The sequence below is a fragment of the Peribacillus sp. NPDC055009 genome (assembly GCF_053608705.1).
The window spans coordinates 1-57,113 of the sequence record NZ_JBSGVZ010000027.1 but is presented as its reverse complement, the minus strand read 5'-3'; the positions used below and the strand labels follow the sequence as shown (position 1 = coordinate 57,113).

58 protein-coding genes, 2 tRNA genes and 1 rRNA gene are annotated in these 57,113 nt (G+C 41.1%); 3 read left to right on the top strand and 58 right to left on the bottom strand.

Annotated elements, in window-relative coordinates; all coding sequences use genetic code 11:
• Positions 1-425: 425 nt before the first annotated feature.
• The 16 genes from lysS to spoIIE form a co-directional block, all read right to left on the bottom strand.
• The gene (gene lysS / locus ACWF5P_RS25240; protein WP_202190663.1) at positions 426-1,925 is read right to left on the bottom strand and encodes a lysine--tRNA ligase; all 1,500 of its coding nucleotides are present in this window, start codon (positions 1,923-1,925) and stop codon (positions 426-428) included.
• 187 nt (positions 1,926-2,112) lie between these two features.
• Entirely contained in the window at positions 2,113-3,111 is a 999-nt protein-coding gene (gene dusB, locus ACWF5P_RS25235) for a tRNA dihydrouridine synthase DusB (protein ID WP_101225932.1), read from the bottom strand.
• A 22-nt stretch (positions 3,112-3,133) separates the two neighbouring features.
• On the bottom strand, positions 3,134-3,346 hold the full coding sequence (locus ACWF5P_RS25230; protein WP_101225931.1) for a helix-turn-helix domain-containing protein: 213 nt from the start codon (positions 3,344-3,346) through the stop codon (positions 3,134-3,136).
• Positions 3,298-3,825, bottom strand: coding sequence for a 2-amino-4-hydroxy-6-hydroxymethyldihydropteridine diphosphokinase (gene folK / locus ACWF5P_RS25225; protein WP_434168250.1), 528 nt, complete (start codon positions 3,823-3,825; stop codon positions 3,298-3,300). The genes ACWF5P_RS25230 and folK overlap by 49 nt, the downstream gene beginning before the upstream one ends.
• A 2-nt stretch (positions 3,826-3,827) precedes the next feature.
• Positions 3,828-4,187: a dihydroneopterin aldolase gene (gene folB, locus ACWF5P_RS25220; RefSeq protein ID WP_101225929.1), complete on the bottom strand. Its 360-nt coding sequence runs from the start codon at positions 4,185-4,187 to the stop codon at positions 3,828-3,830.
• Between the two features lies 1 nt (position 4,188).
• Positions 4,189-5,025, bottom strand: a complete 837-nt coding sequence (gene folP / locus ACWF5P_RS25215) for a dihydropteroate synthase (protein ID WP_230178771.1) — start codon at positions 5,023-5,025, stop codon at positions 4,189-4,191.
• 160 nt (positions 5,026-5,185) lie between these two features.
• Positions 5,186-6,112: a cysteine synthase A gene (gene cysK, locus ACWF5P_RS25210; RefSeq protein WP_095394505.1), complete on the bottom strand. Its 927-nt coding sequence runs from the start codon at positions 6,110-6,112 to the stop codon at positions 5,186-5,188.
• Between the two features lie 130 nt (positions 6,113-6,242).
• Positions 6,243-7,139: a peptidyl-prolyl cis-trans isomerase gene (locus tag ACWF5P_RS25205; protein ID WP_452445422.1), complete on the bottom strand. Its 897-nt coding sequence runs from the start codon at positions 7,137-7,139 to the stop codon at positions 6,243-6,245.
• A gap of 18 nt (positions 7,140-7,157) precedes the next feature.
• Positions 7,158-8,039 carry an Hsp33 family molecular chaperone HslO gene (gene hslO / locus ACWF5P_RS25200; RefSeq protein WP_101225926.1) on the bottom strand — a complete coding sequence of 294 codons (882 nt, stop codon included), beginning with the start codon at positions 8,037-8,039 and terminating at the stop codon, positions 7,158-7,160.
• 26 nt (positions 8,040-8,065) lie between these two features.
• Positions 8,066-8,845: a type III pantothenate kinase gene (locus ACWF5P_RS25195; protein ID WP_101225925.1), complete on the bottom strand. Its 780-nt coding sequence runs from the start codon at positions 8,843-8,845 to the stop codon at positions 8,066-8,068.
• A 159-nt stretch (positions 8,846-9,004) separates the two neighbouring features.
• On the bottom strand, positions 9,005-11,065 hold the full coding sequence (gene ftsH / locus ACWF5P_RS25190; protein WP_260358020.1) for an ATP-dependent zinc metalloprotease FtsH: 2,061 nt from the start codon (positions 11,063-11,065) through the stop codon (positions 9,005-9,007).
• Positions 11,066-11,182: 117 nt separating this feature from the next.
• Positions 11,183-11,722, bottom strand: coding sequence for a hypoxanthine phosphoribosyltransferase (gene hpt / locus ACWF5P_RS25185; RefSeq protein WP_101225937.1), 540 nt, complete (start codon positions 11,720-11,722; stop codon positions 11,183-11,185).
• 32 nt (positions 11,723-11,754) lie between these two features.
• A complete protein-coding gene (tilS, locus tag ACWF5P_RS25180; RefSeq protein ID WP_230178766.1) occupies positions 11,755-13,149 on the bottom strand; it encodes a tRNA lysidine(34) synthetase TilS in 1,395 nt (464 codons plus the stop codon).
• 94 nt (positions 13,150-13,243) lie between these two features.
• A complete protein-coding gene (locus tag ACWF5P_RS25175) occupies positions 13,244-14,242 on the bottom strand; it encodes a protein kinase domain-containing protein (RefSeq protein ID WP_311735959.1) in 999 nt (332 codons plus the stop codon).
• Entirely contained in the window at positions 14,208-14,945 is a 738-nt protein-coding gene (locus tag ACWF5P_RS25170) for a VWA domain-containing protein (RefSeq protein WP_101225922.1), read from the bottom strand. Before ACWF5P_RS25170 ends, ACWF5P_RS25175 begins: the two co-directional genes overlap by 35 nt.
• Before the next feature lie 181 nt (positions 14,946-15,126).
• Positions 15,127-17,601, bottom strand: a complete 2,475-nt coding sequence (gene spoIIE / locus ACWF5P_RS25165) for a stage II sporulation protein E (RefSeq protein WP_101225921.1) — start codon at positions 17,599-17,601, stop codon at positions 15,127-15,129.
• 327 nt (positions 17,602-17,928) lie between these two features.
• On the opposite strand from spoIIE, the gene ACWF5P_RS25160 reads away from it, so the two are divergent.
• Positions 17,929-18,002: transfer RNA gene (locus ACWF5P_RS25160), tRNA-Met, on the top strand.
• Between the two features lie 20 nt (positions 18,003-18,022).
• Positions 18,023-18,094 (top strand) — tRNA-Glu (locus ACWF5P_RS25155).
• Positions 18,095-18,258: 164 nt separating this feature from the next.
• Here the strand turns inward: ACWF5P_RS25155 and ACWF5P_RS25150 are convergent.
• The 30 genes from ACWF5P_RS25150 to metG form a co-directional block, all read right to left on the bottom strand.
• Positions 18,259-18,714, bottom strand: a complete 456-nt coding sequence (locus ACWF5P_RS25150) for a S1 domain-containing RNA-binding protein (RefSeq protein ID WP_101225920.1) — start codon at positions 18,712-18,714, stop codon at positions 18,259-18,261.
• Between the two features lie 80 nt (positions 18,715-18,794).
• Positions 18,795-19,181 carry an FtsB family cell division protein gene (locus ACWF5P_RS25145; protein ID WP_101225919.1) on the bottom strand — a complete coding sequence of 129 codons (387 nt, stop codon included), beginning with the start codon at positions 19,179-19,181 and terminating at the stop codon, positions 18,795-18,797.
• Between the two features lie 13 nt (positions 19,182-19,194).
• Positions 19,195-19,827: a spore cortex biosynthesis protein YabQ gene (gene yabQ / locus ACWF5P_RS25140; protein WP_101225918.1), complete on the bottom strand. Its 633-nt coding sequence runs from the start codon at positions 19,825-19,827 to the stop codon at positions 19,195-19,197.
• Positions 19,824-20,132: a sporulation protein YabP gene (gene yabP, locus ACWF5P_RS25135; RefSeq protein ID WP_101225917.1), complete on the bottom strand. Its 309-nt coding sequence runs from the start codon at positions 20,130-20,132 to the stop codon at positions 19,824-19,826. The genes yabQ and yabP overlap by 4 nt, the downstream gene beginning before the upstream one ends.
• A gap of 76 nt (positions 20,133-20,208) precedes the next feature.
• Positions 20,209-20,472 carry an RNA-binding S4 domain-containing protein gene (locus ACWF5P_RS25130; protein WP_034316386.1) on the bottom strand — a complete coding sequence of 88 codons (264 nt, stop codon included), beginning with the start codon at positions 20,470-20,472 and terminating at the stop codon, positions 20,209-20,211.
• A 23-nt stretch (positions 20,473-20,495) separates the two neighbouring features.
• Entirely contained in the window at positions 20,496-21,968 is a 1,473-nt protein-coding gene (locus ACWF5P_RS25125; RefSeq protein WP_434168247.1) for a bifunctional methyltransferase/pyrophosphohydrolase YabN, read from the bottom strand.
• Complete coding sequence (locus ACWF5P_RS25120) at positions 21,961-23,583, bottom strand: oligosaccharide flippase family protein (protein ID WP_434168246.1); 1,623 nt, start codon at positions 23,581-23,583, stop codon at positions 21,961-21,963. Before ACWF5P_RS25120 ends, ACWF5P_RS25125 begins: the two co-directional genes overlap by 8 nt.
• Positions 23,584-23,761: 178 nt before the next feature.
• Positions 23,762-24,298 carry a stage V sporulation protein T gene (gene spoVT / locus ACWF5P_RS25115; RefSeq protein ID WP_063235918.1) on the bottom strand — a complete coding sequence of 179 codons (537 nt, stop codon included), beginning with the start codon at positions 24,296-24,298 and terminating at the stop codon, positions 23,762-23,764.
• Between the two features lie 188 nt (positions 24,299-24,486).
• A complete protein-coding gene (gene mfd / locus ACWF5P_RS25110) occupies positions 24,487-28,023 on the bottom strand; it encodes a transcription-repair coupling factor (protein ID WP_230178761.1) in 3,537 nt (1,178 codons plus the stop codon).
• A 160-nt stretch (positions 28,024-28,183) separates the two neighbouring features.
• Positions 28,184-28,414, bottom strand: coding sequence for an anti-sigma-F factor Fin family protein (locus ACWF5P_RS25105; protein WP_034316319.1), 231 nt, complete (start codon positions 28,412-28,414; stop codon positions 28,184-28,186).
• Positions 28,415-28,518: 104 nt separating this feature from the next.
• Positions 28,519-29,079: an aminoacyl-tRNA hydrolase gene (pth, locus tag ACWF5P_RS25100; RefSeq protein ID WP_101225913.1), complete on the bottom strand. Its 561-nt coding sequence runs from the start codon at positions 29,077-29,079 to the stop codon at positions 28,519-28,521.
• A 258-nt stretch (positions 29,080-29,337) separates the two neighbouring features.
• Entirely contained in the window at positions 29,338-29,976 is a 639-nt protein-coding gene (locus tag ACWF5P_RS25095; protein WP_101225935.1) for a 50S ribosomal protein L25/general stress protein Ctc, read from the bottom strand.
• Positions 29,977-30,147: 171 nt separating this feature from the next.
• A complete protein-coding gene (locus ACWF5P_RS25090) occupies positions 30,148-30,900 on the bottom strand; it encodes an ATP-binding cassette domain-containing protein (protein WP_402945537.1) in 753 nt (250 codons plus the stop codon).
• Between the two features lie 13 nt (positions 30,901-30,913).
• Positions 30,914-31,696: an aliphatic sulfonate ABC transporter permease SsuC gene (ssuC, locus tag ACWF5P_RS25085; protein ID WP_434168245.1), complete on the bottom strand. Its 783-nt coding sequence runs from the start codon at positions 31,694-31,696 to the stop codon at positions 30,914-30,916.
• Positions 31,662-32,834: an FMNH2-dependent alkanesulfonate monooxygenase gene (gene ssuD, locus ACWF5P_RS25080; protein WP_434168244.1), complete on the bottom strand. Its 1,173-nt coding sequence runs from the start codon at positions 32,832-32,834 to the stop codon at positions 31,662-31,664. Before ssuD ends, ssuC begins: the two co-directional genes overlap by 35 nt.
• Before the next feature lie 12 nt (positions 32,835-32,846).
• Positions 32,847-33,827 carry a sulfonate ABC transporter substrate-binding protein gene (locus tag ACWF5P_RS25075; protein ID WP_434168243.1) on the bottom strand — a complete coding sequence of 327 codons (981 nt, stop codon included), beginning with the start codon at positions 33,825-33,827 and terminating at the stop codon, positions 32,847-32,849.
• A gap of 312 nt (positions 33,828-34,139) precedes the next feature.
• A complete protein-coding gene (locus ACWF5P_RS25070) occupies positions 34,140-35,093 on the bottom strand; it encodes a ribose-phosphate diphosphokinase (protein ID WP_057276495.1) in 954 nt (317 codons plus the stop codon).
• 15 nt (positions 35,094-35,108) lie between these two features.
• Positions 35,109-36,482: a bifunctional UDP-N-acetylglucosamine diphosphorylase/glucosamine-1-phosphate N-acetyltransferase GlmU gene (gene glmU, locus ACWF5P_RS25065; protein WP_101225909.1), complete on the bottom strand. Its 1,374-nt coding sequence runs from the start codon at positions 36,480-36,482 to the stop codon at positions 35,109-35,111.
• A gap of 637 nt (positions 36,483-37,119) precedes the next feature.
• Positions 37,120-37,416, bottom strand: coding sequence for a septation regulator SpoVG (gene spoVG / locus ACWF5P_RS25060; RefSeq protein ID WP_034316332.1), 297 nt, complete (start codon positions 37,414-37,416; stop codon positions 37,120-37,122).
• A 192-nt stretch (positions 37,417-37,608) separates the two neighbouring features.
• On the bottom strand, positions 37,609-37,986 hold the full coding sequence (locus ACWF5P_RS25055; RefSeq protein ID WP_202190662.1) for a RidA family protein: 378 nt from the start codon (positions 37,984-37,986) through the stop codon (positions 37,609-37,611).
• A gap of 10 nt (positions 37,987-37,996) precedes the next feature.
• Complete coding sequence (gene purR, locus ACWF5P_RS25050) at positions 37,997-38,821, bottom strand: pur operon repressor (RefSeq protein WP_101225907.1); 825 nt, start codon at positions 38,819-38,821, stop codon at positions 37,997-37,999.
• 61 nt (positions 38,822-38,882) lie between these two features.
• Positions 38,883-39,752: a 4-(cytidine 5'-diphospho)-2-C-methyl-D-erythritol kinase gene (gene ispE / locus ACWF5P_RS25045; protein ID WP_101225906.1), complete on the bottom strand. Its 870-nt coding sequence runs from the start codon at positions 39,750-39,752 to the stop codon at positions 38,883-38,885.
• A gap of 322 nt (positions 39,753-40,074) precedes the next feature.
• Positions 40,075-40,251 carry a small, acid-soluble spore protein, alpha/beta type gene (locus ACWF5P_RS25040; protein WP_101225905.1) on the bottom strand — a complete coding sequence of 59 codons (177 nt, stop codon included), beginning with the start codon at positions 40,249-40,251 and terminating at the stop codon, positions 40,075-40,077.
• Between the two features lie 151 nt (positions 40,252-40,402).
• Positions 40,403-40,654 carry a biofilm formation stimulator Veg gene (gene veg, locus ACWF5P_RS25035; protein WP_061440325.1) on the bottom strand — a complete coding sequence of 84 codons (252 nt, stop codon included), beginning with the start codon at positions 40,652-40,654 and terminating at the stop codon, positions 40,403-40,405.
• A 313-nt stretch (positions 40,655-40,967) separates the two neighbouring features.
• Positions 40,968-41,846, bottom strand: a complete 879-nt coding sequence (gene yabG / locus ACWF5P_RS25030; protein WP_101225904.1) for a sporulation peptidase YabG — start codon at positions 41,844-41,846, stop codon at positions 40,968-40,970.
• A 202-nt stretch (positions 41,847-42,048) separates the two neighbouring features.
• Complete coding sequence (gene rsmA / locus ACWF5P_RS25025) at positions 42,049-42,927, bottom strand: 16S rRNA (adenine(1518)-N(6)/adenine(1519)-N(6))-dimethyltransferase RsmA (protein ID WP_434168241.1); 879 nt, start codon at positions 42,925-42,927, stop codon at positions 42,049-42,051.
• Entirely contained in the window at positions 42,920-43,483 is a 564-nt protein-coding gene (gene rnmV, locus ACWF5P_RS25020) for a ribonuclease M5 (RefSeq protein WP_137019647.1), read from the bottom strand. Before rnmV ends, rsmA begins: the two co-directional genes overlap by 8 nt.
• A gap of 252 nt (positions 43,484-43,735) precedes the next feature.
• Positions 43,736-44,890, bottom strand: a complete 1,155-nt coding sequence (locus ACWF5P_RS25015) for a ubiquitin-like domain-containing protein (protein ID WP_434168240.1) — start codon at positions 44,888-44,890, stop codon at positions 43,736-43,738.
• Positions 44,891-45,169: 279 nt separating this feature from the next.
• Positions 45,170-45,937, bottom strand: coding sequence for a TatD family hydrolase (locus ACWF5P_RS25010; protein ID WP_434168239.1), 768 nt, complete (start codon positions 45,935-45,937; stop codon positions 45,170-45,172).
• 208 nt (positions 45,938-46,145) lie between these two features.
• A complete protein-coding gene (metG, locus tag ACWF5P_RS25005) occupies positions 46,146-48,107 on the bottom strand; it encodes a methionine--tRNA ligase (RefSeq protein ID WP_101225899.1) in 1,962 nt (653 codons plus the stop codon).
• Between the two features lie 609 nt (positions 48,108-48,716).
• Between metG and ACWF5P_RS25000 the strand changes: the two genes are divergently transcribed.
• The gene (locus ACWF5P_RS25000; protein WP_048689982.1) at positions 48,717-49,001 is read left to right on the top strand and encodes an AbrB/MazE/SpoVT family DNA-binding domain-containing protein; all 285 of its coding nucleotides are present in this window, start codon (positions 48,717-48,719) and stop codon (positions 48,999-49,001) included.
• A 47-nt stretch (positions 49,002-49,048) separates the two neighbouring features.
• Here the strand turns inward: ACWF5P_RS25000 and rsmI are convergent, their stop codons facing one another.
• From rsmI to rrf, 12 genes are all read right to left on the bottom strand, one after another.
• Positions 49,049-49,933 (bottom strand): 16S rRNA (cytidine(1402)-2'-O)-methyltransferase, encoded by an 885-nt coding sequence (gene rsmI, locus ACWF5P_RS24995; RefSeq protein WP_101225898.1) that lies wholly within the window; start codon positions 49,931-49,933, stop codon positions 49,049-49,051.
• Position 49,934: 1 nt separating this feature from the next.
• A complete protein-coding gene (locus ACWF5P_RS24990; protein WP_101225897.1) occupies positions 49,935-50,195 on the bottom strand; it encodes a GIY-YIG nuclease family protein in 261 nt (86 codons plus the stop codon).
• Positions 50,182-50,925: a tRNA1(Val) (adenine(37)-N6)-methyltransferase gene (locus tag ACWF5P_RS24985; protein WP_101225896.1), complete on the bottom strand. Its 744-nt coding sequence runs from the start codon at positions 50,923-50,925 to the stop codon at positions 50,182-50,184. The genes ACWF5P_RS24990 and ACWF5P_RS24985 overlap by 14 nt, the downstream gene beginning before the upstream one ends.
• A 178-nt stretch (positions 50,926-51,103) precedes the next feature.
• On the bottom strand, positions 51,104-51,442 hold the full coding sequence (yabA, locus tag ACWF5P_RS24980; protein ID WP_397315131.1) for a DNA replication initiation control protein YabA: 339 nt from the start codon (positions 51,440-51,442) through the stop codon (positions 51,104-51,106).
• 50 nt (positions 51,443-51,492) lie between these two features.
• Positions 51,493-52,323: a PSP1 domain-containing protein gene (locus tag ACWF5P_RS24975; protein WP_101225894.1), complete on the bottom strand. Its 831-nt coding sequence runs from the start codon at positions 52,321-52,323 to the stop codon at positions 51,493-51,495.
• Position 52,324: 1 nt separating this feature from the next.
• Positions 52,325-53,323: a DNA polymerase III subunit delta' gene (holB, locus tag ACWF5P_RS24970; protein ID WP_101225933.1), complete on the bottom strand. Its 999-nt coding sequence runs from the start codon at positions 53,321-53,323 to the stop codon at positions 52,325-52,327.
• A gap of 14 nt (positions 53,324-53,337) precedes the next feature.
• Positions 53,338-53,778 carry a YaaR family protein gene (locus tag ACWF5P_RS24965; RefSeq protein ID WP_350300832.1) on the bottom strand — a complete coding sequence of 147 codons (441 nt, stop codon included), beginning with the start codon at positions 53,776-53,778 and terminating at the stop codon, positions 53,338-53,340.
• Positions 53,779-53,802: 24 nt separating this feature from the next.
• The gene (locus ACWF5P_RS24960) at positions 53,803-54,132 is read right to left on the bottom strand and encodes a cyclic-di-AMP receptor (RefSeq protein WP_034316369.1); all 330 of its coding nucleotides are present in this window, start codon (positions 54,130-54,132) and stop codon (positions 53,803-53,805) included.
• Between the two features lie 101 nt (positions 54,133-54,233).
• Entirely contained in the window at positions 54,234-54,875 is a 642-nt protein-coding gene (gene tmk / locus ACWF5P_RS24955) for a dTMP kinase (protein ID WP_230178754.1), read from the bottom strand.
• A 39-nt stretch (positions 54,876-54,914) separates the two neighbouring features.
• Positions 54,915-56,369: an aminotransferase class I/II-fold pyridoxal phosphate-dependent enzyme gene (locus ACWF5P_RS24950; protein WP_452445421.1), complete on the bottom strand. Its 1,455-nt coding sequence runs from the start codon at positions 56,367-56,369 to the stop codon at positions 54,915-54,917.
• Between the two features lie 225 nt (positions 56,370-56,594).
• Positions 56,595-56,813 carry a sigma factor G inhibitor Gin gene (locus tag ACWF5P_RS24945; protein WP_101225890.1) on the bottom strand — a complete coding sequence of 73 codons (219 nt, stop codon included), beginning with the start codon at positions 56,811-56,813 and terminating at the stop codon, positions 56,595-56,597.
• Positions 56,814-57,023: 210 nt separating this feature from the next.
• Positions 57,024-57,113: ribosomal RNA gene (gene rrf / locus ACWF5P_RS24940) — 5S ribosomal RNA — on the bottom strand; the annotation flags it as partial.

The following is a 57,113-nucleotide window of genomic DNA, read 5'->3' as shown; positions in this document are numbered from 1 at the left end:
GAAATGTTTGACTTGCTCATTTGCTTTTTTGATAGTGTGTGCTCACTTAAAATTTAACGTTGGCGCTTTGTTTTGTTCAGTTTTCAAAGAGCAATGTCTTTCGGAACAGCTTATTTATAATAACATTTTCATTACTGCAAGTCAACAACTTTTTTAAAACTTTTTAAAGTTTGTAATCTGTTTGCAACTCGTTCGTAACGACAGATATAAATATAACACCATTACGTTAACTGCGCAATACCTTTTATAAAGTTTTTTTGAGATAATGTTGTTTTTCTTATAAACCCTAGAATCCACTGTATTGAAAGACATGAAATTATAATTAAAAAACAAAAACCGAATTGGACTTACCAGGATCAAGAGCTACGCCCATGATCCCGGCTATCCGAATTCGGCCCTGCAATCAAAACTCATTTTTGCTTATATTAGCGATGTCTCATTAAAGGGAATAACAGGACGTCACGTATAGAAGGAGAATTGGTCAATAGCATAACCAAACGGTCAACACCAATTCCCAGTCCGCCTGTCGGCGGCATTCCGTATTCTAATGCCTCTAAGAAATCTTCATCCATTTCATGAGCTTCATCATTACCTTGCTCTCGTTCTTTCAATTGAGCTTCAAAGCGTTGACGTTGATCAATGGGATCATTAAGTTCAGTGAAGGCATTTGCGTGCTCCCTACCTACAATGAATAACTCAAAACGATCTGTGAAACGGGAATCTTCCGGATTTTTCTTTGCTAAAGGAGAGATTTCCACTGGATGCCCGTAGATGAATGTAGGTTGAATTAACTTATCTTCGACCTTTTGTTCAAAGAATTCATTTACGATATGGCCGAACTCCATGGATTCCTTAACTTCAATCCCATTTTCTTTAGCAAGCTGCTGGGCTTCTTCTTTACTCATTTCAGTCCAGAAGTCCACACCAGTATATTCTTTTACAGCGTCAACCATGTGAAGTCGTTTCCATTCCGGTTTCAACTCTATCTCATACTCCCCATACTGGATGGTCGTCGTCCCAAGAACTTCTTGAGCTATATGGGCAATCAGGTTTTCCGTTAAGCTCATGATATCTTGGTAATCCGCATAAGCTTCGTACAATTCGATCAATGTGAATTCAGGATTGTGCCGTGTGGACACTCCTTCATTTCTGAAAACCCGGCCAATTTCATAAACTTTCTCCAATCCGCCGACAATTAAGCGTTTTAGGTGCAGTTCAATGGCGATCCTTAAATTCAAAGGCATATCCAAGGCATTATGGTGAGTAAGGAAAGGGCGTGCAGCAGCTCCACCAGCAACAGAGTGCAATAGCGGCGTCTCCACTTCAAGGTATCCATGATCGTCCAAATACCGTCTCATGGCTTGTACAATACGACTGCGCATGATCAACGTATTTTTACTTTCCTCATTTGTAATTAAATCGACATAACGTTTACGATAGCGCTCTTCAACGTCCTTCAAGCCGTGAAATTTATCAGGTAACGGGCGAAGCGCCTTAGCAAGGAACACATACTCTTTAGCTTTAATGGAAAGTTCCCCAACTTTCGTTTTGAAGATAACGCCAGTTACCCCAACGAGATCACCAAGATCTGTTTGGTTGAAAATTTGGTAAGAATCTTCCCCTATGTTATCCAAACGGACATAGATTTGGATTTGGCCGCTAATATCCTGGATATGGGCAAATCCCGCTTTCCCTTTTCCGCGCTTCGTCATGACACGGCCAGCAATCGTAACTTCAATTTCTTTTTCTTCAAGCTCTTCCTTTTCTAATCCACCATAAGCACTGATTATCTCCTGAGTGTTATGTGTGCGTTCGAATCTGCTCCCGAAAGGGTCTTGTCCATTATCAATCATGGCCTGCATTTTATCGCGCCTTACCTGCAGTTGGTCATTCAATTCTTCATGACTCACGAAAATCATCTCCATCTTTATTAATAAATGCCTTATATAATTAATCAAAAATTCTTTTGCATACATATTTATTCTTACATAAAGTAAAGGAATTCAACAGCTTTTTATCTTAAAACATTGTTTATATACATATAAAAACTGCCAGGATTACTGGCAGTTAAGATAAGCGTATTATAGGAAAATAGGAAGGTAATGTCAAACATCAGACCATTTGGATATTTTGTTGCTTCGCTTCAATATCATCAACAAGTCCATAAAGAAGATTTACAACATCTTCCCTTGTTTCACAAACATTAATTCCTTTGCGAGCCTGAGCATTCCCTTTAACACCCTTTAAATACCAAGAAGCATGCTTACGCATTTCACGAACTGCTACATTTTCATTTTTCAACGCAATCAGTCGATCCATATGAAGCACGCAAACGTCCATCTTTTCACGAACTGAAGGTTCATCCATAAGTTGACCGGTTTCTAGATATTTTACAGTCCTGTAAATCATCCACGGGTTACCTAGGGCTGCACGGCCGATCATGACTCCATCAACACCCGTTTCCTTCAGCATTCTTTCCGCATCCTGTGGAGTTTCCACATCACCGTTACCGATAAGGGGAATATTAATCGACTTCTTCACTTCACGGATGATGTCCCAGTTAGCTTTTCCTTCATACATTTGAACTCGTGTCCTGCCATGCATGGAAACGGCTTTACCGCCTGCACGTTCAACAGCCTGAGCATTCTGAATCGCAAAAACATGCTCATCATCCCAGCCAATGCGCATTTTAACCGTTACCGGCTTTTCAACGGCATCAACCACCGCTGAAACCATCTCATAAATTTTATTTGGATCGAGAAGCCACTTCGCACCCGCATCACATTTAGTGATTTTAGGAACAGGGCAGCCCATATTGATATCAATGATATCAGCATTTGTATTTTTATCTACAAATTGTGCAGCTTCGACCAAAGATTTCTTTTCACCGCCAAAGATTTGCAAGCTTAACGGCTTTTCTCTTTCATCTATATAAAGCATATTCATCGTTCTAGCATTTTGTAAAACGATTCCTTTATCACTGACCATCTCCGCACAAACAAGACCAGCACCAAATTCCTTGACGGTCAAGCGGAATGCCGAGTTGCAGACTCCCGCCATCGGTGCCAGCACTACCGGATTCTTCATTTCTATATCGCCTATTTTTAACACGTTGACCTCCTATAACATTCTTTCATTTATCGTCAGGTGGCTGAAGCTCCTCAATGGAAACATGAAGAATTTCCGCCACTTCCAGTAAAAATGCTTCTGAAGGGTTGCGGTTCCCTCGTTCAACTTCTCCCAGCAAGGAAACGGAAACACCTATTTCCCTCGCAAACCCTTCCTGGGTATAACCCTTTAACTTTCGAAAAGCGCGAATACGCCTTCCCCATTTTTCACCTTCCATAATCGAACTCCTTCTTTATCCGAAATCTGTTCAAGCAGGTCGCTCAAAGGTGCATCCATTTGCGGAAGTGATATATCAGGGTCCACTTCCATTAAAGGCACGATAACAAAAGCCCTCTCGTGCATACGAGGGTGCGGGACTGAAAGAATCTCTGTCTCAATATTTTCTTGATTATATAACAAAATGTCAAGGTCTATAGTACGGGGACCCCACCTAATCTCCCTTTTTCTTCCTAGATCTTGTTCGATTTTCATACACGCGTTAAGTAAGTCTTCGGGTTCTAAATCGGTTTCCACTTTAAGAACAGCATTTAAAAAACAGTCCTGGTCTTCATATCCTATCGGGTCTGTTTCATATAAAGAAGAGCAGGCCATCATCTTGATATGCGGATTCTCAGACAATAATTGGAAAGATCTTTGGAATGTTTCAAGGCGATCCCCTAAGTTCGACCCTATTGAAAGGTAAGCAATATTTATCACAATCAGCGTCCCCTTACAATCTCTATAGCAACCGACTCATAGTGACCTGCTATCGGGGGATCTGGTTTATAAACCTTCACGGTGCAAGTCTCGATGGAAGAATATTTATTAAGTAGTTCTGAGGCAATTTTTTCAGCGACAGCTTCCACTAACTTAAAAGGTTCTCCCTCAACAACACTTTTACACACTTCATATAACTCGCCATAGTTGATCGAGTCTTCAAGCTTGTCACTCTTCCCAGCCTTGGCTAAATCAGTCTGAACGATCAAGTCCACTTTAAACCGCTGACCAAGCTTCGTTTCTTCCGGAAAAACTCCATGATAACCATAAAACTCCATCTTATTCACATATATCTTATCCATTTCATTCACCTTTTCCTAATAGAGCGTCCATCATCTTTGCAGCCCGGGCCATTTCCTTCACGTCATGTACACGAACCATCTGACAGCCTTGTTGAATTCCATGGCAAATTGTAGCGGCAGTGCCTTCCATCCTCTCACTAGGCGGCAGGTCCAGAACATGGCCAATCATGGACTTTCTCGATGTCGCCAGCAGCACGGGATAACCTAATGATACCAGCTTATCAAGATTCCTCATCATTTCCAAATTAAACTTTAAATCTTTCGCAAATCCAATACCTGGATCGAGAATGATGTTTTCATCCTTGACTCCCGCATCCTTTACCAATATGATGCTTTCGAATAAATCTTGAAGTACATCCCGGACAAAATGTCCATACTCCATATTATCCCTGTTATGCATCAAGATAATCGGCACCTTATATTCCGCTGCAACCTTTGACATCAAGGAATCAGCTTTACCTCCCCAAATATCATTTAATATATGGGCTCCTGCCTTTACCGCCTCTTCTGCAACTCTTGATTTATACGTATCGACCGATATTGGAACCTCAATATTACGCGATATCGCCTCAATTATTGGGGCGACTCTCTCTATTTCCTCTTCATCCGATATCCTCTCATAGTTAGGACGGGTTGACTCACCGCCTACATCCAATATATCCGCCCCATCGTTGACCATTCGTTCGGCATGCTTCAAAGCAGCATCTATCCGATTATATTTTCCGCCATCCGAAAAGGAGTCCGGCGTAACATTCAAAATCCCCATGATTAAGGTTTTCTTGCTGTAATCCAATTCAAATGAACCGCATTTTATTTTTGGTGCTCCTGCTAATGACATCCAACGTTCTCCTTCGCCTAAAGAAATCTATATATACGAGTTTACCCATTTACATAGGTATAGTGCAAGCTCCATGAAAATCAGGGATACTTCTGCATACTTTGCTACAAAAAGAAAAGCAAAGCCCCATAGGAACTTCGCTTCTCATTTAGTGTCTGTCTTACTCAAAGTTATATAATGGTGTACTTAAGTAGCGTTCACCATTACTCGGTATGATGGCAAGGACCTTTTTGCCTTTACCCAGTTTGTCAGCCACTTTAATGGCAGCTGCAATTGCGCCTCCAGAAGAGATACCGCCAAGGATTCCTTCCTCTTTTGCTGCGCGGCGGGCATAATCAAACGATTCCTCTGTATTTACTTGAATGATTTCGTCATAGAGATCTGTATTCAAAATGCTAGGAACGAAGCCTGCTCCGATTCCTTGGATTTTATGGGGTCCTGGAGTACCACCCGATAATACTGGAGAGTCCGCAGGTTCAACAGCGTAAATTTTAATGTCAGGGAATTTTTCACGCAGGACTTCACCGGCACCTGTTATGGTTCCGCCAGTACCGATTCCGGCAACGAATGCATCCAGGCCTTCATCTCCAAAGGCTTCAACGATTTCAGGGCCTGTAGTGTTCCGATGTACTTCAGGATTGGCTTCGTTTTCGAATTGCTGTGGAATGAAGTAACCTTTTTCTTTAGACAGCTCAGTCGCCTTTGCGATTGCACCCTTCATTCCTTCAGGCCCAGGAGTAAGAACTAATTCCGCCCCATATGCGCGAAGCAAGTTACGGCGTTCCAAGCTCATCGTCTCCGGCATAACCAGAATTGATTTATAGCCCTTTGCCGCAGCTACCATTGCCAAACCTATTCCCGTATTTCCGCTTGTAGGTTCAATGATCGTATCACCTGGCTTAAGGGTACCATTTTTTTCTGCCGCTTCGATCATCGCAAGGGCGATACGGTCTTTTACACTGCTGCCTGGGTTAAAATACTCAAGTTTCAAATAAATATCTGCACTGTTTTCATTTTGAAGCTTGTTTAACTTAACAATAGGTGTTTGTCCAATTAAATCGATTACAGAATTAGCTATACGTGCCATTTTCTCCACTCCCTTATCATTTCAATACCGAGTATGTTTATTGGTTTTATAATTTTAAAGTTACCAGTTTTAATAGTTCATTGTCAATGATTAAATACTATATTCTAAATTTTCTCACACAACCATTGACCTACTTTTCTTCCTTCAATCCATAAAACCATTCTACATCAAATTCGTCCCAGAAAATTTTCCCTGAGACCGGTGCCTGAATCTGTTCAAGAGCTATTTGGCGGTGAATCTTGTCTTTAACTTCTTCATATTCATACTGCTTGCCCTTTATTCTTTCATGCAGGTAGAGAACGGCCCAGCCATCCTCCGTTTGGATTGCATCACTCCACTTTTTCACCTTCAATTTCTCGGCAGTGGCAATGTATTCCTTGGAGACTTGCTCGTTATCCTGGGATATATAACCCATGTCGCCTCCTTGATTGGCAGTGAATTCATCAAGGGACTTCTCCATTGCCAAGACATCAAAGGAGACACCTTTCTCCAGTTCACGTATGACTTGGTCTGCCTGCTTTTTTGTAGAAGTGGTGATATGGGAAATATGGAAAGCAGTAGGAATTCTATAGATATCCTTATTATTATCATAATGACTCCGCATTGCCGATTCGGAAACCGAAACGTCCTTGGTGAGGAGCTTCTCGAGAAGGAGACTCGACTGAATTTCCTGCCTCAGTTGATCGTTACTTTTATTAAGGTTCTGACCGGCAGTCCCATACATCGTTTTCATCATTTTAAGTTCCCGATCAAGCTCTTCATCCGAAGTCTTCACTTTGTATTTTTCAGCTGCCTGTTTCACTACCTCTTTATCGACCATTTCCTCAAGTACATCTTCCCCATATCTTTTTTCGAGCTCATTAATCCATGCTTCCCGGGAAATATCCTTGGATCCAACCTTCGCGGCCGTTTCTTCCCCAATGACGGATTTTGAAATGATAAGTGGTTTTATGACAAAGATAATGATAGTCAATAGGTTCAACAAGGCAAGGCCAGCAATAATCGCCCGAAGCTTTTGTTTTGGCAAACCCTTATCCCCCGTAAATTATTTTTTTGTTTCTGCCTCTAATTTCTCGAGTTCTTCCTTCGAGAATTGGTAGGTCTGATTACAAAAATGACAATGCGCCTCCGCTTGTCCATCTGTCTCAATAATATCCCGAATCTCAGCTTGTCCTAGGCTAATCAATGCATTCGCAATTCTTTCCCTGGAACATTGACAGGAGAATTGGACATCCATTTTTTCTAGTATATTCACATTGCCCTCACCTAAAATTTCAATTAGGATTTCTTCAGGAGTCATGCCACTTTGAATCATTTTGGAAACAGGAGTTATCGTGCTTAGTCGATTTTCGATTTTGGAAATCGTATCTTCGGATGTACCCGGCATCAACTGAATGATAAATCCACCCGCTGCAAGAATTGAATTATCCGGATTCACGAGAACCCCAACCCCCACAGATGATGGTACCTGTTCGGAAGTAACAAAGTAATAAGTGAAATCTTCACCTAACTCTCCCGATACAAGCGGTACTTGCCCCGAAAAGTAATCACGAAGACCAATGTCTTTAATAACAGTCAGCAATCCATCGGTACCCACCGCTCTCCTTACATCCAGCTTTCCCTGCTCATTCAAATCAAAGTGGGTTTGCGGGTGAGTGACATATCCGCGGACCTCTCCCTTTGCATTGCTGTCGACCAGGATGGAACCAATCGGTCCACCGCCCTCGATTTTAATCGTCAGCTTTTCTTCACCTTTTAACATTCCGCCCATCATAACGCCTGCCGTCATAGCCCGTCCAAGGGCAGCAGAAGCAGTAGGCCATGTATAATGGCGACGCTGCGCTTCTCCTACGGTGTCTGTTGTTGAAACAGCATAGGCCCGTACCTGTCCTTCATAGCCTAACGCCTTTATTAGATAATCCTTCATTTATTTTGCTCCTTTCAAGCTTTGTATTACTTCTTCACTTGCTCACGATTACGTTTATAAATCAACTGCAGCCCCTTTAAGGTCAAAAATGGCTCAACAACGTCAATAACAGTGGACTCATTGGCAATTAAGGTAGCCAACCCACCTGTCGCTATTACCGTTGGTTCTAGATTACTTTGCGCCTTAATTCGATTAACGATTCCTTCTACCTGCCCAACATATCCATACAAAATGCCAGCCTGCATCGCGGACACCGTATTTTTTCCAATAATCCCTTCCGGCCGGCTGATTTCTATTCTTGGAAGTTTGGCTGCTTTTGAATAAAGTGCTTCCGTAGAAATATTTATACCCGGAGCAATGGCTCCGCCCATGTATTGTTTATCCTCGTTTATGTAGCAATAAGTCGTGGCCGTGCCAAAATCCACGATAATGAGAGGGCTTCCATATTCCTGAATGCCTGCAACCGCATTAACGATTCGGTCAGCTCCCACCTCACGGGGATTTTCGTATTTAATATTCAATCCAGTTTTTATTCCAGGTCCAACTATTAGCGGTTTAATTCCAAAGTATTTTTTGCACATGCGTTCAAGCGCAAACATAATTGGCGGAACTACCGAAGAAATAATGATTCCATCAAATTGATCAAACGAAAGACCCTCATGTTGCAGCAAAGACTTTATGATCATTCCATACTCGTCTTCTGTCTTGTGACGGTTAGTCTCTATTCGCCAATGATATTTTAAAATATCTTCATCGTATACGCCTAATACAGTATTCGTATTCCCAACATCCAATACAAAAATCATCGTTTCATCACTCCGGTAAATTATTCTCCAACATCATAACACACTGTTATTTCCCACGCTATTAGTCGCACTTTTCGAAAGGTACCCCAAAAAACCTTATCATAAAAGTTAAGAAAAGGGTATTTCCGAGGCGGAAATACCCTTTTGAATTAAGTCAACTTAAGACTTTTTATTGTCATCTTCGTTCGGGAAGGAAAGCGGCTGATCTTGAGGTGCACCTTCTTTGATTGGAGGAGTATTCAAACCTTCCTCCGTTATTTCAAGGTCCTCAGGTCCTCTTTTATCCAATGGATCTAATAGGGCCTCTTTTTCTTCCTTCTTCTTATTGATGTTCACCTTGACATTCTCATCAGTGGTTAAATTCCCATTCAGTGCAGTATAATCACGTTCTGGCAATTTACCATTATGGAATAAACTTTTGATTTGTTCAGCATCAAGTGTTTCCACTTCAAGCAAGGTTTTTGCAACCAAATCAAGTTTTTCACGATTTTCAGTAAGTATCTTCTTACATCTTTCGTAAGCTTCCTTGATGATACGTTGAATTTCAAGATCGATTTCATATGCTATTGCATCTGAATAGTTTTGATCATTGTTGAAATCGCGGCCTAGGAAGACCTGACCTTGAGAATTACCGAATTGAAGCGGTCCAAGCTTACTCATACCATATTCCATAACCATGCTCCGAGCTATGCCCGTTGCACGCTGGAAGTCGTTATGCGCACCGGTACTCACTTCTCCGAATGTAACTTCTTCGGCTACACGGCCACCCAATAGTCCTACGATTTTATCTTTAAGCTCAGGTTCCGTCATGAAGAAACGATCTTCTTTCGGCAGCATAACTGCATAACCGCCAGCTTGACCACGAGGGACAATCGTAACTTTATGAACGACTTCAGCATCATCCAGAACCAATCCAATAATGGTATGGCCTGCTTCATGCCAGGCTACGATATTTCTTTCCTTTTTGGAAATGACACGGTTTTTCTTGGCAGGACCAGCGATAACACGATCCGAAGCTTCATCCAAATCGGACATGTCGATCTTCTTCTTATCTTGACGGGCAGCTACAAGAGCCGCTTCATTCAGTAAGTTTTCAAGATCGGCACCAGAAAATCCTGGAGTACGCTGAGCGATCGCTTTCAAATCGACTGTTTCTGCTAAAGGTTTATTGCGTGCATGCACTTTCAGTACTTCTTCACGGCCCTTGACATCAGGTCGACCTACCGTTATTTGACGGTCAAAACGTCCTGGACGCAATAATGCCGGATCCAATACATCAGCACGGTTAGTCGCAGCAATGATTATGATTCCTTCATTACCACCGAAACCATCCATCTCCACCAGGAGTTGGTTCAATGTTTGTTCACGTTCATCGTGACCGCCACCAAGACCTGCGCCACGTTGACGTCCGACTGCATCAATTTCATCGATAAAGATGATACATGGTGCATTCTTCTTAGCATTTTCAAACAAATCACGAACACGGGATGCACCGACACCCACAAACATCTCAACAAAATCGGAACCACTGATTGAGAAGAAAGGAGTTCCGGCTTCACCAGCTACTGCTCGTGCTAGTAAAGTTTTACCTGTACCAGGAGGCCCAACTAAAAGTACCCCTTTAGGAATACGGGCACCAAGCTCGGCATATTTGCGAGGGTCTTTCAAGAATTCGACGACCTCGACAAGTTCCTGCTTTTCTTCGTCCGCTCCGGCAACATCATTGAAGCGTACTTTTTTCTTATCATCATTATACAATTTCGCCTTACTTTTCCCGAAGTTCATGACGCGGCCACCACCGCCGCCTTGAGCTTGGTTAAGTAAAAAGAAGAAGAGGATAAAAATGATTACAAATGGAATGATGGAAGTGAAAAATGTCACCCAGCCACTTGTCTTTTCTGGAGGTTCGACAGTGATGATGTCTTTATCCAGCTTGGTTACAGCGTCATTGATCCGGCTTTGCGAATACTCACTGAAAGGCACGTATGTCACAAAGAATTTATTTTCCTCATAACCTTTGAGCTTTCCTGTGATTTCAAATACACTGCTTTCGGGCTGCATCGTAAGTGATGTAACGTCCCCACTCTCCAAATGCTTATAGAATTCATCTTGGGTCAATTTTACGTTTGGTTCATTGTTATTATTAAAAATGCTTACAATCCCAATGATGACCAAAAAGATCAGTAAATAAAATATGGTATTACGGAAGATCCGATTCATCCCTTACCTCCTCCCACGGGTAAACAAACTATAGTAAATACTATCATACAAAATTAATGAATTACAATAATTTAACACCGCTGTTTTTATCTGGTCTTCTCTTTCAAACAGGTACGATTAATTCGAGTAAATTTCAGGCTTCAATATGCCAATATACGGGAGATTACGATACTTTTCCGCAAAATCTAGACCATATCCGACAACAAATGCATCCGGTACGATGAACCCGGCATAGTCCGGAGTGATATCCGCTTTCCTGCCTGTTGGTTTATCCAATAAGGTAACGATTTTAATTGATTTTGCTTTTCGGTAACGGAAAAGTTCCGCAAGATAGCTAAGAGTCAAACCGCTATCGATAATATCTTCGATGATTAAAATATCCCGACCCTCAACTGATGTATCAAGATCCTTGATGATTTTCACTTCACCGGAAGATACAGTGGAGTTACCATAGCTTGAAACATCCATAAAGTCCATTTCAAGATGTGTATCAACGCGTTTCAGTAAATCTGACATAAATGGCATGGCGCCTTTCAGCACTCCGATGGCCAACGGGAACTTACCTTGGTAATCAGCTTCAATCTGCGCACCCAATTCCCTGATTTTCTTTTGAAGTTCTTCCTCTGTTATTAAAACCTTTTCAATGTCGTTTTGCATGGTCATTGTAATTAATTGCCCCCCATGAAGAATTAAGCTTTTTTATATTCTAAGTAGATTAAAGATTTTTCATCAGAAATTATATCCGGCTCAACATTCGATTTCTTTAAACCAGGCAGCCAAATGACCGTTCCCGTTTGATCGATGATGACCGGCCACACATTTCTTTCTAGCATCGGGATCTTTTCATTAATAAAAATATCCTTTAACTTTTTAGTTCCACCTAATCCCTTGACGGCCATCCGCTCGCCTTCATTCCTGTTTCGGATTGTAAGAGGAAGCTGAACAGCTGATTCGGGAAGTATAAAAGAATGATTTCCTCTAAGTACCGGAATTTCTTCTTTTATATAGTGCGCTTTAATCTTATATCCATTCGGAAGAATAGTCTCACCGGGAATTTGTAATTTATAGGAATATTTTTGGCTTTTTTGCCGGAAAAACCTAAACGTGCAAGTTTGATATGATTTTTCCGCAATAAGGCCCTCCGGAAGATGCAATTCTGCAGATGGTTGAGGATTCAAAAACAAAACTAAAAGTTGGTCAATATGTAATGCCGAAAGCGATGAAGGTCTCTCCAAATAAAGATAGTTTAATATTAGTTGAATCGCCCTTCTTTGTAAAGGTTTAGGCATCGCGAGAACCTTATCAATCTGAATAACCGCTTGATCTTTATCCTGTGTGATCCAAACATCGGACATTTTGCTTGAAACCAGGTTCAAAAAAAACTCTTCATCTTCATAAAGCTCTTCACTGAATCGTTGAAAATGCTCATGAACCTTGCCATTTTCTTTCTTTAAAAACGGAAGGACTTCATGTCTAAAACGATTTCTAGCATAGACACCGGTTTCATTGCTCGGATCAAATCTTGGTTCGATATCATGAAGGCCCGCATATTCGATTATTTGGCTTTTCGTGATTTCAAGAAAAGGCCTGATCAGATTTCCGGTATGGAAACGTCTCTTTATAGGAATACCTGCCCTTGCCTTCCCTGTCGCCCCTCTAGTTAAACGCATGAGCATCGTTTCGATTTGATCATCTCCATGATGCCCCAGGACAAGAGTGGAGGCTTGGTGCTTATCCATCATTTCTTCATAAAAGGCAAAACGCAGCTTTCTTGACGTTATTTGTGAACTTTCCCCCGTCTGTTTCATCCGGGCTGGAACATCGATCCTTTTTCCCTCAAATGTAATGCCCCACCGTTCACATATATGCTCGACATATTTATAATCCTCATAGGATTCTTCACCACGAAACATATGGTCAACACTCGCAACAATCATCTCGTAATGAAAAAGAGATTGAATTTCCTTAAGGATATGGAGAAGCACCAATGAATCCGGCCCTCCGGAAACGCCTATTAGCAACTTCGAGTTCTCCTTAATCAATTCGTTTCTATAAATGGTGCTCAGAACTTTTTCCTTTAACATACAATCTTCCTTCTTTATGAACAGGCATTAGTTTTATACGATTCAATCATGAAATGGTTTCAATTATTCCATGGCATTTCACCTAATAACTATATCATAACAACTGTTCATATATGTAAAGAACATAGAGCATCGAAATGATGGCAACCAACAAAAAAGTTTCAAAAAAACCGCCACTTTTCTTTTTTGAATGGTTTTGGGACCTTCTTGCTTGTCTCGTTGCAGGTTGAATTGTTTGTGACTGGCCGGTAGCTGCCTTGGTCGGACCCTTTTTCTTCGAGTGATTTTGCTTACTTAGCACCGTGACCAAATCCTCCCGCATTTGGAGGGCAGAATCATACTGCCCGTGAAGTGCTTTATCCAACATCTTTCTATATGGGTGCAATTCCTTTTTCTGCTTAATCAAGTCGTTAAGCTGTCTATACCCCTCCCCTTGCTTGTGGAAACGTCCAGGATAGGCTGAATTGATTATAATCATCGCCACAGCGAACAAGTCATATTGCGGATCTGCCTTTCTTGATCCAAGACCCCAGTAACCCCTGTCAAAGAACTCGGTGAATTCTTTAACAGATCGCCCAATTAAGGTGGTTCCGCCTACATCCACGCACCTCACCTTATAGGCTGGTGAAGTCACGATCAAATTCTCAGGTTTTAAATCGCCGAACACCCAGCCATTGGTATGCAAGGCAGACAAGCTGGTTAAAAGCTGAAGCATTAAGACTCCAATCCATGATGACCCTTTCTTATCGATGAAACGCAAAAAATCGTGTCCGTGGATATATTCCATGACATAAAAAGGGAGCTGCTTTCCTGTTTTCATGAAATCATCCGCTTCCAAAAAGGAAGGTCCAAGGGTAGACCCCTGGACCTTTGAAAAGGATTTTAGGATATTCATCTCCGAAATAATGGACGTCCCATTATCACTGAGCTTTAAAGCATAATGACGATTTTTGCTTTCAACCAAATAGACGATCCCGTTCGCTCCACACCCCAATTCCTTAATTATTTTGTACTGGTTTTTATTCCATTTTCCAGTGACCAAACTGCCAGGCAGGAGTTTACATTGATTCCTCAAAGTATTGTTCATCATCATGTGATAACAATCCCCTCAATGAACGTTTTTTATTGAAATATGTTAAAGCTTCACGAATGGCTGGACCTGTCGGAGTGAGTCCCCCTGTACTAAGCTTTGGAAAAGTTGCCGTCAGGGCTTCAAGGTTCGGGGTCCAATCCAGCAACTTTTCAACATCATTTCTTTTCCCAGGAAATACGAATACGGAAAAACTGCTGTCACCCATTCTTGCATTCATGCTAAGGGAAAGATCTAATAAGGAATCTTTTACTGTAGGCAGTTTATGTTTCATGCTTGCACTGGTATCAACAAGAATCAGTACTTCGAGCTTGCTCGTTTCCCCAAGCTCATCGACCACCTCCATCACTTCTCCTCGTTTATCCGGCGGAAGATCCTCCATCGTTTTTGAATCTCCAAGTATTTGTTGAAGTTCGCGATTGATAACTCCCTGTATAGTTTGAGTCATTGCCTTTTGTGTCACCATTTGGACGGTTTGTGACAACTGCTGGGAATAGACTATTTGACTTACGCCACCTCCTGAACCAGCAATCTTCTCAATCTCCTTAAGACCCTTTTCATCTATAACATCATTTTCCATGACACCTATGACATTGATTGTTATGCCTTGCTTCCTTGCTAATTCAGCCATGGCAGACGGCTCCTCACCATGATTTGAACATCCGTCGGTTATAAGCAAAATCTGTTTTAATGTTCCTGCTTTCATGTTTTGCTCTCCCTTCCTATCAATTTGTTACCATAATTGACTAAAAAGGGGGAATTTATACGCTAAGACATCGCATCAAGTCACATCATGGAGTGGAGTGATTGAAAAGTCTCTTTACCTTTTAACCTTCTTCCATTTCACCACCTCATTTTTGGTTTTATTTATTATATATATAAACGGCCTACTGGGCCTTTTTGCGTTTTGGAGAAACGGGAATGGATGCCCATTTCGGTGTGTTATGCTTGATTTTCGATGTTACCACTGTCATGTCATCATCTATGATCCCTTTTGTTCGGATGACCTCTTCCAATATTAAATCAGAGATTTCCTGCGGATCGTCTGTTTCCATTTCCTTAATTTTCCGTTTAAGCCAGAACTCGATATTTTCAACATGTGAGGGGCCATCGAACACTCCATCGCTCATCATGATTAGTATGTCCCCTGCCTTGAGCTCTTCTGATACAACATCAACATCGAAATCCTGGATGATTCCCATAGGGAGGTTACTTGATTCAATTTTTATTATCCTATCCCCCCTTTTAATGAAACTCGGTATTGAACAGATTTTTAAAAACTTAGCCTTTGCGTCCTGAAGATCAATCATTGCCAAATCAAGAGTCGAAAATATTTCATCGGTAGTGCGTAGAGATAATACGGAGTTTACGGATTTAATGGCTATTTTTTCTTCAATTCCCGATTGTAAAAATTTTTGAAGCAGCTTCAATGTCTCTGTACTTTCAAAATGGGCCCTTTCCCCATTTCCCATTCCATCACTAATGGCTATTGCGAATTTGCCGCAGCCAATTTCCATGGTCGTATGACTATCTCCTGATACAAGCCCTCCCCCCTTGGCAGCATGAGCAACACCCGTTTCGACCGTGAATTTTTTTGCTGACCTAAATATCACCTCACATTGCCCGTTTGGATACGTTGCACACTCTTCTGAATGAACGACTATCGTTTCCCCTAAAATGTCAGAAAGCATAGGTGCAATCAATTTTTCACATTCCCCTCTGCCCTGGCAGTATGGGACACTCATTTCTATATCAACATTCCCTTGTTCTAGACTATATATTTCTACATACCCTATGTGCAGGCCAAAATCCTGGATGGCTTCCAAAATGGATTCTTCATGTACATGATGATTCTTCCTTTCCCTTTGAATTTCTTTCGCAAAATCATCCATTACTGCCGAAACTCCCCGCAATTGATCCGCAACTAGCTTCCGGCTTTCCTTCACCTGCCTTTTTAATTTTTGGTTGGCTTCAAAATAAGTAAGCTCCTGTGATATCGCCCCAATGACCTGAGGGCCGCGGCTACAATATTTCCCCCATTCCTTCGAAGTTTTTTGGGGAAGCTGACCATTATTTTCACTTAATTGAAGCATAATTTCCTGCATGCCGTCATAGGTTGTATTAAAGTTCTTGGACCAGCACTGTTCCTTTTTAAAACAAAGCTGGCACGTCTTTTCCGTTACATTACTTAAGAAGTAGTCGAATTCTTTCTCATCTTCCTCCAATCTCCCCCTTTCATCCACTTGGGAAAAGCTATTTGAGAGCGCCTCAAATACATGTGAGAATTGCTCCACTCTTTGAGCGGTGACATCCCTCACTTTCCGGGCATACTGCTGCTGTTCATCAGAATTCTCGACTGTTCCCGGTATATGTTTCGCTATTTTGTTGATTATGGATGACGGTGTTAATATAAATAGGGCCACAGCTATAATTGATTCATAGAGGGTCACCATAATATTGCCGGTGCCCTCACCATATAAACCTATCAGTAACGTAGCAATCATGAGGCCCGCGGCAACCCCTATCTTCCTTCCCTCCTTCAACAGACCGCCCAGAAGCCCGGAAAAAGCGAGAAGGCTCATTTGATAGAGACTAGCAATACTTGCCAGGCTGAATATCAATCCAGTAACTACACCTACAGTGGAGCCTATGGCGGCCCCTCCCGCCAGCCCGAAGAGGAGGACCAAGTATCGCGAGAATATATGGTCGAGTGATAGATCGTATATCATCCAGCCTATGGTTCCGGTCATCACCGAAGCCAGCAGGATGATGATGCTGACGATTTCCTCCGTCTTTAATGATTGGGACTTTGTCCGAATGGTCAGCAGCGGGATGGACTGTATGAAGATTAAGGTTAAGATCATTGCGAGTCCCGCCTCTACTCCTATCATCATTAAGTCGTACAGCTGAATCGTTCGGAATACCAGATATTGCTCGGCCAGGTTGACCAGGAATAGTGAAGCAAAAACGTACATCGACATCGTCTTGAATTGTCCTTCCACGGCGGGCTTCTTGATCTTATGAAATAACAGGAGCAGAAACGCCGATGCAAAGATGACTAAACTATTAGAATAGTGAACGGTCAGCCCACCTGCAATCAATCCGAATAAAGCAAGTGGTGCCCTGTCACGTCTCATGAGAAACACGGCTGCGAAAAACGGAAGTCCAAATGGTGCCAGCTGTGAAAGAATTAATGCCCGTCCTAATAAAAAACCAATAATTGCTAAAGAGATACCTTTTTTTATGAATATGTCTTCCGTCTTCATTTGCAGTTGTTGGATCCAATTGATGGCCCCTGCCTTCGCTTCTTTTAACTGAACATCACCAAGAGGTTCCATCATAGGTCTTTCTACTTTTTCCATTTCAACACCCCATTCGTATTAGTGATTTTTATTATATAGAGGGCTTGTTTATTTTTTTGTCAGAATTTTATAAGCGGATAAGAAAAACGTTCGACGAAATTCTTCTTGAACAATCATTTGTATACAGGTTTTTGTACCTTTTTTTCCAATACAGAAACGGGTGTTCTTTTTTTTTTGAAGAAAAGCAAAGTTTTTAGGTTATTTTTGCGGAAAATAACACGAATAAATAATCAGGAAATGGAAACCGACAAACTTTATTTTTTTTGTTGACATTTATTCTTCACGAATGTAAGATATAACTTGTGCTTCAGTAGCACTTATCATTATGGCGGCGTAGCTCAGCTGGCTAGAGCGTACGGTTCATACCCGTGAGGTCGGGGGTTCGATCCCCTCTGCCGCTATCTTTTTTCATGAAAATAACGGCCCGTTGGTCAAGCGGTTAAGACACCGCCCTTTCACGGCGGTAACACGGGTTCGAATCCCGTACGGGTCATCAAATACAAAAGCGCCTCTTTACACCTATCTCAGTAAGTGTAAAGAGGCGCTTTTTTTATGTTGTTGATAATTAAAAGAAGACAAGCCGGAAAGCTTGCCTTTATCTACACTATGAATAATTTCACAGGAAAAGTTGCTAAACTATTATTTTCAGCAGCAGTTTTATCCGCGTCTTCCTCCTCGACCTCCCCGTTTCGTTTCGGTGCTACGTTTAAGGGTCGTTAAGCGGTCTTCGCTATCTTTTAAGAATTTAGCCATTTTTTGCTCAAAGTTTTCCTTCGGTTGGAAACCATTACCTTTCGAGCGGAAGTCTTTGGAACGGCTGTCATTCCCTCTTCCTTGGCGCGGACGTGGTGTGTATGCAGGTTTTTGCTCAGCTTCAGGACGGTCTATCGCTTTTTTTATGGACAAGCCAATCTTGCCATCTTTAACATTGATGACTTTCACCTCAACTGTATCGCCCACTTTTAAATGATCATTGATATCCTTGACATAGTTATCAGCCACTTCACTGATATGGACAAGACCGGTTGAACCTTGAGGTAGCTCTACAAATGCACCAAAATTAGTTATGCCTGTTACTTTACCTTGTAACTTGCTGCCTACTTCGATTGACATAAAAAAAATGTTCCTCCTTAGAAATGTTAAAAAATCTCTTCACTCTATATTATAACGAAAGTAAAAAAACAGTGTCAATATTAGTCACTATCTTCCTTCCCTTTTGGAAGGGTAAATATGATTTCGCCTTTTTCAGATAAGAAATAATCCCGTCTGGCTATTTTCGCTATATAGTCGTCGTCATTAAGCTTTACGATTTCTTCTTTAAGAAGGGTCTCGTCTTTTTTCAATTCAGCTAACTTTCCCTTCAATTCTTCCTTCTGTTGTACTTTCTCATCCAGTGCAACATTTTGCGTTATGAGGGTGGAAACGGCAAAAATCAAAAAGACAGCGGCGAAAACTGAGTAAAGAGTTAATCTACGCATTAGACCACGCTTCTTTTTTTCTACGGTTTGTACTTTTTTCTCTTGTTGAGCGACGTAGGGATTTTCTATTTTTGCCACTTTCCTTTTACGCAGGCTACTCATTTTTTATCGCTCCTCATTTCTTTTTATTTCTCCATCTATTTAGCGTTCTAAATATAGAATTCTTTATTTTCAATAAAATCCCTTTTCCTTTATTATAAAACTTCCCGACGTTTTTCGTAACAAAAACCGGCAATAAATTCCATATATAGATCAAAATCCATTTTAATGGCCTCCAGAAAATATTCAAAATGAAAAGAAGTATTTTCCCCGCCCATTTTAATAATGCTAAAACGAACTTACATATCCCGAAGATAATGGCTATTACAGATACTATTACCCATTTTATCGGAACAAATATCAGCATGTGAACCGAATTCGTTATAAATCTCGCCAACTTTATCACAAGTATTATCAAAAACTCTAAAAAACGTTGATAGAAACCTTTGAAAAGTGCTTGATAAGCTGAAAAACCGCATAATAAGGCCAAAAATAAATAAAGGCGAAACTCTCCCTCATTCACTAAAAACAAAACATAAAAAATAAGGAGACCCTGAATGATCCAGAAAAGGAAGTCATGGATGAATACAATCCACCTTTTCCTTTCTGATCGTTTCAGGAACCGGCTATACGTATCCAGGGCAGCTCCAAAGCCACTGCCCATGCCTATCATCGCAAGCAACGTATAAAATTGAATCGTTAAGGTCATTTGAACAATTTGCCAAAGAAGCCTTTAGCTTTCTCCCCTGATTGCTCATCTAAATAAACAAGGTCGAAAATCTTTCCCTTAATGGAGACGATGCCTTTATCAACGTCTAAATTCTTCATTTGCAAGTTTTGGCCCCGGATAGATAAGAATCCCATTACAGTTTCGAGCAGAAACTCCTCATTATCAAAACTTTCAACTTGTTTGACACCGGTAATATCAAGCAAACGGCGGCCTTTCATCGTTACATCGTGCTCTTGGGTCGTTCCCTTTGTGTAACCAGCATTCGGATCATTATATTGGCTCATTTTTTCATCCCTCACAGTACCACTGATTTTGTACAAGTGTATGTCCGTAAGAGCGGAATTAGAACCAAGCCTGTCCTTACTCCTCCGCTAGCTTTTCTTCCTTTACGATGGTATACATATCTGCAGCCGCTTCTTTTTTGGTCGTTTCTTGAATTTTATCGACACGTACCGTAACGAGCTTTTGACCGAATCGTACAGTCAATTCATCGCCATCTTTCACATTTGAACTTGCTTTGGCCTGTTGTCCGTTAATCGTGATTCTCCCTTTATCGGCAACCTCTTTCGCAAGTGTGCGGCGCTTGATCAATCTTGAAACTTTTAGGAATTTATCCAATCTCATCGACATTAATATCTCTCCCTTAATTAAAGTCCTTTAGCTTTTGCTTCATCCCAATATGAATCCAGTTCTTCCAATGTATATTCCTCAAACTTTTTGTCTGCCCTTTGAATGCACTCTTCTATATATGTAAAACGCCGGTGGAATTTCTGGTTTGCTTTGTAGACGGCTTCTTCCGCTTGTATGTCATAATAACGTGAAATGTTGACAAGCGCAAAAAAGAGGTCGCCCAGCTCTGATTTTATTCTTTCGACATCCATTTTCGGGCTTAATATTTCAGCTTCCAATTCCTGTACTTCTTCCCTGACCTTTTTCCAGGCTTCGGAAACCTCATCCCAATCAAATCCAACCTTCGCAGCCCTTTTTTGATACTCTTCGGCCCGAAGTAAGTTTGGCAGCGATTTCTCAATCCCATCAAGTATGGATTGCGATGCTTTTGTTTCGCTCCCTTTTTCATTCTCTTTGATTTTCTGCCAGTTCACTAATACATCTTCCTCGCCGTTCACTTCAACATCTCCGAATACATGGGGGTGGCGTCGAATCATTTTCGCCGTAATGCCTTCAATCACATCGTCTATCGTGAACATGCCCTCATCTTCACCGATTTGTGAATGAAGCATCACTTGAAGCAGGACATCCCCAAGTTCACCAACCATGCCCTCATCGTCCTCTTCATCGATGGAATCAATCAGCTCATATGCCTCTTCTATTAGATATTTCTTCAAGCTTTCATGAGTTTGTTTCTTATCCCAAGGACATCCGTCAGGACCTCTAAGTTCTGCGATGACCTGCCGCAGCTTAGAAAACTCCCTGTATCGTAAAGCTTCTTCCCTAACAGGCGGGACATAAACACTCGTCAAGTTACTTAACTCCATCTGACGGTCGAGCTCGAACAGAGCGCATCTTGTCACTTTTTCCTGACTGCTTCCTGCCGCTGTAACGATATATACCTCGTAGTCATCCGGTAGCTTTTCCATTAAAGTCAGCTTCACATTGGACGCACTGAATGCGTCATACACCTGTCCGATTATCATATGCTGGGTAATGTGCAAATCATCTGGTGAAAGATCTGTTCCATCCAATAGCTGGAACCCTTCAATCGGATCGATTTTAACAGCCTGAAACAAGGGATCAAGGAAACTTTGCCCGCCTTCCAGCTTAATGGCTATTCCAAGAGCCGGACCCTTTTCGAGCAAAAGCTGAACCGTTTTTTCCGCTACCATAGGATGCCCCGGAACTGCGTAAAGAACGGAACGGTTTGAAGCCTCCTGTAATAATGTTCCGGCAATTTCTTCATATACCGCTTCAAATTGGTCGTGCTTTTCATATATCCCGTCAAACGCCGTGAAATTGATTCCTTCCTTTTTCAAATCCCCGATAACCGGATGATCAATAGTTCTGATGAAGCATTGTTCTGTTTGCAGCAATTTTTTATAAATTCCTAGTGGAAGCTGATCTAAATCCCCTGCACCAAGACCTATTATCGTAATCTCATTCATGATTTCGTATACTCCTATTCGTTATAATAAATCGTTTAAGCTTTGAACCTGCAGGTATAAGTGCAAGTTCTTCTTCACCAAATAAGCCTGAACGAATGGCGGTCATCACAAAAACGGCTGCACCGATCCCTACACCGGTCAAAGCTTGAATCGTAGCTAACAACCGGCTCTCGCCTGAGGACATCAATTCGAATAAGCCATTGAATATAACAACCGCCGTACCCATGTAAACCGTACTCTTCAAGATTATTAACACGTGCTTCTTTTCAATTAATGTCTTTTTAATATGTACTCTCAATACCACATAAAATAATACAGACATGATCATAAACGCAAGCACTGTTGCCGAGGCTGCTCCCGCGATTTTGTAATGAGGCACCAGGACAAGGTTCAAAGCCCACTTGCTGACCACACCTACAAGCGTAATGATCACCGGTATGAACGAATAGCCTAAGCTTTGAATCACTGCCGCTTCTGCCATTATGACGGATGTGAATAAAATCGATAAAGAGAAAATTGCTAAAGTAATGGTCCCTTTAACATCCGTGAACAGCATATGATTGACAGGCTCCATCGTCACCACCAGCCCGATCGCAGCTGCGAGTCCTATCGTCGCGCTTACACGAAGCGCCAATTTGATTTTATTCAATAATTCATGTTCACTTTTCCTCTGAACGCATCCGGATATTACAGGTACCAGTGCCAATGCAAAAGAATTAGCCACGACTGTACCTAGCTGAAGCAAAGGCTGTCCCCGGTCATATACCCCTTTCCATTCCTTGGCTTCCTTTTCCCCCATCCCCGTTTCCCTTAGTAGGGAATATAGGTGCAGAGAATCGACAAACTGAAACAAGATAAGGATCAACCCAGTTATACAAAAGGCCAACCCTTGGAAAACCAGGACTTTGGAGATTTTGATGAAATTTACCGGTTTGATTCTCATCCGTAAAAAAAGCTTCCATTCTTCTCTTAAAATAACGAAAGCAATAAGCAGTACCAGGCCGGTCATGCCGCCGGTTATCGAACCGAGGACCGCTCCCTTGCCGACCACATAAGGAGAGTAGCCCTGATTCACGAATATCGTTGAAAGAACCAGTATCGTCAACACACGGATGCATTGTTCAGCGACCTGCGAACTTGCTGTCGGTAACATGTCGTTTATTCCTTGAAAATAACCTCGTAAAACAGATGAAATCGGCATTAATAGATATGAATAGGCAACGATTCTCAGCAGACCGGCTAAACGAGGATCCTTCATCCATCCTGCTATCCAATCAGCGCCAAGGAATAGTGCAGCAAACATCATGACTCCTATCGAGCTTAAGACGACGAATGATGTCATTAAAATGTCGTTGACCGCAAAGTTATTTTTGGAAGACTCCCGTTCAGCAATAAGTTTGGATATGACTACCGGAAAGCCGAGTGTTGATAATGTAAAAGCAACACCGTAGAAGGGGTAGACCTGTTGATAGATATAAAACCCGATGTCACCCGCAATGTTCTGATAAGGAATGCGATAGGCCGCACTCAATACTTTTACGATAATCGCAGCTGCGCTCAAAATCAGCGCACCTCGAAGAAGTTCATTTGATGTTTTATTAGGCTTTTCAGCCATTCTTTTTCCCCTTTTCACTCATATGTGGTAGTTATTATAGCATAATTCTAATGGTTATTTTTCAATTCCAGCCATACTGTTAATTAATTTCCATATCCACTTCTTTTTTAGAAATTGCAAAAAGGACAGCGCGATTGCTGCCCTTTCCACCTTTAAAAATATAATGGCATGTCCAAGGTTACTGTTCCATTTGTCTAGCTAGGAAACTTGCTGCTGTTTCAACCGATTTCTGTTCCACTTCACCAATGGTACTATCTTTAGAGAAAATCAAGACGGCACCAATCGGGTCGCCACTCGCAATGATCGGAGCTGCAGTATAAGATTGGACCTCTTCATCATTGGAATCAACGAATGAAATTTGTCCATTTGGAGACTCCAGGACAGGATTTCTTTCTTCCATGATTTTTTCCACTAGTTCACTAACGCTTTTATTTAAGTATTCTTTTTTGGAGCCGCCTGCCACTGCAATGTAAGTATCCCTATCACAAATCATAACTGGATTTCCAAGGCTATCATAAAGTGCTTCTGCATATTCCCTAGCAAAATCGCCTAATTCACTAATAGGAGAGTATTTCTTAAGGATGACTTCGCCATCCCTATCCACAAATATTTCCAGTGGATCTCCTTCACGGATACGGAGGGTCCTGCGAATTTCTTTCGGGATGACGACTCTTCCTAAATCATCAATTCGGCGAACGATACCAGTTGCTTTCATCTAATGTTGCCTCACTTTCATCTAATTGATTTGATAAATCCTCATTTTGTAGCAAAATCATCACCAGCTATTGTACTTAGTATTTTTCTAATGGTAAGTTCTATGCACTTTGAAAAAATTTTTCTTTTTGTTGCATTTTTTTACCATGGTACCTAAAAAAATTTCTTCAAGAGGACTATCATTCAATTTTAGTTTTTTGTGGCTTGAGTCTCTTTTTTTACATACTGTAAACCCTTGGTCATCTCAAATAAGATATTAAGCCATTTGCTTTGTTCTACGCCCTTTATGTGCAGGACCAGCTTCATTCTATTGCCGTCCATGCCGAAGCCGACCATACGGCCATACTTCGATCCCAGCTCGAACACCTTTTGTCCATCCACATCGCTGCTGACCTTTTCCCTAAGGATAATGCTGATTTCCTGCTTTAATTGTTTAATGCTTTCAATTCCGGCCTTTTCAGCATATACCTTCATTTCGGCAATCATGAATAAAAAGGAAACTTCGTCTGGATACTCTCCGAAACGATCGATCATTTCATCCTGTAATTCTTCCACTTCTTCAAGCGAAGCAATACCTCTGAACCTTTTATACATTTCTATTTTCTGATGTCCATCCATTATGTAGGCATCAGGGATATAAGCATCCACTTCAACATCAATTTCAAGGGTGTTCTTTTCTTCGGCTGGCTGGTCATTACGTTTCGCATCTACCGCTTCTTTCAGCATTTGTGAATACAGATCAAAACCGACTGAATCGATGAAGCCATGTTGTTGAGCCCCCAAGATGTTTCCAGCTCCCCTGATGGATAAATCACGCATCGCGATTTTGAACCCTGAACCCAATTCTGTAAATTCCTTAATGGATTGAAGACGTTTTTCTGCCACTTCAGTCAACACTTTATCTTTCCTATAAGTGAAGAATGCATATGCCACCCGATTGGATCGTCCTACACGCCCACGCAGCTGATAGAGCTGTGAAAGTCCCATTCTATCCGCTTCATTCACGATAAGCGTATTGACATTCGGGATATCAACACCCGTCTCTATAATGGTTGTACTTACCAAAACATCATATTCGCCTTCTAAAAAGCTGAACATGACGGATTCCAGTTCTTGCTCTGTCATTTGCCCATGAGCATAGGTGACACGGGCATCGGGCACAAGCATGGAAATTTCTTCTGCTTTTCTTGCTATATCCTCTACCCGATTGTAAAGGAAGTAAACCTGACCATCCCTGGCCAATTCCCGTTCTATCGCTTCCGTTACCAACGAGCCATTATACTCCATGACATAAGTTTGGATCGGGAACCGGTTCTCAGGCGGTGTTTCGATGACGGACAAATCCCTCACGCCCAACATGGACATATGAAGGGTTCTTGGAATCGGCGTCGCAGTCAAAGTCAGTACATCCACATTAGTTTTTAACCGTTTGATCTTTTCCTTATGTGTAACGCCAAAGCGCTGTTCTTCATCAATGATTAGTAATCCCAAATCGCGGTACACGATATCTTTGGATAAAATCCTATGCGTACCAACCACAATATCCACCGTGCCGGCCTTCAATCCTTTAATCGTCTCGGTTTGCTGTTTTTTAGTCCGGAAACGGCTCATATGACCAATCGAAATCGGATAATCTTGAAAACGCTCCCTTAATGTTTCATAATGCTGCTGGGCGAGGATTGTGGTCGGAACAAGAAATGCAACTTGCTTGCCATCCATTATGGCTTTAAAAGCGGCCCGGATGGCCACCTCTGTCTTCCCATATCCAACATCACCGCATAATAAACGATCCATCGGCCGTTCCCTTTCCATATCCTTTTTGATTTCGACGATGGAACGTAATTGATCTTCCGTTTCGTTATAAGCGAATGATGTTTCGAATTCCCTCTGCATATCACCATCAGGTGAAAAGGCATAGCCCTTTGCCGCTTCTCTTTCTGCGTATAACTTGATTAAATCATCGGCAATATTTTCAACGGATGATTGAACCTTGCTTTTGACACGTTTCCATTCCGTTCCGCCTAGCTTATAAAGCTTCGGTTCCTTTCCTTCAGAACCGACATATTTTTGGACAAGATCAATCTGGTCGACAGGAACATACAATTTGTCATCCGCTTGATAACGAATATTCAGGTAATCTTTATGGACCCCGTTGATCGTAAGGGTCTCAATACCCAAGTATTTACCGATTCCGTGGTTAACATGAACGACATAGTCACCGATCTTCAGTTCGGAATAACTTTTGATTCGCTCCGCATTCGATAGTTTCTGTCTCCGTATTGATTTCTTTGACTTCTTATTGAACAATTCCGTTTCCGTTATGATACTGAATTTTTGCATAGGTAATTCAAAGCCGCTATTCAGACTGCCGCGTAAAATCTGTACTTTACCTGGAAGAATGCTGTCCGCATTAAACAGTTCTGCGGCCTCTATATCATAATCGGCCAAAACCGAATGCAGCTTTTTTACCCGTTCTTCATCCTGTCCAAGTATGACGACTGTGTATTTACCTTTTTTCCAACGTTCCAGTTCAGCTTTGAACACATTCATCTGTCCATGGAAATTTTGCATTTGTTTACTGGCAAAATTCAGGATATTCTGAGGATTCGTATGCGGTACATGCCGTAAAAACAATGAAAGGTATACAAACGGCCTGCTGGATTTCACTATTAATTCCTGCATGGGATGAGCCAATTTTATATCATGGATAATTTGTCCCTGACTTAAAAGGTCTGTGTACCACCCAGCCTCTTCCTTTTCCAAAGAATCATTGATTTCCTGGATTCTACTGATTTCATCTAAGAAAACCAAACCATTTACCGGTAAATAATCTATTAAACTAGCTGGATCCTCATACGCTAAACTTAAGTATTTAAAGATTTTGTCAGGTATATTTCCCATTTTCAGCTGTTCAAGTTCATAACTGATCGTTTGAACCAGCTGTTCCTTAGTTTTCTCGTCTTTAAGTTTTTTCAAGCTTTTACTTAATCCGCTCTCGAGCCTTGTTATGATTCTTTCGATATGCTCTGTCTCTAGCAAAGCCTCACTGACGGGACCAATCGTCACCTTCTTGAGTTTCTCGATGGATCGCTGATCTTCGCTTGAAAAGGTCCTTATTGAATCTATTTCGGTATCGAATAATTCAATTCGTATTGGATTAGGTTCGGTGATCGGATAAATATCGATTATGCCGCCCCTGATACTGAATTCACCTGGAGAAGCAACCATTTCAGACCGGTTATAACCCATGGCAATGAATTTATTAAGCGTTGATTCAAGCTCGATGTCTTCCCCTAAATTAAATGCTAGCTGATGCCTCTTCCAAATATCCTTTGGAGGAAGCACACGACGTACCCCTGGAATTGGCGCAATGACAATCCCTTTCTTTCCTTCCGCCCAAAAGTTCAATGCCTCTACACGTTGAGCCCTTAATTCCGGGCTGGCTACACTCAAATCAGCCGCTATCAATTCATTGGCTGGATATATATATAATTCTTCCTCGGGAATGAAACTGGATAAGTCCTCATGGAATTTTTGTGCTTGCAATAAATTATGGGTAACCAATAAAATAGGCCTATTCGTCTTTTCATATACGGAAGCCAGCAATAGTGATCTCGAGGAACCTGTCAGACCAGAGACAATTTGCTCCTTAAGTCCTTCATCGATGCCGGCTATTAACGAATGAACATCATCTTGTTTGGAGAACAAGTTCTGTAATCCATTCATTTTATTTCCCCCCTCTCTTAACGTGCGAAAAACATTTGAATTCTTTGTATTAGAACTTGGCCATTTAACCAAGCGTCCTTTTTATTAAAGGCACTTTTTTGTGCCCTGGATTCCAGACAAACGGAAAAATGCTTTGGATTTTGTCCAAAGCCCTCTCCCGCTAATGAATAATATAATCGTTTTCATATAAATCAGGGTTTCTTTGCAGCGATTCATGACAGTCTTCACATATCGCCCTTACATGCATATCCCCTTCAGAATCATAAACGATCATCTCTTGTCGCTCTTCATCGGTAAGTTGATTAAAACCTAACTGCTCCGTACTCAGTGAGTGTGCCTCGATTGAGCCCAGCTTAGTTCCGCAATGTCGGCATCGATAATGGAGAGCCATTTGGTAACCCCCTATTTAGTAATAGTGTTAGTATGTACAAAAATAGAGGGGTTTTATTCAGCGAAACAGGAAGATATTATTCTTTACTTATATCTACTCTCTGCTTATTGGTTATATTCGTTCATTACCTGTAGAAATGGTTTTTCCAACCAGGCTTCACAAGAAGCTGCACTTTTTTCGATCGTTGCACCGACATGATCCCATTCTTCAGGCGAAAAGCGCCCTAAGACATAGTCAGATACTGGAATACGGCCAATCGGGCGGCCAATCCCTATTCTGATTCGATTGAATTCTTGCGTACCCAAATGGGCAATTGAAGATTTTATCCCATTATGACCGCCTGCACTTCCTTTTTGACGAAGGCGAAGCTTCCCTGGAGGCAAATCAAGGTCATCATATATAATGACAACATCCGCGATATCCACCTTAAAGAAATGCATGACAGCCGAAATGGATTCTCCTGACAAATTCATGTAGGTTAAGGGTTTAAGCAATAAAACCTTTTCTCCCTTTACCATTCCTGCACCATAGATCCCCTTATGCTTTGCTTGATCAAGTGGGATCGACCATCTTTTGGATAACTCATCTATTACTTCAAATCCGACGTTATGCCGAGTTTTTTCATATTGTTTACCTGGGTTCCCTAACCCTACAATAATTTTCATGATTCACACTCCGTCATTACGGTTATTTAGGGAGTTACGCTGGGACGAAGTTTTTCCAAGATCATTGACCTTAGAAAAATAGTACCCTAATTTCAACCTTGCCTGCAAGCTACCGGAGAACTAATTAGTAAAAACCCTATTAAAGGAGTCGATCACGAAAAAATGGTCCGGCTTAAATCGATGATCCAGAGATTGAAAAGACGTAACTCGTTAAGAGCTACGCCTATTATATCACGATTCACTTGTTTAATCCCGGCATCATGACTCTGGTGATGCCTTGGTTTCCCTGCCTTCTTCATTTTCAGGGATACCGCCATCTTGCTGTTCACCTGTACTTATTTCCTCTTCCTGACGAGGAGCCAGAACAGATGCAACGACTTCTTCACCATCGTTGTCGATTGTAACTTGTTTATTCGTTTGAATATCTGATATGTAGATTGTATCTCCTACCTGAAGTTCGGTAACGTCAACATCGATGGAGTCAGGAATGTCATTAGGTTTAGCTGTAACAGTCACTTCATGAAGAGACTGCTGAAGGACCCCGCCGTCTTTCACGCCTTTACAAACACCTACAAGGTTAACGCGTACTTGTGCCTGTAATTGGGCGGACATATCTACAATTAAAAAGTCTGCATGATAAATGGAGTTCTTTATTGGATCCTTTTGATAGTCAGAGAGCATGACTTTATAATTCTTACCTTCCAAGTCCAAAGAAATGATTCCATTACGGCCTATTTCCTTGATTGTCTTTTGAAGCTCAATATTATTGACTGAAATGGCCGTACTGTCATTTTTATTGCCATATACTATCGCAGGGATTTCGCCGCTTTCTCTCAAATTCCTTAAATTAGAGTGTTTTGAATCCGTACGTTCTTTTGCAGCTAATATATTACTCATACATCCTCCGCCTTCCTGAATATGAATTGCAAGTTTCTCTATATTTAACATTTCCCTAAATGGCGAAGCATTAAACATGAAAGGTAAAATCCAAAGGGAACAAGAAGGTGATAAACATATGGTAAACATAGGAATTTGCTACAAAAAACTTTTTTCATTTTTTTCTCTGATTCAAGCGTGAATCGCCTTTTTTTCCATTTCCCCCTCAACTTGCATCACCCGGTTAAGGATTTGGGCTGCTAGTGATGAATATTGAATGCTATCCTTTTTCCGCGGTCTCGGCAGATTGATTTCCTTATTCATGACGACTTTGCCTTCTTCGATTAATAAGACACGATCGGCAAGCATTACGGCTTCTTCAACATCATGTGTAACAAGTAAGGCAGTAAAATCCCTTTTCCTCCATAGTTCCTCAATCAGCCTTTGCATGCCAATTCTAGTCAAAGCATCCAATGCCCCTAACGGCTCATCCAAGAGGAGTATGTCAGGTTGGTTCACCAATGCCCTCGCTAATGCCACCCTTTGTTTCTGCCCCCCAGATAAAACGGACGGCCACTCATTTGCTCGATCGGCAAGGCCCACTTGCTCCAGTAATTCCATAGCACTTGGCTTCCAATCCCCTTTTAAGCCTACACCAATATTTTCAAGGATTTTTTTCCAAGGAAACAGCCTTCCATCCTGAAACATCGTACGTGACGATCTATTTAATCCATTCAAAGGCTTTCCATTCACCAGTATCTGCCCGTCCGTCGGCTTTTCCAGTCCTGCCACAAGACGAAGCAATGTGCTCTTTCCACATCCACTTTTGCCGACAATGGCTACGAATTCCCCTTTTTTAAAGGTGAGGTCCATTCCCTTTAATACTTCAAACTCCCCAAAATTCTTTCTTACACCCTGCAACTCCAACGAATTTCCACTTTTCATGCAAATGACCTCCTCATTGGTATGATGGATGCCACTTTAAGCATCTTTTTTCAATTATTTTGGCCGCAACGTCCGATATTTTTCCCAATAAGGCATATAAGAGAATACTGAGAACAACAATATCCATCCTCATGAATTCCCGGGCATTCATAGCCATATATCCTATTCCGGAATTGGCGGATATAGTTTCTGCTACAATTAATGTGACCCACATGATTCCAAGGGAGAAGCGGATACCCACCAAAATGGATGGAAAGGCTGCAGGGAGGATCACATTCCAGAATAAAGAAAAACCACTTAGCCCATAAACCCTCGCCGCTTCGATTAATTCCTTATCCACCGATTTCACTCCATGAAATGTATTTAAATAGATAGGAAACAGAACCCCTAGGGCGACAAGGAAGATTTTCGCTTCTTCTTCTATACCAAACCATAGAATAACCAGCGGTATTAAAGCTAAATGCGGAATGTTACGTAACATCTGAAGCGATGTATCGAATAAGGTTTCTGCAATGGATGATAATCCATTTAATAAACCCAGTACAAAACCAATGACACCGCCTATTAAAAAGCCGATGAAGGCACGCTGAGCACTGATGCCGATATAATCAATAAGTTCACCTGTCTCCAATAAAGCGACACCTGCTTGAAATACTTCAGTCGGGGCAGGCAATATCCGATCCGACAAAATCCCCCACAATGACAACAGCTGCCAAGTTACCAAAAGGATAATGGGCACAAGCCATGATATGAGGTGGAACCTATTGAACTTTTTGTTTAACTTTTTCTGCATCATCAATTTCACTTCCTTTTGTAGGGTAGTGGTCATTAGCCAGTATTTCCCCGAATGGGCTCGTAGCTTTTGAAACGGGAGCTTGCTGCTGTTCAACAGGGAGCAAAGGGAATAATAATTCAGCAACTCTATACGCTTCTTCCAAGTGAGGGTATCCGGATAAAACAAAGGATTCTATTCCGATTTCTTCATATTCCTTCATTCTGGCGGCAACATTTTCAGCACTTCCGACTAGTGCTGTACCGGCGCCCCCGCGCACTAGACCAACACCTGCCCATAAGTTTGGACTGATTTCGAGTGAATCCCTGTTTCCTTTATGAAGTTGCGACATCCTCTTCTGTCCCACTGAATCAAACCGTTCAAAAATCTTTTGTGAATTTTCAATCATTTCATCATCCACATATTTAATGAGTTCGTCCGCTGCCTGCCAAGCTTCTTCTTCCGTTTCTCTTACGATGACATGCATGCGAATGCCGAATCTGACTTCACGTCCGTACTCTGCTGCCTTTTTACGTACCTTTTCAATTTTTTCAGCCACTTGCACCGGCGGCTCACCCCAAGTCAAGTAGACATCAATATGCTTTCCCGATATATCGATGGCTGGATCGGATGAACCTCCGAAATAGAGCGGTGGGTACGGTTTTTGTACAGGTGGCAACAGAATATTTCCACCTTCAACCTTTAAGTGCTCCCCTTCATATTCCACACTCTCACCAGACATTTCCCTTCTCCAGATATCGAGAAATTCATTTGTTTGCTCATAGCGTTCCCCATGATCCAGAAATACGCCATCACCTGCCAATTCGACCGGGTCCCCCCCAGTTACAACATTGATCAAAAGACGGCCATTCGACAACCTGTCGAAGCTTGAAGCCATACGCGCAGCTAAGGTTGGCGACATTAAACCTGGACGGATAGCAACTAAAAATTTCATTCTTTCCGTTGCAGAAATCAATGAAGAACCAACTACCCAAGCATCCTCACAGGATCGTCCCGTTGGAAGCAAAGCCCCTTCAAATCCCAAATGATCAACTGCCTGTGCAATTTGTTTTAAATAAGGAAGTGTAATCGCTCTCCCTCCCTTTGTCGATCCTAAATAGCGACTTTCCCCATGTGATGGCAAAAACCAAAATACTTTCATTTTATTTCCCCCTTAATTTTTTTTAACATCTGCAGATGCATCTAGAACATTAATTTTGCTTGGAATTAATTTAAGATTGTAAAATGTATCGGCAATATTTTGTTGATCATCCAAAACCGTACTGGAAATCTCCTCAAGTCCGTATTCTTTTCTATTTAATGTTTTTTCTAATGCCTCCACACTCATTCCAATTTCCGGAGATAAAAACTCAGCGACATCCCCTGGGTTTTCTTCAATCCATTTATCAACTTTTATCAGTTCTTCTTTGATGATCTTCAAAGCCTCTTCGTTCCGGGCAAATGAATCAGTTGCCAAGAAGAATTCTCGATTCGCAACCAGTCCTTCTCCTTCCCGGATCGTTTTCGTTTCAAGCTCCAATTCCGCCGCTGATAAAAATGGATCCCATATTACCCAGGCATCGATTTGGTTTCCTTCAAAAGCAGCTCTCGCATCAGCCGGTGGCAAGTAGACGGGCTGAATGTCATCAAGAGTAAGACCTGCTTCCTCTAACGCTTTGACCAATAGGTAATGAACATTTGAACCTTTATTCAAGCCAACCTTCTTTCCCTTTAACTCTTTCACATTTTTAATGGGTGAATCCTTTTGTACGACTATAGCCTCTCCTGATGGGTTTGCCGGTTGATTGGCAATGTAGACAAGTGGTGCCTTGGCTGCTTGTGCAAATATCGGCGGCGCCTCCCCTGTGTGCCCAAAATCAATGCTGCCGACATTCAAGGCTTCAAGCAGCTGAGGTCCTGCAGGGAATTCAGTCCAATCGACGGTATATCCCACTTCTTTTAAACGTGTTTCCAGATTCCCTTTTGATTTTAAAATATTTAATGTCCCGAATTTTTGATAACCGATTTGGATGGTTTTCTCTGATTCTTTTGCGTCAGCACTTGTGGAGCTGTTCTTTTCCTGCCCACATGCACTCACTATCAGCATGAAGATGCTAAAAATGGATAGGAGCCATATCTTTCGTTTTTTCTTCATATTCTGCACACCCTTCTTAAACTATTTATATAAAAATAAAAGGCTCCTTTCCTTCACCGATAAGACAATAGGGCAAAATGATGCCCAATGTTTTATTGGTAAGTGAAAAGGAGCCTTCGGTAGTCCGATCGGCGTTAACCAGTATGTACCTGCGTTAGTTCAGTTTTTCATTCCATGAATATGAATTGAATTTGTATAGCTATTTTATTATTACTATTCTCATCTGTCAACTAAGAATTAAGTATTTTCTGAAACTTTTAAACAAAAACACGGCGAGCCCGATGGCCCGCCGTGTTTTTGTTTATTATGTTATCAATCGAATAATGTGCTGACTGATTGTTCCTCATGCACACGAATAATTGCCTCTGCAATCAATGGTGCTACAGAAAGTCCAGTAATTTTATCGATTTTCTTATCTTCAGATAGGGCAATCGAGTTAGTCACGACCAATTCCTTGATCGTTGAATTTTGAATCCTTTCGATGGCAGGACCTGAAAGGACTGGGTGTGTACAACAAGCATAAACTGCTTTAGCGCCATTCTCCACAAGGGCATTGGCCGCTAGTGTGATAGTTCCTGCAGTATCGATGATGTCATCAATCAGTATTGCTGTCTTCCCTTCAATATTACCAATGATGTTCATGACTTCAGCCACGTTCGGTCTTGGACGGCGCTTATCGATAATGGCGATCGGCGCTTTTAGGCGATCGGCCATTTTACGGGCACGAGTTACACCGCCATGATCTGGGGAAACGATGACGATATCACTTAAATCTTTTTCCTTGAAGAAATCAGCTAAAATCGGAACAGCAACAAGGTGATCGATCAGAATATCGAAGAAACCTTGAATTTGTGGTGCGTGAAGATCTAATGTGATTACACGGTGGGCACCAGCCGTTTCTAAAAGATTTGCGACAAGTTTAGCTGTAATTGGTTCACGCGCACGCGCTTTACGATCTTGTCGGGCATAACCGTAATATGGCATTACAATATTGATCGTTTTAGCTGAAGCACGTTTAAGAGCATCGATCATAATTAAAAGTTCCATTAAATTTTCATTGACTGGTTGGCTTGTTGATTGGATTACGTATACGTCACAGCCACGAATACTTTCTTCAATATTAATCTGAACTTCACCGTCACTGAAACTTGTTACGCTACATTTTCCAAGTTCAACACCGATTGCAGCAGCAATTTCCTGAGCTAAATCGAAGTTTGAATTTAAAGAGAATACTTTTAAATTAGGATCTAAATACTGATTTGACATGATGACCTCCGTCGGTTATTTATTAAATTTCAAATTCTTTACATAATCTTCTTTGTTAACTTGACGAGCCCGGGCAACGGATAGGGCATCCTGCGGTACATCTTGCGTGATGGTTGACCCAGCAGCTACATATGCTCCTTCTCCTACCGTTACAGGTGCAACCAGATTAGAATTGCAGCCTATGAAAACATTATCTTCAATCTTCGTCAAATATTTATTTTTCCCGTCGTAATTCACGGTAATAGATCCGCAGCCTATATTAACATTCTCCCCAACCTCTGCATCACCAATATAACTCAAATGCGATACCTTGCTTCCTTTGCCAAAAACGGTCTTTTTAATTTCGACAAAATTACCGATCTTAACGGAATCCTTAATATCTGATTGAGGTCTAACATGTGCGAATGGACCGATTTTCACAAAACTTCCAATACTGCTTTCATGTACAACCGATTGGAGGACTTCCGTTCCATCACCAATTTCACAATTACTGATTTCCGTATTCGGGCCAATTAAGCAATCCTGCCCGATAATACTTTTTCCTTTAATGAATGACCCAGGGTTAATGACTGTATCCTGCCCGATTTGTACATCCGCTTCAATGAACGTAGTAAGCGGATCGATAATCGTTACACCATTCCTCATATGCTTTTCATTGATGCGTTTTCTTAAAACCTGCTCAGCCTGTGATAAAGCCACACGGTCATTCACACCCAATGTTTCCTCGAAATCACTGGATTGGAAGGCCGTCACCACTTCGCCTTCCTGTTTTAAGATTTCAATAACATCCGGTAAGTAATATTCTCCCTGGACATTTTCATTTGAAACTTTTTTCAGCGCGTTAAACAATGCTTGATTGTCGAAGCAATATGTACCGGTATTTATTTCCTTAACATATCTTTCTTCATCAGAGGCATCCTTATGCTCTACGATTTTTTCTACAAGTCCGCCTTCACCGCGAAGGACCCTTCCATAGCCAGCAGGGTTATCTGCATATGCTGTTAAGATTGTTGCTTTCGCCTGACTTTGCTCATGCAATGCTATAAGCTCTTTCATCGTTTCCGCTTTAATCAGAGGCGTATCACCGCAAATAACAAGGGTCGTACCACTTTTTACGGATAAAACGCTTTCCGCTTGCATTACAGCATGTGCCGTACCTAATTGCTGTTCTTGTAAGGCATACTTGCATGAATCACCAAGTTGTTCTTGAACTTTTTCAGCTCCATGGCCGATGACTGTTACAATTTCTTCTATTTGAAGTTGATTGACTTGATCGATAACATGTTGTACCATTGGTTTCCCGCAAACAGGGTGCAAAACCTTATAAAGCTTAGATTTCATCCTAGTACCTTGCCCAGCGGCCAATATTATTGCATAGCGATTACTCATAACAGGCCTCCATTTTCACCTTTTTATCCACTAAAAATATTATCTCAAATAGTGATTCTTTTCAAGGTAACAATTAAAAGTACATATAATTGTCAACCGATCAGGTGAAAAAAGTTCGATTTTCGATAAGGTTTTAAATGTTATTATTGGACCTTGGAGAATTATTTTACATCATGGTCGATGTCATTTTCATTAACAGCATAATACAGAAACAATGTCCCCTTCCTTTTATAACACCAGCCAACCCCATTATCCCAAAACACTATCATGGTGCGCCATACCCTATGTACAAGCCATTTGGGCATACTTCACCCTTTGTTAACTCCCATTCCGAAATCAGGTTACCAATTCATTTCATCTTCAGCCAGATGGCTAGATTAAGTGGCATCCCTTTAATTCCACTTACAGGAATTTCAATATCTGGGTGGACAAAAAAGGTTTAAAAATTAAAAAGGACGGGTACTTAAACTTTTGAAGATAACAACGTAGGTTTATAAATTCTTTAGAGTAAATATCTGCATGATGAGCGGACAAGTTCTAAACTTATCCGATTTTGAATAAATAAAAAAGAGCACTACTTATGAAGTAGGCTCTAGATGCACGAATTATAATTTTAAAGTTTAAAAGTAATGTTATTTTAAGAAGCACCTGCTCCAGCTTCCTCTAATTCAGTTTCAAGTTCTCCCAATCGATGATATTCTGTCAAGACAGCTTCTTGAATTTTCCCGCGTGTCGAGGAATTGATTGGATGAGCGATATCCCGGAATTCTCCATCTGGAGTTCGTTTACTTGGCATTGCTACAAATAAACCATTGTTTCCGTCGATCACACGAATATCATGAACCACAAATTCATTATCCAGTGTAATTGATGCGATAGCTCTCATACGACCGTCCGTATTCACACGGCGTAATCTTACGTCAGTTACTTCCATTTAAGCTCACCATCCCTTTTTGTTGTTGTTAAAACTTAAAGTACATATTCAACAAAAAAACGTGAACTCCTTCTATTATCTGTAATTTTTTTAGAAAATTCAGCCTAGTTTTTTGAAATACTAAAAATCACCCTTATATTAAAGGAAAATTACCCATTACGAATTGCCTTTAAAAAATAAAAAAACGCCCGTTTATTTAACGAGCGCTACTACTTCTATTTCCACTAGTGCGTCTTTCGGAAGCCGAGCAACCTCTACACAAGAGCGAGCAGGTTTGTGAGCAGAAAAATATTCTCCGTATACTTCATTAATCGAGCCGAAATCGTCCATACTTTTAATGAATACTGTAGCCTTAATGACAGTTTCCAATGAAGCCCCAGCTTCTTTCAATACAGCTTGGAGATTCTTAAAGACCTGGTGTGTTTGTTCCTTGACATCCCCTGTCACCATCTCACCAGAAGCAGTAAGTGGGATCTGTCCTGAACTGAAAAATAACTTATCCACGATCACGCCTTGTGAATATGGTCCGATCGCTGCCGGTGCTTCATCCGTATGTATCGTTTTCATGATATGATTCCCCCTATTCCTTTTTCGTAAAATAATTCCCTCGGCTGACATTGATTTTCTTGTCTCTTTCAACTACCTGCGTCAACTTGATTAATGAAACATAGTCCTCGACAAGACACTCCTCCGTATGTTCGGATTCGACCAGCACCGCAATTCCGGCAACTGTTGCCTTGAATTCATCCAATAGACTGACCATACCGTTGATGGTACCCCCAGCCTTCATGAAATCGTCTACAATTAATACATTCGAACCCTCAACCAAGCTTCTCTTAGAGAGTACCATAGTCTGAATCCTCTTTGAAGAGCCAGAAACATAATTGATGCTCACTGTAGAACCTTCCGTTACTTTATTATTCCTTCTTACAATGACAACTGGAACATTCAAATAATTTGCCACGGCGTATGCTAATGATATCCCTTTGGTTGCCATTGTCATGATGACTGAGACATTTTTCTTGGCATACATTGAGGCGATTATCCTTCCAACCTTATTCACGGTTTGCGGATGTCCTAATATGTCTGTCATATATAGATAACCGCCAGGAAGCAACCTTTCGGGACTAGCAATCGTATCGCATAATCCGTCAATGAAGGCATTGGCTTCTTCTTCCTTGATGGAAACAATATATTTCACTCCACCGGCCGCACCTGGAACGGTTGTTAAAGATCCTATCCCCCGTTGTTCAAAGGTATCTTTGATGATCGTCAAATCTTCACTGATAGAGGATTTTGCCGAACTATACCTTTCAGCAAAATAAGTCAGCGAAACAAGTTCCCCCGGATGTTCTAATAAATAATTGGTCATATCGACTAGCCTCTCGCTGCGACGAAATTTCATTGAGACACCCCCTTTGTGAATTCCGAATATTATATAGCAACTATACCACTAATGTACGTTTCTATTCAAGATTGTTTCGATCACCCAGTAAACGGACTGCATAGACTTGATCACAAAATCCGCGAAGTCCATTATAAATTCTTTGCATGCGCGAATCATGTTCCACCAAACCAAAAACGGTCGGACCACTTCCGCTCATCAAGACCGAATCTGCTCCAAATGTCTTCATTTGATCTTTAATGTTCGCAACCTCTGGGTATAACTGCAATGTCACCTGTTCCAGAACATTGCCCAACCCCTCGCATACATCGTGATAATTGTTTTCCATAATAGCCGTAATCATTCCAGGTACATCCGGATGCTCCATTTTTGAAGTTTGGAGCCTTTTATATATATCCGCTGTCGAAACGCCAATCGTCGGTTTGGCCAAGATGACCCAGCATTTTGGCGGTGCAGGAAGATGCGTGATTTTTTCCCCGCGCCCTCTGGCCAATGCCGTACCTCCGTATACACAAAATGACACATCGGAGCCAATTTCAGCTCCTATTTCCGCAAGTTCATCCATGGAAAGACCTAGCTTCCACAGTCTATTTAAGCCCCTCAATGTAGCTGCGGCATCACTGCTTCCACCAGCAAGCCCTGCGGCTACAGGTATATTTTTCTCTATAGTTATAGAAACACCTTTATTGATTCCAAAACGTTCCTTTAGAATAAATGCGGCTTGATAAGCTAAATTCCGATGATCATCCGGAACAAATCGATTATGGGATAGAATTTGGATATGATTCCCCTTTATTTCCTTTAGTTCAATTCTATCGGCAAGGTCGACTGTCGTCATGATCATTTCCACCTCATGATACCCATCAGGCCGTTTGAAAAGCACATCCAAAGCCAAATTAATCTTAGCCGGGGCTTTTTCCATAAGCTTCAATATGTCCACCTACTTTAACGTTCTTAAAAGTTCTTGTCCTATTCTATCATATTTGTTTATATTCTAAAGGTTTTTTCATCGTAATTTCAATGTAATGAAGCTAAGATTGGCCTTTAGAGGGGAATAGACACATGTAGGCACATGGGAGAGCAGCCACTTCCTGAATCCCAAAAGACTTGCTACATATCCAAATAGCAATTACCGATACATAAAAAAACCAGACTCCTTAACTACAATGTAAGCAAAAATGAATAGAGCTATACATCGTATAAGAAGTCTGGCTACTTTCAACATGACGGCATGATACAATTAAGTGTTTATCTTACTCCTTGTTCACCAATTGACGTTGTGCTTTTTCGATAGCAAGTTTTACCATGTTACCTGCGTCCCTGGCCCGGATTCCTCCCCAGCCTTCTTTCTGGACAACATCGTAAAATCCAAGTTCTTTAGCCAATTCCTCTTTAAGACCATTTGACATAATCCCTTTTTTCCTGCTCAAGCGAAGCAACCCCTTTCACATGCCGTCACATGCCTAGTGTTTGCATCATAAGCTATTTCATTACATCCTTTTTAAGCCTTTATTGGGGCTCACAGGATATTTTATACAAAACAAAAAGCAGCAAACATAGTTGTTCGCTGCCTCGTCTAAGTTAAATCTCTTGTTGTTTGTTTAAAAATGTTAGTTCTACGGTTTCCGTTAAAACATCCGCATAGCTGTAAGATACTCTTTCAAACGCATTTTCATCTTGGTCGAGCTCAATTACAAAAACAGCCGGATAAGTTTCCGCCAAAGTTCCAAATCGTTCTACAGTCTTTCTTCTTCCACCGTTTGCTTTTAAGAGCAATCTTTTACCTAGGTTTGAATCAAGTGCAGTTTTAATATCAGCTAGAGTTTTTGGCATTTTCGGTCCACCTCACTAAGTTAAGTATATCACAATTTACAAATATACGCAAACAAAATAATAAATTATATCAGCACTTAAAAATGTAGTCAATATATTTTTATCTGAAATCCGGCAAAATCGCGAACAATTTTATTATATCCTGGGAAATGAAAAATTATGTAAACGAACTATTTCATTAATTATTAAACCGAATTTTCGTAGTTAAATCATTACTTAGTGACATTACCAAACAAAAAAACCGTTTTTTTGTGAGGATATCCGAATTCTTCCCCACCAAAAGCAAGCTGCATTCTTTTAAAATGCAGCTCGTTCATTCTTCCTGAAATGGCTTGAAAGGCAACCCGGTCCGTAACACCCCTTTAGTCTCAATTCCCCCCAACCCCTTCTCTCCCGTTAATGTATTCCGAAGGACATCCCAAACATGAATATGATCGGAAAAAGGTGTAAAGCTTATCTTTCCGACGATATATACCGGATCAAGAGCATGTATATTAACACGGGAGGGAGAACTTGCAAAATTAGCCCCCGCTTGGATTAATGATTCAAAATGCGATTGACAAGCCCCGGCAAATATAATCAGTTGGTCTAAATGGGAAACCCTCCTTCGTGCTTCTCTAACTGTCTGTACAAAATCCTTTGAGTGACGGTAGGCATTGATATCGGACATCGGTCCTTTTGATTTTGAATAGGCATCATGACCGGTGACAACAAGAATGTCCGGCCGATAATGGTCCAACAACCCCCCGATTCTTTGGGGCATTTCCTTTTCATTGCAATAGATGCCATTGACAGGAATACTGAATTTCTGATATAGTTCCATGCATTTCCTTAAGTAAGACGCATCCCCATCAACATGGAGGACCCTCCCTGGTATCTGAAAATATTCACCGCTATACCGATAGCCATTACTCGATTGATAGCCATTTTTTTGTTGTTGCAGCTCTAGATCTTGTGTTAATAATCGGTAAGATTGTTCCTGAAGTACCTCATTCGATTTTTGTCGATCATTTCTTTCATTATCATTAATGATCATTAAATCTTGAAAAGGTGCATCTGCAATCAGTCGGATATCTTCCCCATAAAGAATAGCTTCACGCCTTCCGTCAATATCACGGATATCGATTACCCGGAACAACACGTCGCATTTATAAGAAACCCGACCGACAATATCGTTTATTTGAATATTCATGGCCTCACCCCATGAGAAGACTTATTTTCAGCCCGCCCTAGTTTATTTTCATTCTTAAGTTATGCGAACCATTCTTGAATGGTGAAAGGTTGGGATTGATTACATTTTTGGGTACGGTTCCATCATGGTATGCCAATATCAAAATAAAAAAAGCCGGAAGCTGGGAGTGACCCCATTCCGACTTTAATCTTTCACATTATCTTTATTTGAAATTCGGCAATAACGCATCACTTAAGCGGCCAAATTCTTTGATGCTCAGTGTTTCTCCTCGTCTGGAAGGTTCAACTTCTGCGGCTTCGAGAGCGGCAAGTATGAGCTCTTTTTTCGACTTACCATCCGGCAGCTGACTGATTAGGTTATTTAATATCGTTTTCCGGCGCTGTGCAAAGCTCGCCCGGGTCACAGTGAAGAAGAAATCCTCATCCAGGACCTCAACGATTGGCTTATCGCGCAAGGTAAGGCGGATTACGGCTGAATCAACATTAGGCTGAGGCATGAATACCGTTTTGGGTACGATCATCACTGTTTCGGCTTCGGTATAATATTGAATCGCAATGGATAAAGAACCATATTCCTTTGTCCCAGGTTTTGCGGCAATTCGATCAGCCACTTCCTTTTGCAGCATGCACACGATGCCCCTAATGGGCAGGTCCTCGGACAATAGCTTTAAAATGATCGGCGTCGTGACATAGTATGGCAGATTTGCAACAACCATCAGGTCCGAGAAGCCAGCGAACTCCTCCTCGATTACCTTCTTGACATCTGCCTTGAGAACATCCCCGTGAATGATGTTTACATTGTTATAGGGAGACAGTGTATCCGATAAGATGGGCAGTAGACGCTGATCAATCTCAAAGGCCGCAACCTTTTTGCTGCTTTTCGCTAGTTGTTCCGTCAATGCCCCGATTCCCGGCCCAATTTCGATGGCGCCGCTTTCCTCTGTCAAATTGGCATGTTCGACAATACGTTTCAAGATATTCGTATCGATTAAAAAGTTTTGTCCTAAGCTCTTTTTAAAGGAGAATCCGTATTTCTTTAATATTTCTTTCGTTCTGACAGGGGTTGCAATATCCTTATTCATTATTTTCCTCCTGAATTATCTGTACCATCGCTTTCTCAAAAGCATCAGTTGATATTTGGAACATTTTTAGTCTCTTATATAACTGTTTACCATTGGTAAACCCGATTTTTAAAATAGATCCAAGTTTTTCCCTTCGTTCCTTGGCACCGGACCCGCCGATTAAACCTGCATCTATTAAATCCTGCTGTGAAATCTCTTCTGAAGCCTCTTCATCCATTAACTGGGCATCCTTTAAAGCATTACGAATCGCCTCAGGAGAAGCATGTTCCACACCAATTCCTCTACCTGACTTAGGAAGGGCTTCCTCCTTCGTTAAAAAGGCGTGTTTACACCCTTTTACTTGTTCTGAAATGATGTTCCTTATTTTTTGACCAGGAAAATCAGGGTCCGTGAAAATGATGGCTCCACGCGTCTTTTGTGCAAGCCTCACCTGCTCGATACAGGACTCATTCACCGCGGAACCATTGGTTTCTATTGTATCAGCATTAACAGCCCTTTTTATCGCTACCGTATCGTCTTTTCCTTCTACAACAATAATCTCTTTAATCTTCTTCATGGTTTCCTCCATACAGAAAAGCGCAAGCGCTTTGATTAGCTCTTGGATAAACGTAACCGGTCCCCCGTAAAATTTTTCTGGATAGAGAATCCAGTCAAGATCATTTATGAAAGTTTACACACATAAATTGAAATCTTATGGAATAGTGAGACGTCTATCTTATTAAAACAGTTTTACATAGGGTTTTTCAACAAGTGGAAAATAAAACGCAAAAAACAGGAGACGAATTCATCTCCTGCGAGAGAAACCTTATTAGTCCAATACACGAACCTTTACTCTCTTTACACCCCAACGATAGGCATCATTTTTCGAGGAAAAGAAGACATCAATCCTATTTCCCTTTATTGCTCCGCCTTTGTCAGCAGCTACAGCATAGCCGTATCCATCTACATATACTTTCGACCCCAAAGGAATCACGCTTGGATCGACAGCAATGATCTTTGCACCCGGATTACTCTTAAGATCTACGCCTGTAGACGTGACACCGGAACAGCCCTTACAACTGGCAGTATAAGCTGTTGATGATACGTATATTTCTTTTCCACTTGAAGAACTAACGTTAGTTACTCCGCGTGATGCCTGGGCAACTGTCGTTCGAGTTCCGACCGTTACAACTTTATCCTGCTTTTTATTAACTACTCTTTCTGAAAGTAATTCTCTTTTGACCTCTTTGCCATTTTCCTTAACAACTTCATATTTCTTGGAAATGAGTCCGTCTTTTCCTTCTTTGACAATTTTCTCTTTCCCTTTTGATAAAGAGTCATCTTTTTTTGTTATGACAGCAAAGTCAACTGGTTCTTCCACTACATCGGTGACTTTTTCAATTCGAACTACGTTTACCGTATTCTCAGCTTCAACTTTTTCGGTTAATTCTGGCTCAACTCGATCCAAATCATTGAGTTTTACTCCTTGTTGCTTTAAAAAGTCAGCGACAGTAGTCGAAGTTGACCATACCTGCTTTTCGTTTCCACCTACCACTAATTTCAGTGAAAAGGCTTTGTCTATGGCAACTTCCATATTCGCTTTCAGCTTCGTATTTTTTGAAGGGGTGATCTTATCCTGTTCCTTCACACTAAGATCTTGATCTTTTAAAAGATCATCTACCGTTTCGGCAGTGGACCAGACTTCCTCCGTCTTACCATCCTGTACCATGACGATTTTTTGTGCAGGCTTCCAAACCACCTCTAAATCATCATCAACCTTCGTGGCTCTTGATGGATGGACATAGTCTGCGGCTTGAACGGTAATCTCTAAATCTTCCAACATATCATTTACAGTAGCCGCGTGTGTACGCACTACCTCTTTTTTTCCGTCTAACATGATTGTTACTGTATCCTTTGTACCTTGATATATTAGTATTCCCAATGCTGTAGAAACAAGAATAGCACTGCAAATGGCAATTGCCATTCTCTTCTTCCCAAAAGGTTTGGGAATAAGGTTTTTCATAGTTTTTAATAGAATGAAAAACTCCTCCTTCCTCCCGGTGATTATATAGACTTAGTTATCAAGCTGTCAACCCATTCACTTCTCATTCAGGAAATTACTACCTATTATGCATATTCCATATTGAAAAGGAAAGGGCGACTTCTCGACATAATAAGCCTATAGATGGAGCGAGATTTGTAGAAACTTTAAAATAATACGATTTTAGCTAGCGAACCCCAAGAGATATTGTAAAATAAAATGTCAGTTAATGCCGAATAATTTCTTGGCATTTTCTGTTGTCACCTGGGAAACTTCCTCGATTGTAAGTTGTTTGATTTGTGCAATTTGTTCAGCAACAAGCTTCACATACGAAGGTTCATTACGCTTCCCCCTATAAGGATGGGGAGCCAAATATGGACAATCGGTCTCTATCAGTAAACGGTCTAAAGGTACGGCCGCTGCCACTTCCTTTGGTTTTTTTGCATTCTTGAAGGTCACAGGGCCACCCAATGAAATATAAAAATTCATATTAATGCATTCCAAAGCCGTTTCCGCACTTCCGCTAAAGCAATGCATGATGCCTCCAACCCTTGATGCCTCTTCTTCCTTGAGTATGTTCACGATATCCGCGGTCGCTTCCCGATTATGGATGATAATGGGCAGCCCAACCTTTTTTGCCAGACGGATTTGCTTCCTGAATACCTCCATTTGAACATCTTTCGGTGATTTATCCCAATGATAATCCAGGCCCATCTCACCAATGGCCACAACCTTTGGATGGTTGGATAATTCCTCGATCCATTGTAAGTCCTCTTCTGTCATATCTATAGCATCGACAGGATGCCAGCCGATTGCGGCATACATGAAATCATAAGCTTCTATCAATTCCATTGCCCTTATAATAGTAGGCCGGTCAAAACCAACGACAACCATATTATTGACTCCTGCTTCCTTAGCTCTTTCTATTACTTCTTCGAGATCCTCGTTGAATTGTTCCGCATTAACATGTACATGTGTATCAAATAACATTATTTTTCTTCCTTTCTACCACTATTTTATAAAAAAATGAAAGTTTTATGTTTCACATTTAGGTAACAAACAGATTACAAAGGACCTTATATGCCCAACTAATAATCCAGCACTAAAAACAAAACCTGTATAAAAGTACTTTTTCCAAAAGCATAAAGAAAAAAACATAAAAATGTTTCATATGAAACACCTTTATGTTTTCATCGGTTTATTTCACCTTTGAACCATTTGGAATCGATGAATCTATTGTAGCGACTGAGAGTACACCATCTTGGCTTCCCGCCAAAATCATTCCTTGCGATAGCTCGCCACGAAGTTTAACAGGTTTCAAATTCGTTACGCATATCACCTTTTTGCCCACTAAATCTTCGGGTTTATAATGCTGTGCAATGCCTGAAACGACTTGCCGTTTCTCATAGCCCAAATCAAGCTGAAGTTTAAGAAGCTTATCCGCCTTCTTTACTGGTTCAACTTCCATGACCTGAGCAACACGAAGCTCCACTTTTGTAAAGTCATCAATAGTGATTTCATCAACCTCGGGAATCTCCACTTCCACTTTTTCCTCGGCCTTAGGTGCATCGCCCTGCATTTGTTCTTTAATATATAAAACTTCCTCTTCCATATCCAAACGAGGGAAGATCGGATCTCCCTTCAAAACTTTTGTTTCAGCAGGAATTTGACCGAACTCCGCTAAACTGTCCCAGGATTTCAACACATCATCTTTGATGCTAAGCTGAGCAAAGATTTTTTCCGGTGTTTGCGTCAAGAACGGTTTCAAAAGGATTGCCGTCCTGCGTAATGATTCCGCCAAATGAACCATGACACTAGCAAGGTCCGCTTTCCTTGATTCATCTTTAGCAAGAGTCCATGGCTGGGTTTCATCGATGAATTTGTTAGTTCTGCTCACTAATTGCCAAATGGATGTTAGTGCAACTGAAAATTCCATGTTTTCCATTGCTTCCTCATACTTGCCTACCGTTTCTTGGTTCATTTCAAGCAAAGCCTTTTCGAATTCACCATTGGATCCATCGTAATTTGGAATTACACCATCAAAATACTTATTGACCATTGCAACTGTTCGGTTTAATAAATTCCCTAAATCATTTGCCAGGTCAAAATTGATCCGTTCAACAAACCCTTCCGGTGTAAATACTCCATCGGAACCAAATGGAACTTCACGCAATAAATAGTAGCGTAAAGAATCCAAACCGTAACGATCAATCAATGTAACGGGATCCACTACATTTCCTTTTGATTTGGACATTTTACCATCTTTCATGAGAAGCCATCCGTGGGCAAAGACTTTCTTTGGAAGCGGCACATCAAGAGCCATTAACATGATCGGCCAATAGATCGTATGGAAACGCACAATTTCCTTTCCGACCAGATGTACATCGGCCGGCCAATAATTCAAGTATTTAGAATCATTATCCGTTCCGTACCCTAATGCCGTTATATAATTGGTCAAAGCATCTATCCAGACATAAATAACATGCTTTGGATCTCCCGGCACCTTGATGCCCCAATCGAAAGTAGTACGTGAAACGGCCAGATCTTCCAATCCAGGCTTGATGAAGTTATTGATCATTTCATTTTTGCGGGATTCCGGTTGAATGAAATCCGGATTTTCCTCATAAAACTCCAGTAACCGATCCGCATATTTACTCATCTTAAAGAAGTAAGATTCCTCTTTCACCTTCTCAACAGGCCTGCCGCAATCAGGACAGTTTCCATTGCTTTCTTCCACCTGACGTTCCGTGAAGAAAGATTCGCAAGGTGTACAATATAGCCCTTCATATTGGTCCAAATATATATCACCCTGGTCCAATAGCCTTTTGAATATCTTGGCTACAACCTCTTTATGGCGATCTTCCGTCGTCCTGATGAAATCATCATATGAAATATCAAGCTTTTCCCAGAGCTCTTTAATCCCTGATACGATATTATCTACATATTGCTGTGGAGTGATTCCTTCCTCAGCCGCTTTACGCTGGATTTTTTGACCATGTTCATCAGTGCCTGTTAAATACATGACATCGAAGCCACGCATCCTTTTATAACGAGCCATGGCATCCCCTGCAACTGTCGTATACGCGTGCCCTATATGTAAATTACCACTCGGATAATATATGGGTGTCGTGATATAGAATGTTTTTAATTTATCTTGCACTACGTTCCCTCCTCATCTTTTGAAAAACCGGCTAAAGGATTGACCCAAGCCATAAGAATATATTTAAGTTATTATCTCTATTTTAACGCTATATGCGACAATAATCACTAATCTAATCATCGTGTTAATAGAATTAAAAAATTATATTTAAAAATAAGTGATCTGGACGTGACTACCCTTATGACAGCATTACCTCTTACCTCAACAAAATATACCTAAATTTCTTTTTTTGTGCAACAACTCACATATTCGTAAAGTTTTTCAGAAAATTATCCTTAATTCAGAACTTTTGTTTTGAAACTAAATTATATTAAACATATAATGATGAAGTATGTTTTATATGCACACTTTGTCGAAATCTGGTGAAGTGAGGGGTTCCTTGTAGTCTAGCTATTTCTTTACTTTTAAAGGCATAACCGATTTTTTCTCTTTAAAAGCCTTTTTGTTACACGAAATGAGCCATGCTATTTCTTACAAAAAAATGAAAATAAATCATTGACGAATTTGGGAATGGCTGGTATTATAAATTTATAAAAAAATTTGTCGAATAATGGCGAAAAAAATAGAAAATAGGGTACTAGATTGTAACTGAGAGGAGAAATTATAAAAATGAAATCTACAGGTATTGTTCGTAAAGTTGATGAGTTAGGCCGGGTGGTTATTCCAATCGAACTTCGTCGTACATTGGGTATCGCTGAGAAAGACGCTCTTGAAATCTATGTTGATGATGAGCGCATCATCTTGAAAAAATACAAACCAAACATGACTTGCCAAGTTACAGGTGAAGTTTCCGATAACAACCTTACACTTGCTAATGGTAAATTGATCCTTAGCCGTGAAGGTGCAGAATTACTTATTCAAGAAATTCAACAAAACTTCACTGCTTCTAAATAAATGATATAAAAAAAACTTCCGACCTTCGGAAGTTTTTTTTATGTTTATTATTCTTGTATATCAATATGATACGCTTGATATACATCCCGTTTTTGCATATTGCGATCTTTTGCGACCTGCTTGATTGCGTCCTTTGAAGTGAATTGCTTGGTTTCCATATAATGATTAACATGACCGACGATGTCAAGGACCATCCACCAAGCTTCTTCAGGTTCCTCCTCCGACCATTGCCCTCCTTCTATTATTAAACAGAACTCTCCGCGAATTTCGGATTCCGTCGCCCATGTCAATGCTTCACTCACAGTCCCTCGAATGAACTCTTCAAATTTCTTGGTCAATTCACGGCATAATACTATACGACGGTCACCTAAAATTTCATGCATATGTTTCAATGTATCTTTCAATCGATGTGGCGATTCATAAACAATCCAAGTCGATTCCAATTTTTTTAATTTTTCCAGCTCCTGCTTTTTTTCTTTTGCTCCCCGCTGTAGAAAGCCATAAAAGTAAAAGGGCTGCGGGATCAGTCCAGATGCGATCAATGCAGTTAATGCAGCATTTGCCCCAGGCAACGGGATGACTTTAAACTGTTCGGCAATGGCTTCTTTGACCAGTTCATATCCCGGATCGGATATCGTCGGCAAGCCCGCATCACTTACCAATGCAATGACCTCTCCAGACCGAAGCCTCTCAAGCATCTGCTTTCCGCTATATTCCTTATTATGTTCATGGTAACTGACGATAGGTGTCGAAATTTCAAAGTAGTTGCATAATTTCTTTGTATTTCGCGTGTCCTCAGCAGCAATGACATCCGCTTCCTTTAAGATTCTTAAAGCCCGGAAACTCATATCCTCAAGGTTTCCTATCGGTGTAGGAACCAGATATAGAGCTGGCTCCAATCCTTCTTTTTCAAAACTCTTTTGCTGCCACATATCATGTATCCTCCTTTGCCATCCACTTTTGCTTTTGTTTTCTGGTTAATTGCTTGAATTTATATTCAGCCTGCATGGCCAATGTCTGTGTTTCGAATATTTCATGATAAATCAGTTCAACCGGGGTCCGGCCACGTGTATACTTTGCACCCCTGCCTTGATTATGAGCATCAATCCTGCGGTCCAAATTATTGGTATACCCAGCATAATAGCTTCCGTCCCTGCATTTTAAAACATAAAAATAATGCTTATTCCTCTCCATATAAAATCCTTCTGATTTCCGGATTATACTCATTTTGATCATTATATACAACAAGCGGAGGAAGAATCTTCAAATCAGGGTTGCCGTCCTTTATCCCTTCAATAAGAATCGTATTCGCTTCTTTTGAACTCTTTGGATAAACGAACTGCAGTCGCTTCGGTTCAATTCTGTACATCCTCATGAAATGGAGGATATCCATCAGACGGCCAGGTCTATGAACGAATGCCGCTTTCCCACCTTGACGCAACAACTGACTTGAAACACGCATGACGTCCTCTAGATTACACATTAATTCATGTCGGGCAATTGCAAAATGCTCATTTTTGTTAATTTCCTCGATAGATGGCGTCGGGAAATAGGGTGGATTGCAAGTAACTACATCATATTTGCTATACCCTATCTGTTTTGGTATTTCCTTTATATCCCCATGAATCATCTCGATCTGCGAGGATACGCCATTATAGTCCATGCTCCTCTGGGCCATATCATATAACCGCTCTTGAATTTCAACACCGGTAATTTGCCCTTTCGTTCTTGTACTCAGCAGCAAAGGTATGACCCCATTCCCTGAGCAAAGATCTACGATTTTCCCTTTTTGGATCGGTACATTTACGAACCTTGATAATAAAACGGCATCTAATGAAAAAGAGAACACCGACGGGCTCTGGATGATCCTTAATTTCTCAGCCAATAGATAATCCAGGCGCTCATCTCCTTTAAGTTCCACCATTGCTGTTACCCTCCTAATCATGTATGGAAAAAGCATGTATAGGGTACATGCTTCGACATAACTATCGTACAAAAAGGGGCCTGACTCATAGTATGCGTCAGACCCCGAATCACTATATATTGTAAACGGTCTATCTATCACGTAAAAGAGATGGAACATCTTTTATATTATTCCATTATCACTTCTTGTTTAAAAAAGATAAACAGAACAAGCAATCTCCTTCTTTTCTTAAACTGCCAAAATGCAGATTGCAAATGTGAAAGCCTTCTTGATAGATACGGGCTAAATTATCATAGCCTTCCCCGATATCCATAACCTTGTCCGCACTTGCAGTACGGTTTTTCACTTTTTGTTTGACCTTTACTGCAGCAGGAGCAGTTTCGACTTCCACAAGGCCCAACCGATGGCGCAAATGCTCGTTCTCCAGCTTGATCGACTGATTTTCCTCAAGGATTTCAGCTAAGTTCTGCTTCAATTCTCCAAGCTGCTTATATAATTGGCCTATCTGGGTTTCCATATTGGTCACCGACTCAAAAATATCTTTCTTATCCACGCTCTCCCACCACCTTAATAATCTGTGGCTTGAATAGAAACGGCTCCCTCTTTAAGAATCTCATCTAGAGTATACTCTAATACTCTTTCTTGCTCGATTAGTTCAATCTGAAGTACGCGTTCTAGAATATTAAGCCCCACTACCTTGCCTTTGCCACCAGGCGTATTAATCATTTCACCTAAATCAGGAAGCATTTCCTTCGCACTTTCATACTCATCATTTTCATATTTCAGACAGCACATCAATCGACCGCATAAACCTGAGATTTTTGTAGGATTTAATGATAAATTCTGATCCTTCGCCATTTTGATGGAAACCGGTTCAAAATCCCCAAGAAATGTGGAGCAACAAAGCATTCTGCCACAAGGTCCGATGCCACCAAGCATCTTTGCCTCATCCCTAACCCCAATTTGGCGCAGTTCTATGCGAGTTCTGAATATGGCAGCTAAATCTTTGACTAAATCACGGAAATCCACGCGACCATCCGCTGTAAAATAAAACACGACTTTATTTCTGTCGAAAGTATATGACACATCAACCAGCTTCATATCCAGTTTATGCTCCACAACCTTTTGACAACATATAGAGTAAGCCTCTTCTGCAGCCGCCTTGTTCTCGTCTACAATCAGCTTATCTTTTGCATCAGCGACCCTAAGTACTTTTTTCAATGGCAGGACAACATCGTTTTCATCTACTTGTTTACGGGCTGTAACGACTCTACCGAATTCAACACCGCGGACAGTCTCCACTATTACAAAATCGTCCTTAGGAATAGTGAATTCACCCGGATCGAAGTAGTATATTTTGCCCGCCTTTTTAAAACGGACACCTACAACATCATACAAATCATGATCCCTCCTGCAAATTCAGCACAAGCTGTTCCATCAACAGCTGTGGATTCGTGTTGGACATCAGCTTCCTTTTTGCTTCCAAAATGCAACCCATATGTTCAGCAAGGCGTCTTGGGGAAAGATGAAGAGCGTGAGTTTCAAATTCCTTCAGTTTATTTTGGAATACAACGAAGTCCTTTTTGTCCAACTGAATGTATAATAAATCCTTATATATAAGAAGTAACAAATCAAGACCTCTGTCAACCTGTTCTCTTTCTTTAAAGTGTGTGGACCAATCCGTCTGAAGGTACAGCAATGCCTTCAAGGAATTGATTTTTAACACTTCATATAATTTTACCACTATTTTTTGAGCTTGTACAAACCATTCATCATGGCTAAGCTCGATTCCAGCTTCCAGATTCTGTGTTATGTGTGCGATGACCGAGGCCAGCTGTGGTTCTAACTCCTGTTCTATCAGCTTCCGTCTCACATTCTCCGGAGATAATGGTTTGAATGAAATCACTTGGCACCTAGATAATATAGTCGGTAGAATCCTCTGAAGCTGTTCGGTCATCAATATTGCTACAGTATCAGCCGAAGGTTCTTCTAAAAATTTCAATAGACTGTTGGCTGCCCCCACCGACATTTTGTCCGCATCGGCAATCATATAAACCTTTCGATCTGCCTCTACGCTTTTTTTCGAAAACTCTTCCTGCAGCCCCTTGATTTGTTCTTTCTTTATTGAGAGACCGTCTTTTTCTATCAAATGGACATCAGGATGATTCCCACTTGAAATCCGTTTGCAATTCCGACAAAGTTCGCATGGCTCATAACCTGCTGTCGGGGCTTCACATAGTAAGCTTTTGGCAAAGGCAATGCTTATCTCTTGCTTACCTGTCCCTTTTTCCCCTTCAAATAAATACGCATGAGCCACCCTGTTCTTCGTTATGCTATTTTGCAGCATCGTCATTACCTGCGGCTGAATTTCACTCATGTCCTGCCATGTTTTATCCAAAACCATCAACTCACTTAAGTATATAAATTAATCAGCAAACCTTTAATCTCGCCAATCATTTCCAATATTTCAAGCGAGCTTTTCTCTTTATTAAGAATTTCCTCGCTTAACTCAACTAATCTTGCATCTATCGTTTCCACGGTTTTCAACGGCCGGCTTTGTCCATATTCGTTCCAGCTCGTAGATTGTTTCAGTTCCAGTCCATATTCAACCGCTTCTTTAACAAACCGTTTCACCAATGCTTTATATTTTGCCAATTCCCTAAAAGTACGTGACCTTACTAAACGCTGACCCGCACCTTCAATATCGCCTATCAAACGGTTTAATGTTTGGATTTGCATCTTTTGATCCTGTGTCTGAACCATTTGTTGAAATCTTCCATTCCCAGTTTGGAACTGTTTGGCATCCTGACGCGATTTATCAAGCTTAATAGGGATATCATGGTTGATTTTCATAATGAACCTCCCTGTAACTAACCGTTAAAATTGTAAAAAGTTTTCAACCGGCAGAACAAAAATGGTCGCACCGCCTACTTGAATCTCCACTGGGTAAGGTACATAGGACTCGGCATTCCCGCCCATCGGTGAAACCGGTGATACTAATTGGGATCGTGACTGACAATTCTGTTTGATTATCTGAATGGCTTGGTCAACGCGTTCATCCTCTGTGCCAATCATAAAAGTCGTATTACCTGATTTTAAAAACCCGCCAGTGCTGGCTAGCTTGGTCGTTCCGAAATTATTTTCCACTAATTGATTCAGCAGGCGATGACTATCCTTGTCTTGAACGACAGCAATGATCATTTTCATTCTCATCATCCTCCGGTTACTCTGAATTTTTACTAACTCCATTATATCAACTAGTCCTTGCCTGGAATAGTATTGGTTGAATAATATGGAAACCTATATATTCAGTTTCCCGTTTTTGCTAAAAAATCCAACAAGCTGGCTTTCGTTTCTTCAAGTACTTCATCTATTGTCCGGCCTGCATCCACGATGATGAAACGGTCTTTCCATCTATTTATAATGAATTGATAACCCTCACAAACTTTTTTATGGAAGTCGAGGGCTTCAAGATCCAGCCGGTTCACTTCCCTTTCCCCATTGGACTGGATACGTCTTAATCCCTCTTCTGGGTCGATATCAAAAAAGAGCGTGGCATCTGGCATCATATCTCCAATTGCGAATTTATTGATATTGTAAACTTCTTCTATATCCAAACCCCTTGCATGGCCCTGATAGGCTAACGAGCTGTCTATAAATCTGTCACAGAGGACAATTCCCCCTCGTTCCAATTCAGGAATGACCACTTCCACTAAATGCTGACGCCTTGCTGCTGCGTATAATAAAGCCTCTGTTCTCGCGTCCATGGCTGTATTATCTTTATTAAGGATCACTTCCCTAATTTGTTCCGAAATGGGTACTCCACCTGGCTCACGCGTTAATAGTACTTGGTAGCCTTCTTGTTGCAGAGCCTTGCCAAGCATTTGGGTAATTGTTGTTTTCCCGGCACCCTCAGGCCCTTCCATTGTTATAAAAATACCACGTTTCATCGATGTACCTCCAAGGTTCTTTGTTTGTAGTATAACATTTTAACCAGTCTGCCCGCTTTCATAAACGATCAATTCTCCGTTTGAAAGGGAGGAACCGCCATGAAACCTTGATCCCAGTTCTAGCAGGCTTCTCAAAGTGGATATATGTTCAGGAGTAATCATTTCCCCGGACATAATCAAAGGGATCCCTGGTGGATAAGGAATGACCATCTCGGCAGATACCTCACCCACTGCTTTGTGTAATGCGACAGGTTTTGATTTACTATGTTTCATGACGGAGTATGGCATTTCAAGTCCTATCATTGACCTTCGTTCAGGCAAGCTTTCCCCAAGATTCTCTTCCTTGAATCCAATTCTGCCTTCAGTGGCACTTTTTATAGTTTGAACGATTTCATGAAAAGGAAATTCAGCATCCATTTTTAATAAGGGTAAAATCAGTAATAAATTATCACGATCAGCCAATTCCGTAAAAATGCCTTCGGCTTCACATAGCTGCTGTAACTCAAACCCGCTTAAACCATTTGTTGATTGAATGACCACTTTCAACGGGTCCGCCGCGATGCCTAGTGGCGCCTCCAGCACCCTTACTGTATCCAGGGCACCTAATTCGCTTCTGAAATCTAATATCTTTTCAATAAGGGAACTTTTATCTTCTGATGTAAAAGCGGCTAAGTAGGCCCTGGCCAAGTCGAGCGATCCCATAATTGGGTAAGATGGACTGCTCGACTGAAGCATTTGTAAATAGAAGGCTACTTGATCGACATCAACTAAGGATGAATTCACATGAAGAAATGACCCCATCGTCATGGCCGGAAGTGTTTTATGCGCAGAATGGACAACGGCATCTGCCCCTGCCAATATGGCCGGCTTTGGAAACGGGCTTCCTAACTGAAAATGAGCGCCATGTGCCTCGTCCACCAGCACCGGAATCCCCTTTTGATGTGCGAGTCTTACCATTTCCGTCAAGTCTTCACCAAGACCATAATAATTAGGATAGGTAACAATGATCGCTTTTACATCTGGATGTACACTCAAGGCTTCTTCAATTAATTTTGAACTTACACCGCCAGCAATGCCCCATTTCTCATAATAAACCGGTTGTAAAAAGATCGGTTGTACATTCGCTAACATCAAGCCATGTAAAATTGATTTATGGCAGTTTCTTTGGACAAGGACCTTATCGCCTTCCCTGCAGGTAGCAAGAATCATGGCAATGTTGCCTACGGTTGACCCATTAACGAGAAAACAACTCCGCTTTACCCCATATAGGTCAGCGAGTAGTTGCTCGGACTTTAAAATGGCGCCCTCTGGAGCATGCAGGTCATCTAAACCACTTAACTCCGTGGCATCAATACCAAGCAGGGAGTTATATAAAGCTTGGCCCTTTTTACTAAACACCCATCCATTTTTATGTCCTGGGACATGCAGGGATATTGGGCTTTTTTTTTGAAATGCACTCATTGCATCGAACAATGGTGTCTGAGATTGATTCATTTTTCTCTTCCCTCACGTCATAGTATTTTTTCATTTTATCAAATAAGTTCAATTTTATCTCATATTACGACAATAGGAAGGCGATTATGTATCCCCGAACAGTCTGGTTGCAGCTTGAAGCGTGTTGGCAAGCATTCTTCTAAAGTACCAAAAAAAGAATCAGAGACTAAAGAAACACACCATTTCTTTTTTCTCTGACTCTTTAACTTTCCACAAACTATTTTTTCATGATAATATTTCAGGATTAGTGATTTTTCTTAATTTCTTTAAGTAATATTGGTACTTGGGGTCGTTCGTATCCGTCCCGATCATATCCCTTTCGCATTCCTCGCAAATAAAAGTCGTATATAGATGTATACCCATCCCTTTTATTTCTTCACAAACCGCGCATGTTTCCCCTGCCGTTGTTTTGGTTGTTGTTGTCCCCAACATCTCCACCTCCATACCTGCATTCTCCCCAAAAACCATTGTTCGCATACATTAATTTAAATAGTTTAAGAGAACCGGGGATGCTTTTTACAATGTATGATGAAGAATTTCATTACGTGTATGTCTTTATAAAAGTTTCCATAATTGATAATCCCTTTATATCCAATGATTTTTCTTAGCATTATGCAAAAAAAAGACCAGCCGGATGGCTGATCTTTTGAAATGGCTTGGCGGCGTCCTACTCTCACAGGGGGAAACCCCCAACTACCATCGGCGCTGAAGAGCTTAACTGCCGTGTTCGGAATGGGAACGGGT

Bases quoted from the DNA above. Each gene is read 5' to 3' on its own strand.
- lysS (WP_202190663.1), bottom strand. From the start codon at position 1,925: ATGGAGATGATTTTCGTGAGTCATGAAGAATTGAATGACCAACTGCAG.
- ACWF5P_RS25230 (WP_101225931.1), bottom strand. From the start codon at position 3,346: ATGGAAGGTGAAAAATGGGGAAGGCGTATTCGCGCTTTTCGAAAGTTA.
- folB (WP_101225929.1), bottom strand. From the start codon at position 4,187: ATGGATAAGATATATGTGAATAAGATGGAGTTTTATGGTTATCATGGA.
- folP (WP_230178771.1), bottom strand. From the start codon at position 5,025: ATGTCATTAGCAGGAGCACCAAAAATAAAATGCGGTTCATTTGAATTG.
- cysK (WP_095394505.1), bottom strand. From the start codon at position 6,112: ATGGCACGTATAGCTAATTCTGTAATCGATTTAATTGGACAAACACCT.
- hslO (WP_101225926.1), bottom strand. From the start codon at position 8,039: ATGAAGGATTATCTAATAAAGGCGTTAGGCTATGAAGGACAGGTACGG.
- ACWF5P_RS25195 (WP_101225925.1), bottom strand. From the start codon at position 8,845: ATGATTTTTGTATTGGATGTTGGGAATACGAATACTGTATTAGGCGTA.
- ftsH (WP_260358020.1), bottom strand. From the start codon at position 11,065: ATGAATCGGATCTTCCGTAATACCATATTTTATTTACTGATCTTTTTG.
- hpt (WP_101225937.1), bottom strand. From the start codon at position 11,722: ATGCAAAACGACATTGAAAAGGTTTTAATAACAGAGGAAGAACTTCAA.
- tilS (WP_230178766.1), bottom strand. From the start codon at position 13,149: ATGTTAAAGGAAAAAGTTCTGAGCACCATTTATAGAAACGAATTGATT.
- ACWF5P_RS25175 (WP_311735959.1), bottom strand. From the start codon at position 14,242: ATGATGATGAACAATACTTTGAGGAATCAATGTAAACTCCTGCCTGGC.
- ACWF5P_RS25170 (WP_101225922.1), bottom strand. From the start codon at position 14,945: ATGAAAGCAGGAACATTAAAACAGATTTTGCTTATAACCGACGGATGT.
- spoIIE (WP_101225921.1), bottom strand. From the start codon at position 17,601: ATGGAAAAAGTAGAAAGACCTATGATGGAACCTCTTGGTGATGTTCAG.
- ACWF5P_RS25150 (WP_101225920.1), bottom strand. From the start codon at position 18,714: ATGTCAATCGAAGTAGGCAGCAAGTTACAAGGTAAAGTAACAGGCATA.
- ACWF5P_RS25145 (WP_101225919.1), bottom strand. From the start codon at position 19,181: ATGAGTAGCCTGCGTAAAAGGAAAGTGGCAAAAATAGAAAATCCCTAC.
- yabQ (WP_101225918.1), bottom strand. From the start codon at position 19,827: ATGACCTTAACGATTCAATTTTATACGTTGCTTGCGATGATAGGCATG.
- yabP (WP_101225917.1), bottom strand. From the start codon at position 20,132: ATGAGCCAATATAATGATCCGAATGCTGGTTACACAAAGGGAACGACC.
- ACWF5P_RS25130 (WP_034316386.1), bottom strand. From the start codon at position 20,472: ATGAGATTGGATAAATTCCTAAAAGTTTCAAGATTGATCAAGCGCCGC.
- ACWF5P_RS25125 (WP_434168247.1), bottom strand. From the start codon at position 21,968: ATGAATGAGATTACGATAATAGGTCTTGGTGCAGGGGATTTAGATCAG.
- ACWF5P_RS25120 (WP_434168246.1), bottom strand. From the start codon at position 23,583: ATGGCTGAAAAGCCTAATAAAACATCAAATGAACTTCTTCGAGGTGCG.
- spoVT (WP_063235918.1), bottom strand. From the start codon at position 24,298: ATGAAAGCAACTGGTATCGTTCGCCGAATTGATGATTTAGGAAGAGTC.
- mfd (WP_230178761.1), bottom strand. From the start codon at position 28,023: ATGAATGGATTACAGAACTTGTTCTCCAAACAAGATGATGTTCATTCG.
- ACWF5P_RS25105 (WP_034316319.1), bottom strand. From the start codon at position 28,414: ATGGCTCTCCATTATCGATGCCGACATTGCGGAACTAAGCTGGGCTCA.
- pth (WP_101225913.1), bottom strand. From the start codon at position 29,079: ATGAAAATTATTGTAGGGTTAGGGAACCCAGGTAAACAATATGAAAAA.
- ACWF5P_RS25095 (WP_101225935.1), bottom strand. From the start codon at position 29,976: ATGAGTAATATATTAGCTGCAAAAGAACGTACGGATTCAAAACACTCT.
- ACWF5P_RS25090 (WP_402945537.1), bottom strand. From the start codon at position 30,900: ATGAAAAGTGGAAATTCGTTGGAGTTGCAGGGTGTAAGAAAGAATTTT.
- ssuC (WP_434168245.1), bottom strand. From the start codon at position 31,696: ATGATGCAGAAAAAGTTAAACAAAAAGTTCAATAGGTTCCACCTCATA.
- ssuD (WP_434168244.1), bottom strand. From the start codon at position 32,834: ATGAAAGTATTTTGGTTTTTGCCATCACATGGGGAAAGTCGCTATTTA.
- ACWF5P_RS25075 (WP_434168243.1), bottom strand. From the start codon at position 33,827: ATGAAGAAAAAACGAAAGATATGGCTCCTATCCATTTTTAGCATCTTC.
- ACWF5P_RS25070 (WP_057276495.1), bottom strand. From the start codon at position 35,093: ATGTCAAATCAGTATTTAGATCCTAATTTAAAAGTATTCTCTTTAAAT.
- glmU (WP_101225909.1), bottom strand. From the start codon at position 36,482: ATGAGTAATCGCTATGCAATAATATTGGCCGCTGGGCAAGGTACTAGG.
- spoVG (WP_034316332.1), bottom strand. From the start codon at position 37,416: ATGGAAGTAACTGACGTAAGATTACGCCGTGTGAATACGGACGGTCGT.
- purR (WP_101225907.1), bottom strand. From the start codon at position 38,821: ATGAAATTTCGTCGCAGCGAGAGGCTAGTCGATATGACCAATTATTTA.
- veg (WP_061440325.1), bottom strand. From the start codon at position 40,654: ATGCCAAAAACTCTAGCTGATATTAAAACTGCACTTGATTCAAACCTA.
- yabG (WP_101225904.1), bottom strand. From the start codon at position 41,846: ATGAATATTCAAATAAACGATATTGTCGGTCGGGTTTCTTATAAATGC.
- rsmA (WP_434168241.1), bottom strand. From the start codon at position 42,927: ATGAATAAGGATATTGCAACCCCTGTCAGAACGAAAGAAATATTAAAG.
- rnmV (WP_137019647.1), bottom strand. From the start codon at position 43,483: ATGAAGAAGATTAAAGAGATTATTGTTGTAGAAGGAAAAGACGATACG.
- ACWF5P_RS25015 (WP_434168240.1), bottom strand. From the start codon at position 44,890: ATGGCAATTGCCATTTGCAGTGCTATTCTTGTTTCTACAGCATTGGGA.
- ACWF5P_RS25010 (WP_434168239.1), bottom strand. From the start codon at position 45,937: ATGTTATTTGATACACATGTACATGTTAATGCGGAACAATTCAACGAG.
- ACWF5P_RS25000 (WP_048689982.1), top strand. From the start codon at position 48,717: ATGAAATCTACAGGTATTGTTCGTAAAGTTGATGAGTTAGGCCGGGTG.
- rsmI (WP_101225898.1), bottom strand. From the start codon at position 49,933: ATGTGGCAGCAAAAGAGTTTTGAAAAAGAAGGATTGGAGCCAGCTCTA.
- ACWF5P_RS24990 (WP_101225897.1), bottom strand. From the start codon at position 50,195: ATGGAGAGGAATAAGCATTATTTTTATGTTTTAAAATGCAGGGACGGA.
- ACWF5P_RS24985 (WP_101225896.1), bottom strand. From the start codon at position 50,925: ATGGTGGAACTTAAAGGAGATGAGCGCCTGGATTATCTATTGGCTGAG.
- yabA (WP_397315131.1), bottom strand. From the start codon at position 51,442: ATGGAAACCCAGATAGGCCAATTATATAAGCAGCTTGGAGAATTGAAG.
- ACWF5P_RS24965 (WP_350300832.1), bottom strand. From the start codon at position 53,778: ATGAAAATCAACCATGATATCCCTATTAAGCTTGATAAATCGCGTCAG.
- ACWF5P_RS24960 (WP_034316369.1), bottom strand. From the start codon at position 54,132: ATGAAAATGATCATTGCTGTCGTTCAAGACAAGGATAGTCATCGCCTG.
- tmk (WP_230178754.1), bottom strand. From the start codon at position 54,875: ATGAAACGTGGTATTTTTATAACAATGGAAGGGCCTGAGGGTGCCGGG.
- ACWF5P_RS24950 (WP_452445421.1), bottom strand. From the start codon at position 56,369: ATGAATCAATCTCAGACACCATTGTTCGATGCAATGAGTGCATTTCAA.
- ACWF5P_RS24945 (WP_101225890.1), bottom strand. From the start codon at position 56,813: ATGGAGGTGGAGATGTTGGGGACAACAACAACCAAAACAACGGCAGGG.